Below are 57,671 nucleotides of genomic sequence, written 5' to 3'. Positions count from 1 at the left end.
ACGGAGGAAGCCGCCAGAGTCTTGGAAAAATGTGGGGCTACAGTTTCGTTTCAGGTTGAAAGTAGCACTACCTTGGAGGCGCAACAACTCATCCTCAAAGCCACAGGTTCAGCCGCAGCTTTGCATATTGGCTGGAGAATAGCACTTAATTTATTGGAATATGCTTCCGGGATTGCTACTCGTACTGATAGTTTGGTCAAAGCTGCCCAACAAGTCAATCCATCTGTAGGAATAGTTGGGACGCGCAAAGTGTTTCCGGGTACACGTCCGTTATCTGTCAAGGCACTTTTAGCCGGTGGTGCAATTCCCCATCGTTTGGGGTTGTCGGAAAGCATTTTGATTTTTAAGGAACATCTGACTTATCTGGGGGGAATGTCAGGTTTATTGGCAGCCTTACCAGCACTTAAACAACGGTTTCAAGAACATAAGATAGCGATGGAAGTAGAAACCGTAGCAGATGCAGAGGCGATCGCTCAAGCTGGAATCGATATGATTCAATTTGATAAGGTTGCCTGTAGTGACCTTAAGGCTGTAGTACCGTCATTAAAAAATCACTATCCCCAGATTAAACTTGCTGTGGCTGGGGGAGTTACCTTAGACAACGTTCAGGATTATGCTAGCACCGGCGTTGATTTACTGGTGACAAGCTTTCCCTATTTTGGCAAACCTGCCGATATTGGCGTGAAAATGCGGAATGTTTCTTAAATCAACCCCATTTCTCGTAACCCCTGGCGGAGTCGATTTGCTTCTTGGGGGTTGTTTTGTTCATGGAGGAGAATGGCATTTTTAAAAGCGGTGACACTGGCTGGAACATTACCGACTTTTAACTGTACTACTCCTAAATTTTGATAAGCTTCTGCATATTTAGGTTGAAAACGAATTGCTTTTTGGTAAGCTGCGATCGCATCTGTAAACATCCCCAAAGCCTTGTATATCATTCCCAAATTGTAATATCCAATAGCAAAGTTAGGGTCAATTTTCAAAGCTGTTTCATAAGCTTTTTTCGCCCCATTGATATCTCCCGTTGCTTTGAGTAAATTACCTAAATTGTTATACGCGCCTAATTTCAGCATCGGGTAAATAGGTAACTTAATCGCATTTTGGTAATGAGAAATCGCCTGTTGGGGATTATTTAAACGATTGTGGGCAATACCTAAATGATAGTGTAATTCATATAAAACTTCGTAGTTTTCCTGACAAGCTTTGACACCCCGTTGTAATAACTCTATCCCTTGGTTAAATTTCCCAGTTTCCACATACAAAGCCCCCAACTTACTGCAAACATAAGGATCATGGGGGTGAGTTGCCAGAAAGCTTTCCATTGTCGCTTGGGCTTTGGCGTGTTTATCATTTTGAGCGATCGCGCTTTTTTGATAACCTGAGTGTAGAATTGCTACCTGTGGTAAATATCCGATTTCCCAATGGGGTTCTTTTTCGAGGATAGCGGTGACACTATCATCAATTAAAGCATGATAGGGACGGTCAAACCGGATATCGGGATGATGGCGAAATAGGCGAGATACCAGAGAATAAGGAGACTGTTCTGCATCAATTTCGTGACGCAACAGGTTAATTAGGAGATATTCATCGCTAGCGATCGCCTCTTTTAACTGTGGTACAATTGCCGATGTCAGAGTCTCATCCGCATCCAAAACTAAAACCCAATCCCCAGTCACATATTGTAAAGCCGCATTGCGAGCCGCACTAAAATCATTACACCAAGCAAAATAATGCACCTTCGCCCCAAATTCTTGAGCAATTTCCGGCGTGCGATCAATAGAACCAGTATCCAGCACAACCATTTCATCTACAACATTCTGCACACTGCTCAAACATTTAGGTAATGCTGCTGCTTCGTTTTTCACAATCATACACAGACTAATTTTCATATTGCCAATAAATTTTACTTTTTCAAGGTTTATATTTTCTTATATGAGTGGCTTTTGTAATTATATAAGTTTATATTTAAATCAAAGTTTAATAGTCATTCAATCTATCTTGATTTCCTCTCGACAATTATCAACGGTGATATTAACAAGTTTTCTTGATTTAGTCAGTGGAATTTTGACTTACTTCACACTAATGACATAGCATCTACACACCTTATTCATAATTTTACAAAAGATTAACTTGATATTTGTAGTGTAGTAGTTGAATGGCTTGTAGTTGGGGCTACAAGCCTATATTTTTGGGTGGTTTTGTTGGTGGTGGGGGGAAAATGAACAGGTTTTCAGGAAGATTTTTTATTTGTTTTGATTTTTGGGATTGTTTTCCTGTTCTGGGCGTTGGATAGCAGGGGGATAATTGACATATTCACTGCTTCTGAGGGTTTCTGTGTTGGTTAAATCTTCCGGTAGGAGTTCTTCAGGTGTGACTGATTTATCAACAGCGTCGTCTAGCACTCCTTCTGCATTGACGTTGGGTTTATCAGAAGTTCCTTTATGGCTTGCATGACCACCTGGCATAAATTTTTCCTCTGGTTTTATTTATCAAATGTTTCTAATTTAAATAGTTGTTTTTTATAGGCACACTATCAAAGGTGTTAAAATAAAATCTGGGGTGAAGTCTTAAGTAATAAATTTGCAGATTTGTTGATTAATTCAATAGTCAGAATCAATCAGGGAAAGTTGGCGATGCAATCATGATTATTCAATAAATACACCAATTGCCAGAGGTAAAAGTTACCTATCATATTTTAATTTATGTAAATAGTTAATTGATGTCTTGGCAATTGCGAGGTAATGATGACTAAGAAGCAAGATAAACTAATTGATTTAGCAGTGCATGAATCTTCAGATCCAGATGAGATTATCTCGCGTCATCAGGAAGATATATCTAGAGATATTCCGCAATCTGATGATTCACTACCGGATGAAAAGAATCCTGATATTAATCAAGATGAGCCGAATGTTGTGGATGAGCAAATGACTATTGCTAACTTAAGTGCGGGATAAATAGGACATATCAGGCCCAGATGGTATAATGCCACCAGGGTTAAGCGGAAACAGATTACCATAATAGTCTCGCTTGATGCTGTCTAAATCACAAGTCTCCGCAACGCCTGGAATTTGATACAATTTTCGCAAATATGCGCCTAAATTATCGTAATCTTGGATGCGGCGACGGTTACACTTAAATAAACCATAGTAGACAATATCAAAGCGGAATAGTGTGGTGAACAGACGCACATCTGCTAAAGTGAGACTATCACCACACAGGTAACGACTGTGAGCGAGTAAAGCATCAATTTCATCTAAAGTGGTAAACAGTTCCTCAACAGCTTGATTATAAGCCTGTTGTGTCTGAGCGAAACCGCAGCGATAGACACCATTATTCACATTGGTGTAAATCTTTTCGTTCCATTCATCTATCTTTGGCTGTAATTCCTCTGGGTAAAGATTGAGTGTAGGATTAGAGGCGAACTCATTAAACTCAGAGTTCAACATGACGATAATCTCTGCACTTTCATTATTAACAATCGTCTTGGTTTGTTTATCCCACAAAACTGGCACTGTTGCCCGTCCAGTATAACCGGGTTGAGACAGTTCATACAACTGCGCCAGAGTATAACAACCTTCCTCTGGCGAGTCAAACACCCAACCACCCGACTCCGCAGCAGGAGAAACCACAGATACAGATATAACTTCTTCCAACCCCTTAAGAGTTCTCACAATTAGTGTACGGTGCGCCCAAGGACAACCCATACCAACATAGAGTTTATAACGTCCGGTGGCTGGTGAGTAAAGACTATCTTCCCCGACTTTAACAAAACTTCTAAACTGACTGTTAGGGCGAATATATTCACCAGACTGACTACGGGGGGCTAACTTTGACATCATAACTTGCCAAAGACTTGTCCAAACAAACTTACCCATCCCAATAATCAGCTTAGGAGGAAGAGACTTACCCTTTTTCGGAGTTGTTCTAATACCATTCATGATTGACAGCAATTGATGTCACTGCACTCTTCCAGGATAGACTAGCCAGATAAAAAACAACTTCCCTCTCTCCAACTCTTCCTCTCTGCGCCTCTGCGCCTCTGCGTGAGAAAAATCTATAATTTTACTCAGCACCAGAATTAACATCTGTAACCAATACCAACTTACCCTCCTTGTATGCTTGCCGGAGAGCGATCGCCTCTGCTACGATTTGTTGTGCAGTCAAACCTTCCTCATCCATCATCTTTTGGAGAGTAGTACCAGTTTTCTCCCCATCTTCATGAATAGGCGGAACTTGACAATATCTACCACCATTCTTTAACCGTCGCCAAATACTAGGCTTCTCAGCCGTTTCCCGTCTAGGAGTACGCTGTTTCTTAATCAGAGAACGTACAGTTTCCTGATTGATAATACTGACATCAAGCAACCTATCAATCACCTTTTGATACTTATTACTTCTTTCCGCCAGTTGATAAATAGTGCGTGGCTCAACTTGGGCAAAATCTTGAGGACTAAACTTACCAAAAGTTGCAGCAATTTTGAGATACCTCTTTTCCTCACCCTGCCAACCCTGACTTACAAGTAACTTCTTATACTCCTTACTCGACAAACATTGTTTTTGTTCAGCCAACCAAAAAGCATGATGTAAAATAGCCTTAGTCACATCAGCAAGGGTTTGAAACGAAAAATTTTCCGTCGCATCAGACTGTTCAAACTTGTGTGAAACTGGATGAGGAGCTACACCTTGCATTGATGACATCATAATAATCGTCTCGTACTCAGGTATTTTTGAGAAAACACAACATCTTATTTAGTACAATTGTACTAAATATTTTCTCAAAACAAACCCCCAAACATACCCGAATCTCCAACAAACCCCATATAAAATTATACACCCCTCCTCAAAATCCCCCCTCCGCGCACCTCCGCGTTGCCTCCGCGCGACGGCAGTCGCTACAACGGGGGAAACCCCCGCAACGCGCTGCCTCACCTTTGCGTTTAAAAAAACCCACCCTACTATTTCACCACAGAAAACCCCCGACGACCAGAACGAACCTCAGCCAACTCCACCTGAAAACTCACATTATCCCGCAGTTCCCCACTTCTAACCTCCAAACTCCAACGACCAGGAAGAACATCCCAAAACAGAGAACTAGAGTCACCCTCTAACCTGTCCCCATTCAACCACCATTCTATAGATGTAGAAGAACTTCCCGCCAACTTAAACTCTAATTTTTGCTGTCCTGCCGCACCAGGATATAGTAAAAATAAATCACCATTGCGGGGAGAGACAATTCTCACCTGATGAGCGACTAAACTAGACGAAGGTTGTTTTGCCAACCACTCATCATACTCTGAAGGTAAAGTAAAATCTTGCTGAGTTTCGTAAGCAATAGTATCTTCAGGATAAAAATACTCCTGCACCACAGAGTTACAATCTGGTGTAGGCTTCAAACCAGAGACAGCACAGATAGGCAGTTTAGTCAATCCCACCGGAGAAGGAAAAGCGGCTGGTGGTTGGTGTGCGTGCAGGTGTAACATAATGCGATGCCACAGAGGTGCTGCACCTGTGACACCGGAAACTTGACGCATGGGTTCACCGTTGAAATTGCCTACCCAAGTCGCCACAGTGTAGTTAGTAGAAAAGCCGACTGTCCAAGTATCGCGGAAATTGGAGGAAGTCCCAGTCTTAACAGCCACGGGGAAGGGCAAGTTTAAAACTGATTCTACACCAAAAGCGATCGCTCGCGCATGATTGTCACTGAGCATATCAGTAATCAGTTGCCATGTTGTGGGGACTCTTGACTGGGGACTGGGGACTCTTGACTGGGAAAATACAGAAACTAACGGGGTGAATTTGCCTTGCTGGGCGAGGGTGACATAGGCTTGAGCGAGTTCCCAGAGAGAGACTTCACCACTACCGAGACTTAAACCTAAACCGTAATATTCCGGGGTTTGCTGGAGGTGAGTAAAACCGAGTTGATGCAGACGTTGTAAAAAAGCGGGTACGCCGATTTTTTCCAACACCCGCACGGCTGGGATATTCAGAGAATTAGCTAAAGCTATCCGCACCCGCACAGGGCCGAGAAACTTCTCAGTATAATCTGTAGGACTATAAAGTTGCGCGCCGGGGATAGCGTAGTGAGTCGGGACATCTGCTAAAATCGTGTTTGGACGAATAGCACCTTTTTCTAAAGCTAATTCATAGACAAACGGCTTGAGAGTAGAACCCGGTTGACGTAGTGCTTGTACACCGTCATTGCGTCCGAGTTTGCTGTCATCAAAATAATCAGGTGAACCGACATAAGCTAAAACCTCCCCAGTGTGGTTGTCAATTACCAAAGCAGCTGCATCATGGACATTGTTAGCAGCGAGGGTAGAAATAACTTGCTGTACTTGTGCGGCGACAAATTGCTGTAAAGGTTTATCTATGGTGGTGCGAATAGGAGAAGTAATTTCTGTGTGAGATAACTGACTAGCTAACCAAAATAAAAAATGTGGTGCGGCGATAATTCCTCTGTGACGCGACTGAAAGACAACTTTTTCGGTGAGGGTTTTCTCAGCCATATCCTGAGTGATATACCCCTCCTTTACCATGCGGTTAAGGACATATTTTTGTCGCTGCTTGAGTCTATCCCCATGCTGCAAAGGGTCAAAATAAGTGGGATTATTAGGAATAGCAGCAAGCAGACTAGCTTGAGCGATATTCAAATCACTAGCGGGGATAGAAAAATAAGTTCTAGCGGCTGCTTCCACACCATATATATTACCGCCCATTGGGAGACGATTAATATATGCAGAGAGAATTTCATCCTTATTCATTCCTGCTGCTAACCGCCAAGCCAACCACACCTCATGAAGTTTACCAGAGAAATTGCGGGGGGATGGTGCTAACATTCGCGCCAACTGCATAGTAATTGTAGAAGCACCAGAAACAATTTTTTGACTGTGAATAGCTTGCGTGACAGCGCGGAGAATAGCTTTCATATCTAACGCACCATGACGATAGAAACTACCATCTTCCGCCGCTAAAATTGCGTTAATAAACTGAGGTGAAACTTGATTGAGAGGTACAACAGCCGTATGTTCTTGATCACGAGTGAGGATAGTACCTAATTTTAAACCATTGCGATCGCTAAACTCTAACGCCAACTGATTCTGCACAATATCTACCGCACGAATAGACGCAAAATAAGGTAATAACCTCACCCCCAAACATATCAACACCACAGCCAAAATCAACTTAATACTCTTGCTGACTCTTAATATATATTGAACTTCCAGCCGCCAACGCTTCACCCTGTTCATCACACAACTAACATCAGATTCATCACTAAATAATCAAATACACATCACATTGTGATGTTTACGTTTTTTCACCCTATCAATTTACAAAAATTCATCAAAACCCAATAGTTAAAAATTGTAATGTTTTCACGAAACAAACAAACCAAATTAGTTATCCATATAAATGTAACCATCCTCCCTTAACCTCCAAAACTCCACCTCTAACTCTCTGCGTCTCTGCGTCTCTGCGTGAGATATTATCAACCCCCAAAACCCCACCATGATCCTAAAAACCCTCATCCAATTCCTCCTAACCACCACCCTCATAATAGGAATAACCAGTTGCAACATTATCGGAATATCAACAAAACAACAACTACCAAAAGTAGCACCACTAACACCCCCCAGATTACCAGAATGGATAGAACAAATCAGCCCCATTGGTAACGCCAAACCCCTAAACCAAATTCGCATTCGCTTTAAAGAAGCATTAATTCCCGTCGAACAACTAGACACCCCAGAACAACAAAACCTGTTACAAAAATTTGCACTTTGGCCGCCCTTACCCGGACAATTTCGCTTTTTAACACCACGTATGATAGGCTTTCAACCAGAAAAAGCCTTACCCCAAGCCACAAGATTACAAGTTACCCTGAAAGCAGGTTTAAAAGACTTAAAAAATCATCAACTAGACAAAGATTTAGCGTGGACTTTTAACACCGAACCCATTGAAATCACTAACTTACCCGGAGTAAACCCAGTAGAACCAGCAGAAACACAACCAGTAGATTTACAACCAAAACTACAATTTACCTCCAACACAGAACTTAACTTAAATTCTGTACAAGAACATCTGAAATTAATCCCTGAAGGTAAAAATAAAAGCCTTAATTTTAAAATAGCATTAGCCAAAGCAGAAAAACCTAAAGAAACACAAGACCCTTTAGAAAAATTTGACCCTTCTACACGTAACTGGGTTTATAATTTATATCCTCAACAAACCTTAGAAAAAGCCACCAATTACCGCCTTGAATTTTCACCCGGTATCTTACCCGCAGATGGTAACTTACCCACAGAAAAAGAATATGTTAGTAAATTGGCAACTTATTCACCTTTAGCATTTAAACAAATTAATTATTACGGACAACCAGACGCAGGTGGAACTTATGGCAGATTTGTTAAAGGTACACCGCAATTAGAATTTAACAATATATTAGTAGCCGACTCAGCTAGAGAAAATATTAAAATCGAACCTGCACCAAGAGATATTTCCAGACTGCTGCAAATTGGGGAGGAAGATAGATATGTCACCATTAACCCCTATGCTTTAAACCCAGCCACTAACTATACAATTACTATAGGCGCAAATCTCAAAGATAAATTTGGACAAAGCTTGGGTAAACCCGTCAATCTCAAATATAATACAGGTGATTTAGCTGGTGATATTTGGGTTCCCTCAGATTTACATATTTTCCCATCTGGACAGAATTTACAATTAAATATTAGTACCGTTAATTTACCAGAGTCACAATATAAAGCTGCCTATCGTGTGGTGCAACCTACAGATTTAGTTTACGCCAGAGGTGCTTATCCCCAAGGTAATGAAAATGATTTATTACCCAAACCAAAGACATGGCAAAGCTTTAAAATTGCAGCTAAGAAAAATCAGCAAGTTGATGTTACAGTACCACTACGAGAAAAACTTGATGGTGCTACAGGAATGTTAGCTTATGGAGTGCAAGCCCGCACGAATAAATATCAGGAAAATGGTAAAGAATTGTGGCGCGAACCGACAACTTACGGGTTAGTACAGTTAACAAATTTAGGTGTATTTAGTCAATGGTTTCCTGACTCTGGTTTAATTCGTGTGAATCATCTCAGTGATGGTTCACCTGTGCCGAATTCGCCTATAGAAATTTATCAATTAAGTTTAAATTCTAAATATCGTGACCCTGTACAACCTTGCGCTACTGGTAAAACAGATAATGATGGAAACTTAAGGCTTCAGCGTCAAGATTTACAGCAATGTTATCAGAACAATAATAAATTTGTCAAATCACCAGAGTTATTAGTTATCGCCCGTGAAAATCAAGATTGGGCATTTGCGAGAACCGAAGAATATAGTGGTGTTTATGGTTATGGTATTGATGCGGGTTGGGCAGATGATAAACCTGTATCTCGTGGTGTGATATTCTCAGATAGGCAGTTATATCAACCAGGAGAAAAAGCTTGGTTAACTGGGTTTGCTGACTATTTAGAAAATGGCAGTCTTCAACAAGATAAAAATGCAGTCTACCAAGTCAGTTTAATCAATCCTGATGGACAAAAGACAGGTTTAGGTACTAAAACCACCAACGAATTTGGGACATTTTCCCTAGAGTTACCCATCAATAAAAATCAACCCTTGGGTTATTATACAATCCAAGCCAAGGGTAAAGATGGTAGAGAAATTTCGGGAGAGTTGCGAGTCGCTGAATTTAAACCACCGAATTTTAAAGTTGAACTCGATTTAGATAAACAATTCGCCTTAGTCGGTGAAAAAGTCGCAGCGCAAGCAACGAGTAATTATGTATTTGGTGCGCCTGTCGAGGGAGGAGAAGCTAAGTATTTTGTGACTCGTCGCCAAGAGAATTTTATCCCGAAAGGTTGGCAAGAATTTAGTTTTGGTAGACAATGGTTATGGCCGGAAGAAAGTCCTGCTGTTCCTAGTGATGTTTTACAGACTAACACTCAGTTAGATGCTAATGGTACAACCAGTCAAACGGTAACGGTGGCGAAAGATTTACCTTATCCTATGACTTACACTGTGGATGTACAAGTCGCAGATGTTTCTAATTTATCTGTGGCTAATTCTCAAACTTTTACAGCTTTACCAAGTAATCGGTTGATTGGTTTAAAAACTAATTTCATCGCCGAAGCTGGGAAAGCTTTTCCTGTAGAAGTCATTGTGACTGAACCTACAGGAAAACCAATAAATAATCAACGGGTGCGGCTAGAATTACAACAGATGAAATATAGTAATGTGACGCAGTTAGTCGAAGGTAGTCGCACTGCTAAAAATCAAGTTGAATATACAACAGTCGCCAAAGCCGAAGTTACATCTGCTGATAGTCCCCAAATTGTTAATTTAACACCACCAGAGTCAGGTTCGTATCGCATTCGCGCTAATTTTAGTAATAGTAATGAGGAATTAACAGCGACAGATGCCCAAATTTGGGTGACAGGAAATAATCCAGTTTATTGGGGTTCGGAAGAACAGAACCGTTTAGAAGTTAAACTAGATAAGAAAGAGTATCAACCCGGTGAAATTGCTACGGCTTTAATTCAATCTCCTTACCCAGATGCAGAGTTATTCTTTGCTGTCATCAAAGATAAACCCATCTATCAACAATTAACTAAAGTTTCCGGTGGTGCGCCACAAATTCAGTTTCAAGTCACTCCAGAAATGTTACCGAATGCAGCAGTTGAAGCTGTGTTAGTTAGACAAGGCGCACCTCTTAATCAAGTAGAACCGGGAAGTTTAGATAAATTAGTTAAAATTGGATTTACGCCGTTTAAAGTTAACTTGCAAGCTAAATATTTAAATGTGCAAGTTACGCCATTGCAGACATCAGTCGCACCAGGAACAGAAGCAACGGTACAATTAGAATTGAAAGATAAGCAAAATAACCCCACCCAAGGACAATTAACTGTGATGGTGGTGAATGAAGCAGTATTACAATTGTCTGGTTATCGTCCGCCAAATTTGGTAGATACTGTTTATGCAGAACAGCCAATATCTACCCGCTTTAGTGATAATCGTCCTGATGTGATTATACAACCCCAAGATGTCGCTAAACCTAAAGGCTGGGGTTATGGTGGCGGTTTTTCCGCAGGTGCAGCTAATACCCGCGTCCGTACAGATTTTCAAGCTTTGGCTTATTATAATGGTGCTGTTGTCACCGATGCTGCTGGTAAGGCACAGATAAGTTTTAAATTACCGGATGACTTAACTACATGGCGGGTGATGGTTGTCGCTACTGATGGTAATTTGCGGTTTGGGAATGGTGAGGCGACGTTTATCACTACTAAACCACTGTTGACTAATGCTATTTTGCCACAGTTTGCCCGTCCAGGCGATCGCATCCTCGCTGGTTTATCTGTCACCAATAACACTGGCACTTCAGGAAACTTAACAATTAACGGCGAACTCAACGGTACTCTCAAGTTTGCTGAGAAAAACCCGACAACTACCAAATTACAAACCAAAACACAAGCAACTACTCAAGCTTATCGCTTTCCAATGGTGGCTGAGACTGTTGGTATAACACAAGTCCGCTTTACCACCCAGTTAAATAATACCGCCGCCGATGCTTTTGCCGTACCGTTAGAAGTCAAACCTTTGGAGGTGACAGAACAAGTTGTAGAAACAGGGGTGACTGATAAACAAGTCAAAATTCCTCTGAATGTTGATAAAAATGTTTACCCGGAAGCTGGCGGTTTAGATATTCAAATAGCGAGTACCTTAATACCAGAAATTAAAGCACCAGCTAAACAAGTATTAGGTGATGATGATTTACCCTTCGCTGAACCTGCGGCGAGTCAGTTAATGATTGCCGCTAACCTGCAAATTTTAGCCCAAAAATATAGCCAAAGTTTTGCAGAATTTAACCCTAAACAACAGGCAAATCAAGCAATAACTCAATTACAAAAATTGCAACTCGCCGACGGTGGTTTTGCAGCCTTCCCAGGACAAGAAAAATCAGACCCTTGGGTTGCTGCTTACGCTGCTGAATCTTTAACAAAAACCAAGGAAACCTTCCCCAATGGGGTAGATGCTGTCATGCTATCTCGGTTAAAGAAATATTTGCAGCAAGTCTTGGCGAACCCTGGACAATATGACTTTTGTAAACAGAAATTATGTAGAACTCAATTACAACTCAATGCTTTAATTGCTTTAGCCGAACTCGGAGATAAACGCAATAGTTTCTTAGGTGATATTTATCAACAGCGTAATAACTTTGATATCGTCACCCAAATCAAACTAGCGCGGTATTTATCACAATTTCCCGAATGGCAAGATGAAGCACAACAAATGTTAAACCAGTTGCAAGAAAATATCTACGAAACTGGGAGAACAGCCGTGATTAGTTTACCATCTAGTTGGGGATGGATGAGTTCAGATACCACCGCACAAGCACAGGCTTTAAGGTTATTTATCGCCGCACAAAGTAAACCGGAAGTCATCGATAAATTAGTGCAGAGTTTATTAGCACAACGACGGGATGGTACATGGCAAACTAACTATAATAATGCCCAAGCATTAACAGCTTTGGTGGAATATAGTCAACTACAACCGACACCACCCAACTTTTTAGCCACAGTACAATTAGCTGGTAAGAAAATCGGAGAAAATCGCTTTAATGGTTATGATAATCCTAGCTTACAGTTAAATGTGCCGATGACTAAATTACCCCGTGGTCGTCATGATTTAACACTGCAAAAATCTGGTAATGGTAAGTTACATTATTTAGTAGCTTATAATTATCGTTTACCAGGAAACCAACCAGGGAGATTTAACGGTTTACGGGTGACAAAAGCTATTAGCAAAGTTGGTGAAACTCAGCCTTTACAAAAAACTGGGATTTATGCTTTTGATAAACCTTTAAATGTCAACAGTGGACAGGTGTTTGATATTGGGTTAGAAATAATTGCAGACCATCCAGTTAATCATATAGTCATTAAAGACCCATTACCAGCAGGATTTGAAGCTGTAGACCAGAGTTTTCAAACTGCAACAGCCGCATTACAAGCACAAGCCGATAGTTGGCAGCTTGGTTATCGCAATATCTACCGCGATCGCATTATCGCCTATGCTGACCACCTAGAACCAGGAGTTTATAGTTTACATTACTTAGTCCGTTCTGTGACTCCCGGTACATTCCTCTGGCCTGGTGCTGAGGTACATTTGCAGTATACACCAGAGGAATTTGGACGTTCAGCCAGTTCTACCCTGCAAATTGAATGATATCAGTCAGCTAACCGACTCCATACAATTAAACCTCCCCTCTCCGCGTCGGAGAGGGGTTAGGGGTGAGGTTTAAAAAAACTGGTTAAATCACGTAGACGTTAATTAATTTGTCATTAAAACAACACAGTAAACCGCCCTTTGATGCAAATGTTTCATTACAATTATGTTAAATTTGCATTTAAGCTATTTCAAAAATATGCAACACCTGCAATGATGATTGAGTTCATAGTGTTGTTGTTTGTTACAGTAGGCGGATGCTATGATAGTAAATCCGCCTTTTATCCTTGCCACTGTTTACGAATACAGTTAACTGTGGTAACTGTGAATAGAGTTAGCACCAGTTCGTGGAAGATGAAATAATATACTTGTTGAACTGGCAATGCAGACATGGGAAAAGAAATTGAACGCAAATTTTTACTTAAAAATGATAGTTGGCGACAACTAGGTGAAGGTGTTTTATATCGTCAAGGATACATCCCTACACAGGGGGTAACTGTACGTGTGCGGGTTGCCGGAAATCAAGGTTATTTAACAATTAAAGGCAAAACTGTTAACTATTCCCGTGCTGAGTTTGAGTATCCCATTCCTTTAGCAGATGCTCAAGAAATGTTAGATACATTATGTGTGCGTCCTTTAATTGAAAAAACCAGATATAAGATAAATTATAACGGTTTAGTGTGGGAAGTAGACGAATTTGCCGGAGAAAATCAAGGATTAATATTAGCAGAAGTTGAACTAACTGATGCAGCACAAGAAATTGAAATACCTGATTGGATTGGAGAGGAAGTTTCAGGCGATCGCCGGTATTATAATAGTTATTTAGTGCAACAGCCTTATTCTAAATGGTAAAACCATTCGTTAGATTAAGATGCGCTTTATTCGTGGATGTAGAGACGTTGCATGCAACGTCTCTACATCATTTATTTGGGGTATTCAGTTAAATACGCGAGTAACGCAGATGTAATCTTAACAGCCGTAACCAGCGTAACCAAATCTGTGCAGGTTGTTCAAAAAACGTGAAAATATCGCCAAAACCTAGATTAGTTTTTTGGTGATGTAACCAGTGTCTTTCAGGAGTAGTGATAAATAGAATTTGGCAGAGGAAATTGACGACTTTGGGAGTTTCCCAACCTAACACAGTGATATGTCTCCACCACACATGAAACTGTCCCAATAATAAACCCAAGATAACACCTATGGGAGAGAAAGACCACAGAAATACAGCTACTATTAGATAAGGTACAGCACCTAAAACACCATCTAAAAGCACCTGAAAATTCCATGTTAAAATTGCATAATGACGAAAATCTTTCTTCCATGAATGGTGTGTTTTCAGGTGGAGACTACCAAAAACGTGTTCAGGAACATGATAAACAAATGTCGATAAAAAATCACCAAAAAACAATAGTAACCAGGCAATAGCGACAGCCTCAAGCATTTAGACTCCTCAAGTAAGAAAACACCACAAACAACCAACCAGAACGACTAGACAAACAAAGTCAGTCTCTGCGGAATAACTTAAAATCAAGGTGGTAGATGTAAATCTCTAGCTTCACTAATTTAGCTATGTTGAATGATTTAAAGTGTTTTGAAATTGTTACCCCACAATCTTCTGACGAAGGAACACACCATAGGCAAAGAAGAAGTTAAAAATAGGACAAATTTAGGTTAAGCTTTTCTGTGATATTATTGCTATACAGGTAATCTATTTCTGTTAATAACTAATTAATAAAATTAAACTTATGATTGACTTTAATCATTATCAAGCTTTAACTTTTGACTGCTACGGTACACTTATTGACTGGGAAACAGGAATACTAACAGCGATTAAACCGCTTTTAAATAATCACAAGATTAATTTAACTGAAAATGCTATTTTAGAAACTTTCGCGGAATTAGAATCAGAACAGGAAAAGGGGGAATATATTACATATCGAGAAGTTTTACAAGGAGTCGTCCAAAACTTTGGCGAAAGATTTGGCTTTCAACCAACAACCGATGAACTAAATTCCCTCGCTGACTCGTTGCAACATTGGCAACCTTTTGCGGATACTGTCGCCGCATTGCAATTACTCCAGCAAAAGTTTCAGTTAGTAATTATCTCAAATGTAGATGATGATTTGTTCGCTTTCTCGGCTGAGAAATTACAGGTTAAATTTGCTCAAGTCATTACAGCACAGCAGGTAAAAAGTTATAAACCCTCATTAAACAACTTCAGACAAGCACTGGAGAGAATAGGCTTACCAAAAGAACAAATACTGCACGTTGCTGCTAGTGTGTATCATGATATTATTCCCGCCAAGTCATTAGGAATATCAACAGTTTGGGTAAATCGTCGAGTAGGTAAAATAGGTTATGGTGCTACCATTCCATCTGAAGGTGAACCTGATTTACAAGTTCCAGATTTACAGACTTTAGCTAGTTTAACAGCCTGAAGACTCTGAAAAAAAACACAGATGCACACAGATAATTTATTCATGTGCATCTGTTCAGTTGATGAGTTGATGACAGTTGACTCGTTGCAAGATTATTCACCAAATCTCGGCTATACCTTTCTTGTAAGGCTCACCCGTAAAAGGTTGTACACCAATTGTAGGATAAGCGTCATCAGAAGGGCCAAAGATCCGCATTACGGCTTCAGAAATATACTGAGTGATGCTAGCCAGCATTTTGGTAATAGCCATAATATTCGACTCCTTTTTGAGTCAATTTCTCTTTGTTGTTCTACTCTAATGCTTATCAGCTTCTTTGCCTCATTTTCTCAATATATTGACAACATAAGCAATAGTTTTTCAGACAGCTTTGCAATACTTAATCTTATTTGCAATTTATTACTTTATGTATCTATTCTCATATCAAGTATAGCTAATTAGTTAGAATTTATGAACATTCCGAACTTTGGCAGCATTGAGATAAGCTTGGGGATTTTCCGGGTCAAACTCTAAGCCGTTAAAGAATTTTTCTATCCCGCGAGATGTGCTAGCGGGAATAGCTGTTTCTTGCCCGATGATTTGAGCAGCTTCTCGCCATAAGTCTTCCCGATTAACTGCATCAATGATGGGTTGGGGATTAAATTCTTTTGAACGATTACCCCAGCGCATATCTTCAATAAAGAACCATAAATCATGACTTTTATAGGGATAAGAAGCATTTTCCCGCCAGAATTTAATCGCATGGGGGCTATTTTCGACTACGCGCCCATTACCATAATCGAACTTACCCAAGAGGCGATCGCGCACAAATTCACTGGGGACTCCAATCCACTGCCGTTGTGATAAAATCTGAAATAATTCGGCTTTATTCTCCGGGCGATCGCACCAGATTTGAGCTTCTAAAACTGCCGCTAATAAAGCCTTCGCCGCTTTCGGATGTTTATCAACCCATTCAGCACGCATTCCTAAAGCCTTTTCTGGATGATTATGCCATAACTCTCCACTGGTAACGGTAGAGTAACCAATTCCTTGTTTGAGCAAGCGATGATGCCAAGGATCTACCACACAAAAAGCCTCCATCGAACCACCACGCATATTAGCTACCATTTGCGGTGGTGGCACTACAATCAATGATACATCCCTATCAGGATCAATCCCACCATAAGCTAACCACCAACGCATAAAAAAGTCACCAGTTACCCGACGATACGGTATAGCACAGCGTATATTTTCGCCAGCTAAACTTTTTTTGGCAAACACTGACTTGAGTGAAGAACTATCTAGCCCAAGTTTTAAATCTTGATAAACATTGCTAACAGAAATACCCTGCCCGTTTACATTCAACCGAGCCAAAATATACATCGGAATTTTACGCCCATAGCTAATTTCACCAGTGGCCATTAAATACACCATAGGAAATAGCAAATGTGCGCCATCCAAACCTTCATTATCTGAACCTAACATCAGTTTGTCACGCATCACTGCCCAAGAAGGTTGTTTTAACACTTCTACATTTGGCATTCCATGTTTAGCAAAAAATCCTTTGGATTTCGCTACAATCAACGGACAAGAACTGGTAACAGGAATAAAACCGAGTTTTGCCCCTGTAATTTCTGGCGCATCACTATAAGCAGCATACAAACTTGTTGGAGATGGGATAGCTGGAGAACGATGACTAAGAGTTGTTGATAATAACGCCGCACCACCAACCGTTAAAAAATTTCTTCTCGTAAATTGTGCCATATTTTAACTGAATATTAAGAGACAAGCCCTGTTTTTTATAGCCAAAACTTTTGATTTTTTATGTAGATGTTTTCCCAACAGGTATCCTTGCTACTGCTTTATATTGAGCTTGTTGTTGATGATGTAAAAAATTTAGTAATTCATGACGTAGGTCATGATAAAGGGGATGGTCTACAATATCTGATAAAATTCGAGAACGACCAAAGGGTACATCTAAAATTTGACCAATGGTAGCAGCCGGGCCATTGTTCAACATTACCACGCGATCAGAAAGTAACAAGGCTTCATCTACATCATGAGTCACCATAATAGTTGTAATATGAGCCAGATTACAAATATCCATTAATTCCGTTTGTAAAGATTTGCGGGTGAGGGCATCTAAAGCCCCAAAAGGTTCATCTAACAGCAACAGTTTCGGTTTAATTGCTAAAGCACGGGCGAGGGCTACTCTTTGCTTCATGCCTCCAGAAAGTTGTCCTGGTTTTTTGTGGGCTGCATCTTTTAAACCAACCATTTCTAAGTGAGTAGCGATGATGCGATCGCGTTCAGCTTTAGGCTTATGAGATAATACCTTATCCACAGCTAAAGCCACATTATCCCAAGCACTTAACCAAGGTAAAAGCGAATAGTTTTGAAATACCATCATCCGTTCTACCCCTGGACGTTTGACTCTTGTAGCATCTACTTCTACATAACCCCCAGAAGGCTTTTCCATCCCGGCGATAATATTCAGTAAAGTAGATTTACCACAACCGGAATGACCAATTAAAGAAATAAAATCCCCTTGCCGAATTTCTAAATTGATATCTTGAAGAATGATGTTTTTCTCACCATTTGGCGCAGGATATTCTTTATTGATACTATGAATTTGGACAAAGTTATCCATTGGAAAAATTCTCCTATATTTTAGCCAACTGATGTTGGTGTTATTTTAACTGTAAATTATTGCTGTACCACAACTATTCTTGTGGTGTAAATTTAAAAGCTAGATAAGACATAATTTTGTCTAGACTCAGACCCACAAAGCCTAGATATATAATCGCCAATATAATCTCACTAATATTAGAATTATTGTAAGCATCCACAATGAAAAAGCCTAGTCCATCATCAGATAGTAACATCTCTGCCGCTACAACCGCTAACCAAGAAAGACCAAGCGCAATTCTTAAACCTGTAAAAATATATGGCAATGTTGCAGGTATGAGGATTTTGTAAAAGTTTTCTAAAAATGATAGTTCTAAGATTTTGGCAACATTGATATAATCTTTGGGTATCATTTTCACACCCAAAGCCGTATTAATAATAATCGGCCAAATCGCAGTAATAGTAATCACGAAGATAGCTGAGGGATTAGGTTTGAGAAATATAGCCTGTGCTAAAGGTAGCCACGCCAAAGGTGCAACAGGACGTAAAAACTGGATGATGGGGTCTATAGCGTCTTTTAAAAATTTATTTAGGCTAATCAAAAAACCTATGGGAATGCCAATCACCACAGCTATCAAATAACCAAATATCACTCGTTTGAGGCTAGCAAGAATCAACCAAAAAAAACCTTTATTCAAGCCACCATAATTAAAAAATGGATTAATAATTAATTCCCAAGTGTTGCTCACTACTGCCAACGGAGAAGGTAAAGATGTATTAGGAGTAAGGCTGATTAGATACCAAAATATTAAAATGCTAGCAATACCACATAAAGGTGCAAAAGTTCGCTGGAAAATTCCCCAAAATAATTGCTTGATTTTTCGATGTTGCACCAGTAGTCTGTTAGAGTTAACTACCATATAGTTGAATAACCTCGAATTGCACTATCAATTAAAATTAACAACTATCTTGGCAAGTTTTACGGACAACAGCAACACTATGTAAATATGCAGTGTCTACTGTAAAAATAATTCTCGAATCCCTGTACTACCAATCTCTACAGCCAAAGCTGCCAACAGAAAACCTAAAAGCTGAGTGACAATCACCCCACCTTCCACGCCAATCAAACTATCAATTTTATTTGCCAAGCGCAAAATCAACCAAGTCACAAACATCGCCCCCACAACCCCCAACACTACAGCCAGATGGGGACTGTGGGATTTGGACATTAACAACATCACTGTCGTGATTGTACCCGGCCCTGCCAGCAATGGCAAAGCCAAAGGTGTAATCGAGACATCCCGCCCTTGTGCGGTAATTGGTGTATTCAGTTCTCCCCGCAGCATTTGCAAGGCGATTAACAGCAATAACAGCCCGCCAGCTACGCGCAACGAACCCATGCTAATTTCTAAATAAGTCAAAATATATTGTCCAGCAAAGGCAAATGTTAGCAGAACTGCGATCGCTACAATCACCGCCTTATCAATTACCTTATTTCTGTCTTCTGCTTCCATACCCTTAGTTAAAGCTAAAACCACTGGTACATTGCCTATGGCATCTGCTAAGACAAACACTGCAATAAAAGTTTGGATAAAAATACGAGTATCTATCATCGCGCCAGTTAATCAAGGTTTGATCACAAGCTAACTTGAGTATAGGAGATTGGGGATTGGGGATTGGGGATTGGGAATATAAAAGTTCTCCCTTGTCTCCCTCATCCCCCTCATCCCCCTCATCCCCCTCATCCCCCTGCCCCCCTTGCCCCCTTGCCCCCTTTGTCGGATATTGAAGTAACGGTATATTTGAGTATCTATCTCACACAACTACACTGTTTTTTAAGTCTATGAAGTCTTATTTAGCCGCCGCTATTCAAATGACAAGTTTGCCAAATTTACAAAAGAATTTGGTACAAGCCGAAGAATTAATTGATTTAGCTGTGCGCCAGGGTGCGGAATTGGTGGGTTTGCCAGAAAATTTCTCGTTTATGGGGGAAGAAAAGGATAAACTGGCACAAGCAGAAGCGATCGCCCATGAAAGTGAAATCTTTATTAAGAAAATGGCGCAACGCTACCAAATTACCCTTCTAGGCGGTAGCTTTCCTGTACCCGTAGGCGATACAGGCAAGGTCTATAATAGGACAATTCTAGTTGATCCCAATGGCGAAGAACTAGCCCGCTACAACAAAGTACACTTGTTTGATGTCAACGTTCCTGACGGTAACACTTACCGTGAATCTAGTACCGTTGTCGCCGGTGAGCAATTACCCCCCGTGCATTTCTCGGAAAATTTTGGCAATATCGGGGTGTCTATTTGCTATGATGTCCGCTTCCCTGAACTCTATCGCCATCTATCAACTAAGGGTGTAGATATCATTTTTGTACCTGCTGCCTTTACTGCGTTTACAGGTAAAGACCATTGGCAAGTATTATTACAAGCTAGAGCCATTGAAAATACTGCCTATGTAATTGCCCCCGCACAAACAGGTAATAATTATGGTCGTCGTCTCACCCACGGACACGCAGTCATCATTGACCCTTGGGGGACAATTTTAGCTGATGCAGGTGATAAACCGGGAGTGGCGATCGCAGAAATTAATCCCTCACGTCTAGAACAAGTCCGTCGTCAGATGCCTTCTCTACAGCATCGCGTCTTTTAGTTAAGGTAGGGGAGTAGGGGAGTAGGGGAGATGAGGAAGCAGGGGAGGCAGGGGGAGCGGAGGAAGCGGAGGAAGAAAAACTTTTACCCAGTCCCCAATACCTTCCAGTCCCCAATTACGACTCTCCCGACTCAGCACTAGGCTTTTGTGGTGTAATTCCATGCAGTTTAATAAAACTATCAAAGGAATACCAAGCCAACACATACCAGGGAATAATTTCCAACTGCAAACCTTTAATTATTAACTGTCTCACCGCTAAAATACTCAGTCCCAAGGGAAAGAGAAAGCGAATATCAACCACGCCATCAGTTGCTTGTTTGACTTGTTTATTCCAATCTACAACTGCACTGGCTACAGTCGTTGCAGCTTCAGTATTACCTGCTGTAGTTTCTGCAAAAATTATCCCTAAATCTTCTAGTGTTGCCAGCACATCTTTTAAGCTTTCATCTGTCCCATCATGTTTAATCACAATACTGCCATGATGAATATTAGTCCTGACTGCTTGAATAGTAGGTTGGGCTGCTAGTGCATTAGCAATGTGTTGCATGATTTCAGGCTGACGGTGAGCATGGGCAATTCTCAACCTTAGTCTACCTGGGGTATCACTGATAATTTTTGTAGATATAGATATTGGTTGGGATGGTGTTTTAAAGTTAATTTTTTGGGTTAATTTAGGCATTGTGGTCAGATTGCCGTGGTTATTTGTTAACATCAAACCATCCTCCGAATTTAAGCTTTTTGATTGTTTATTTAATTAATTTATGAACGCAGATGCACGCGGATATAGCTTGCTTCTCTTTCCCTACGGGACGCTCTGCGAACAGAGACGCTACGCGAACCCGTAGGGTACGCGGATGAATCTGTATGATATCTGGTGGCAATTTGCTCTAAATTTGCAGATTTTAAAAGCAAATGGACGAATGTATAGAGACGTTGCCTGCAACGTCTCTAGATTTGTCAGATAATTTCAACAGTATAAGTAATTGATAATAGGAAAAACCAATTACCAATTACCCATGACTAATTTACACAGCATTATCAGCAGTATCGATGGTGGTGCTGCTAGCTTCAAAGGCTGGTGTTTCTTTAGCTTCTGCTATTTCCGCCTTGGCTTCTGCAACGATATCTTCCCAAGTTTCTCCGAGTTCGGCAAAAGCACCTTTGCTTTTTTCGTAGGCAACAATTCCACCTTTGATGATTGACTTGGCTATGGGTTTCCCAATTCCCGCTACTACAGGTAGGAGAACGGGAGCTAGCAGCACAGCACCAATCCCAGCGATTACACCAGGCGCGCCAGCTTCTTCTACAAAGTCAGTAATTCTAGGTGCCATAATTAATTCCTCCGGTAATTTGAATCTGAAAAATTGTACTTATTAAAGCTTTCTAGCCTAATCTTGCTAGATTCGCTATCTCATCTCCCTGATGGTAGAGCTTTTTTCGCTGAATGTTTGAGAATTGGACGTAAGCCGTTGACTCCAGCCACGATGGTAGAGCCGTTGTTGACTACGGTTGCTGCTAAGGGGTTCAAACCAAACAACGTTGCTACCATTAATGCCGCTAAGTTAGGAAGAGCCACAATACTGGTGTTTTGTCGAATTAAATGCTTGGCTTGACGCGCGATCGCGATCGCCTCTAATATCCCATGCAAGTCATTCTCCATTAACACCACATCTGCTGTTTCGCGGGCGATTTCTGAACCGTGGGCGAAGGATATGGAAACATCGGCGTAGGCTAAAGCTGGGGAATCGTTGATTCCATCCCCGACAAATGCAACTGTCTTACCTTGTTCGTGCAGTTGACGGACTACGGTTGCTTTCTGTTCTGGAAAAGCTTCTGCGTGGGTATGGCTGGGCGCAATTCCCAATTCAGTCGCTACAGCTTGCGCGGTTCGCTTGTTATCCCCAGTCAGCATATGCACCTCCACGCCGTCTACTGTCATGAGTTGGGAGATGACTTCCCGGCTCTCTGGGCGGAGAATATCACTATACTTTATTCTACCTTGAAGTTGTCCGTTAATGGCAACATAAATTACCGAGGTGGCTTTACTACCGTTGCCGTTAAGCGGCTCCATGTTAATCTCTTGCTGACGTAAAAATCTTTCGCTCCCTACATAAACCGTTTCGCCATCAATTTCGGCTTTGACACCTAAACCGAGTTGATAATCCCACTTGCTACGGCTGGGAATGGCGACTTTTTGCGCTTCTGCGTAACGAATCACCGCCTCGGCTACTGGATGTGTTAAACGCTGTTCGGCGGCGGCGGCTATGGCTAAAATGCGATCGCTCCCTATCTCTGGGTGATAACTCTCTACCGCAATTACCGATACTTCCCCTTGGGTGAGTGTGCCGGTTTTATCAAATACTACTGTATCAACTTCTGCTAGTTGTTCTAAGGCGCGACCGCTACGGATGAGAATTCCTTGACGGGCTGCATAGCTGAGTGCGGCTAACACAGTTGTAGGGATTGAGACTCTAATCCCGGTGGCAAAATCCAGACTCAACACGCTGGCTGCTCGTGCTGGGTTCCGTGTCAGTGCAAATACGGCTGTCCCTAGTAACAAAGTTGGTAAAACAGCTTTTTCTGCAAATTTGATGGCGTAGTTTTCCATGCGGGTATCATGGACAGGCGCATCTGCCATTAATTTAATACTCTGTCCGGCGCGGGTGTCGTTGCCTACCCGTTCCGCCAGGATGTAAATTCGTCCTTCCCGTACTAAGGTAGAAGCAAACACCGCTTGTCCTTTGGTTTTCAAAATCGGCACAGATTCACCTGTCAGTTTTTGTTCATCTAGGAGTGCCTTACCTTTGATGATGCTGCCATCTATGGGTACTTGTTCCCCTGGATAAACTATCACTGTGTCCCCTGGTTTGACTTGTTGGATGGGGATTTGCACTTTTTCCCCATCCCGTTCTACCCACACAAATTGTCCTAGGGAATTTAATAAATCTAGGGTTTGCATTTTGGAAGCGCGCGCCGTGCGATCGCGGATATTTTCCCCAATCTCAATTAAACTTAACATCAAGGCGGGGGTGAGAAACTGCCCTTGAACGGTGGTAATGGCGATCGCAATAAAATCTAAAAAGTCGATAGTCAGTTTACGTTGAGTCACAATTCCTGCCAATGCTCTCTGCACTACAGGTAATGTGGCTAAGGCAATAGTACCCGTCGTCAACATCGGGGGAATCGATACTCCCAACCCACCCAGCACTGCTAAACCAGTGGCTAACATGGAAAGTTGCAATCCCGTCCTGGATTTTTCTGCCTCATCGGCTGTGGCTAATGAATGCTTAGTGTTGAGTGGTAAGATGTCGAGATCACTAGCAGCCACAATCAGACAAGCGAGGCGCGATCGCATTTTTGCATCCGTAATTGTACTTACTTTATAAGTAACAACTAAAGAAGCCGCCGCCGGTTTAATTCTGACATTTGTCATCAGGGTATCAGCTTCTAGTAAAGCTAAAAGACGCTGTGCATAGTCAGCGTCGTAGCGCAACCGAGGCACACGCCACCGCAACCTCCCCGGAACTGCATGGACAATACTATAGGTAACAGGAGGAATCTGCTTGGTAGTAGTTGCAGTCACTTTGCCAAGTTGTTTTTCGTCTGTCTGATAAGCAGCTATGGAAGTTACAGACGCTTCCTCATTTTGTACTTCTACCACTTCTAAAGATTGAGGAGCAACGGGTGACGCTAGTTGAACGGTGGTTTTTGCCATTGATTAATCCCTGAAACGATGAATAAACTTGTGTAAAGCCGTAGTTTTTTCCGTAAAAAAACAAAATAAGTACCCCTAGGCCCAAAAAATTTTGCCCTTTCACTATCAGCACTCTCCCCTATCTGAAGAGATCAGATAACTGAATGCAGATTTGTTTTTTTTATTAATTGATGTCAGCCTCAGCAGTGATCCCCGCCAGTTGAATCAGATGCGTAAGATACGGGACTGCTGCTGTATACACCCTTGGCATTTGTTGGTGAGAATTGCGGAACATTTGAGGTTGATAGGTAATGATAACTGATGCGGCATCTCGATTAACTCGTTCACTTTTAACTACTGGATCTGCTTGTAATACAGCCTCTAAACGTTCAACATAAGCTGGATCTGATGCGATTTGCGGTACATGAAACCGCACTCGTCCGGGAATAGCATGAACGATGTTACAGGCTACTGTCGTAGGTGGTTCAATTGTTAAGGGGTGAAGACTAGGCTGAGGCGGAAAATCTGCAATCTCTGGTTTGACTTCTGCATAATCAGCTGCTTGCAGTAAATTAGCCAGATGCGATCGCATTGCCAAATCAGACTTTAACCCTAGCTTGTAGCTAATCACAACTGATCCCGTCTCTGCATTAACTTCTTGAGTGATGATCCCAGTTTCCTGTTTTAGCAACTTGAGGAGTCGTTGCAGGTAGTTTGAATCTTCACTAATCCTGGGTACGCAGAAAGTCACCTGTCCCGGTAGGGCAACAGTAATACTATAAGTTACTGCTGTGGGATGTGTACAATTTTCGGGTTTAGGTCGGGGAACAGAGTCTGATGATGATGCAGAATCTTCCATCTTGATTCCTCCAGTATTCCTGAGTCGGGAAATAATTACAACGGTAAGTTCGCCATAATGGCTAGAGAATAAGACAGTGCTGGAGCCTTCATATCAGCCCACCAACTAGAGATATATATAGTTTTGCCATCCGATGCAGATATTGTTGCATCTGTTGACTGAGTTAGTTGATTCTCTGTTTCCGGTTCAGATATAGATACTGTTGTTGACGGTGTTGGTTTTGCTGTGGTACTGACGGCAACTGTAGGTTTAGTTGTTTCCCAAGCCGATTCCATCAGACTTACCCAATGGGATACAGCTATTTCTGTGCTTGGCTTGTAGGTAATCGCCACAGATGCAGCATCAACATTAATTCGCACGCTTTTGACTAAACTATCGGTTTGCAATACCCTTTCTAGCCGCATTGCATAGGCGCGATCGCTCGCTATCATTGGAACGTGAAACCGAATCCTTCCCGGTATCTGATGTATCACACTATAGGTCACTTTGGCTGACCACTTGATTGTCTCGCTATGTTTTTTAACAATAGAAGTTTGATTTTCTGGATTTGCAGATTGATGCTCGGCATCTGCACTCTTACCGCTTGCTAATCCATCAAGGCGCGGTTTGAGATAATCTATCACCCTGCGAGTAGCATCGGCGGTCATCATATAGACAGGAATCGAGGCTAATCCACTAATTCCCAATCTACTGGTAACAGCTAACCCTGTCATCAAGGGAATAAAAGATATTGTCTGCTCTTTCCAAAAATCTACCGATTTCCAAGCAGCAAACGGATCAGACAACGGCCTATTTTGGGATGTTGGAATATTTAATCTTTGCAACACTCCCAACATCTGTGACAGTGAGATTTGCTGCTGATCAAAGCTAACTACTATAGTGCCTGTTTGCTCATTTGTAGTCACTTCTTTCACGCCTGGATATTGGCCTAAGTATTGGGTGATACTCTGGACGTTGGAGCTAAAACTACCATCAGTCGCTTTAATACGTATGCGCCCATTGGTTGCGTGTACAACTTGCATACTCGTAGCAGAGAGTTCTAATTGTGGCTGTATTACCACTCTACTGCTATTTGTATTCACTTTTATTGCATCGTAGTGACGCTGGGTCAAGGTTAAGTCAGAAAACCTTGGTAGGTCAGGACTTAACCTTGCGCGACTAATCATAGTTTGTGCCATTTATTTCGATAGCTACACCCGAATGGAGGTTAACAATAGGTTAAGTATACATCGAAAAATCTTGTTGGGTATCATTCTTAAGAAGAATTTTTGATTATGTAGTGTGGAATACAATTTTTTGATATTCTGGCTCAGTGATCATGTCAGCAGGTTTTTCTACACGGTCAATAAAGAGTACACCATTTAAATGATCAAATTCGTGTTGAAATATACGAGCCACAAAATCAGTTAGTTCTTGCTGTTGTAATTGGCCATAACGGTCGGTATATTCAACTGCGATCGCTTGATATCTGGGAACTAATCCTCTGATACCAGGAACACTCAGACAACCTTCCCAGTCTTTCACAACCTCAGACGAATGAGCCACTATCCTAGGATTGATCATTGCCGTTGGTTCCATTGTTGGGGCGTGGGGATATCTGAGATTAGGACGGGAAGCCACAATAAATAAACAATCAGACTGTGCCACTTGCGGCGCAGCAATTCCCACACCATGAGCCTGAATAGCCGTAGCAATTAAATCATCAATCAGTTTTTGCATAGCGGGATCATGAACATTCTCCACCGGCGCAGCTTGGCGGCGTAATGTAGGATTCCCGACTTGAATAATAGACGGTAAGTTGGTCATTTGTAACTCTCCTGAATGGGTTGTAGGGGAAGCGGCGGAAGCGGAGAAGAAGAACTTTTACCAATGACTAATGACTAATGACTAATAACTAATAACTAATGATTAACCTTCTCGATCTACTGGTAAAGGTGCTGGACGGACAGCAACTTGCCTTGTCTGTCCATTGCGTTCAACTTCAACGGGTAGAAGTCTACCGATTTGGCTATCTTCTACTAGCTTTTGGACTTGTTCAACTGTGGTAACAGGTTGATTATTAATACTTTTAATTACGTCCCCAGGTCTGAGTCCGGCAATAGCGGCGGGAGAGCGCGGTACAATCCTGACTAATAAGACACCTTGCTCGGCTGTAATATTGATGCGATCGCCAAATCTATCATTAATTCTGTCTTTAACTTCTGGTGTCAGTGTCACCATCTGAATTCCCAAATAAGGATGATCAACCCTACCCTGAGTAATTAATTCCTGAGCAATTTTCTGTACAGTATTAATCGGGATGGCAAATCCTAAACCTTGCGCCCCTTGGATAATCGCTGTATTCATCCCAATCACCTGAGCATTAGCATTTAATAAAGGGCCGCCAGAATTACCAGGGTTAATCGCCGCATCTGTTTGGATATAATCAACACGCTTATCACTAGCACCAATATCACTACTAGAGCGACCTGTCGCGCTGAGAATTCCAGAAGTGACCGTATTATTTAAACCGAGTGGATTACCAATAGCAATTACCGCTTCCCCTGGTTGTAAAGTCTCAGAGTTGCCTAAAGATATAGTCGGTAAATTATTAGCATCAATTTCAATCACAGCTACATCTGTCACCGGATCTTCACCCAAGACTTTACCATCAAAAGTTCTGCCATCTTTGAGGGTGACTGTCACCTTATCCGCACCGTCTACTACGTGAGCATTCGTTAAAATCTGACCAGAGGAACTAATAATAAAGCCTGAACCGCTACCTCTTTCTACCCGTTGTCTAGGCTGGCTGGGAACAGCCTCACCAAAAAACCGCCGGAAAAAGGGATCACTAAATTCATTCGGTACACGAGCAGTCACAGTTCTCGCCGAATCAATTCGCACCACAGCCCCGCCCACCCTCTGCACTACTCGCACCACAAAATTGGGATCTCCAGAGGCGGAAATAATTGCTGGCGGTGCAACTACCGTACTGGTATCATTTGTGTTTTGGGCTGTCGTCTGAGACTCGACTGGATTTGTTGGCGTTTGTAAAGACTTAGTGGGTAAAACACCGCAACCGCCCAAGGAAACCACAGCTACCCCACTCAGTAACATCAACCTCATCCTCTTAACTCCCCCTTGGTGAAACCAACTCTCAAGAGGAAGATTTTTTAATTTACTGTTATCCTGTGTGTTCTTCATGTGTCTTTACTTCTCCGTGTTACTCAGGTAATGCTAGGATCTTGCCTACCGGGTATGTCCCAAACTGATTACAACTTAAAACTGGTTCCTGGTCTAGAGCATCTCAAGCAAATTTGATGCTTGCCCATATCTTTATTGTGACGATTAGCAGCGCAGGTGGTAAATGATGGAAATGCCCATTGACAGTTTATGGAGTCAGGTATTAGAGCGTTTACAGATAGAATTATCCCGTCCCACCTTTGAAACGTGGATTAAAACAGCTAGCGCGGAACAGTTAGATAATAACTGTTTGGTGATTATCACACCTAACCCTTTTGCTCGCAATTGGTTACAAAAGTATTACATTAAAACTATTGCTAATGTTGTGCAAGATATTTTAGGATATCCTGTAGAAATTGCTATTAAAGTTGCTCAGGGTGATACAGTTGGTGAGTTTGAAGAATCAGCCATTGCTTGGGAAAAACCACATCCAAATATTCCCTTGGAAACTATTAATAAAAAGAAGCAAATAACTACAGAATTAAACTCTAAGTATACATTTTCTCGATTTGTGGTCGGTGCAAATAATCGTATGGCTCACGCCGCATCCTTAGCTGTGGCGGAGTATCCAGGGCGAGAGTTTAATCCTTTATTTTTATGTGGTGGTGTCGGTTTAGGTAAAACTCACCTGATGCAAGCTATTGGACATTATCGCTTAGAAATTTGTCCTGATTCTAAGATATTTTATGTTTCTACAGAACAGTTTACCAACGATTTAATTACAGCTATTCGTAATGATAGTATGCAGAGTTTCCGAGAACATTATCGGGCTGCTGATGTTTTATTAGTAGATGACATTCAGTTTATTGAAGGCAAGGAATATACTCAAGAAGAATTTTTCCATACTTTTAATACGTTACATGAAGCTGGTAAGCAAGTGGTGATTGCTTCTGACCGTCCCCCAAACCAGATACCGCGATTACAAGAACGTCTTTGTTCGCGGTTTTCTATGGGGTTAATTGCTGATATTCAGTCGCCCGATTTAGAGACAAGAATGGCTATTTTACAAAAAAAATCTGAGTATGAAAATATCAGGTTGCCCCGTGATGTGATTGAGTATATTGCCGCTAAATACACTTCTAATATTCGGGAATTAGAAGGAGCTTTAACCAGAGCCTTAGCTTACATTGCGATTTGGGGTTTACAAATGACTGTAGAAAATATTACCCCAGTCTTAGAAACCCCAACGGAGAAAATAGCCGCCACACCGGAGGCGATTTTCAAGGTGATAGCTGAACATTTTCATGTTGCCATAGAAGACCTCAAAGGTAACTCCCGACGCAGGGAAATTAGCTGGACGCGTCAAATTGGGATGTATTTGATGCGGCAACACACAGATTTGAGTTTACCGCGAATTGGTGAAGAATTTGGTGGGAAAGACCATACAACTGTATTATATAGTTGTGAAAAAATTACTCAACTACAAAAGAAAGACCACACCCTAGCTACAACTTTACGACAACTGAGCGATCGCATCAACATGATGAGCCGTTCTCATTAATCATCTTGATGATAACTTAGAGTTTTCCACAATCATTCATCGTCTGACTTTCCCAACATCATTTAAAATATTAAGTAATATATAAAAAATGTTTAAATTTTCCTCTCCTCTGTGGAAAAATCAGCCTTTTGTTGTGGAAAACTAAATATTTCCGTGGAAAACTAGATTAAGTATAATTACCCTGTGGAAAACCCCCTAGTATTTTCCACAAGTTTTCCACAGATAGTCATTAGTCATTAGTCATTAGTTTTTCTCCCCCTGCTCCCCTGCTCCCCTTGCTCCTTCATCTCCCCAATCCCCAGTTCCCACGTCAGATGCTAGTATAATTAATTCACCAGCTGAATCGGACAATGAAATTAGTTTGCGCCCAAAGCGACCTCAGTACCAATCTTTCCCTTGTTAGTCGTGCAGTACCTTCACGGCCAACTCACCCCGTACTTGCCAATGTGCTACTACAAGCAGATGCTCAAACTAACCAAGTAAGCTTAACAGCCTTTGATCTCAGCTTGGGTATTCGCACCAGCTTTAATGCGGAAGTTGGACAAGGGGGAGCGATCGCACTTCCTGCTAAATTACTTGTAGATATTACCTCCCGTCTCCCAGAAGGAGAAATCACCCTCGATGACGAAGTAACGGATAACACCGCCACAGGTGAGGGTTTAGTCGTTACCCTCACACCCAAAACTGGACAATATCAGTTACGTGCTATGGGTGCGGAAGACTTTCCCGAATTACCTTTAATTGAAAACACCAAAGCCATTCATATCACCACCACAGCATTAATTGAAGGCTTGCGGGGTTCTTTATTTGCTACCAGTGGGGATGAAACAAAGCAAGTCCTCACCGGAGTTCATCTTACCGTTAAACAAGACACCTTAGAATTTGCTGCTACTGATGGACACCGCCTAGCAGTCGTAGAAACCACTAATGAACGTCCGTTAGAAGAAGATGAACAACAACTAGAGGTGACAGTACCAGCTAGAGCATTACGCGAACTAGAACGGATGTTAGCTCATAACGCTGCCGCCGATGAACCTATAGCCCTATATTTAGATCAAGGTCAAGTAGTGTTTGCATGGGGTAATCAACGTCTGACTAGCCGCACCTTAGAAGGTCAATACCCAGCTTATAGACAACTGATTCCCCGGCAATTTGAACGACAAGTAACAATAGAACGGCGACAATTTTTAAGTACATTAGAGCGAATAGCCGTCTTAGCTGATCAGAAAAATAATATTGTGAAACTCTCTATTGATAGTGACGCGCAACAACTTACCTTATCTTGTGAAGCGCAAGAAATGGGTAGCGGTAGAGAGTCGATGTCTGCTCAAATTTCTGGGACAAATATCAACATAGCCTTTAACGTCAAGTATTTAATGGAAGGCTTGAAAGCTTTGCCATCCACAGAAATTCAAATGCACCTAAATCAAGAACTAACTCCCGTGATTTTTACACCCCTGGGTGGTTTAAAAATGACTTATTTAGCTATGCCAGTGCAATTGAGAAGTTAAAAAAACTACGAGTTACGCAAGTGTCAGATTACAGATGTCTTGTAGGCTGCGTCAGAGTGTTTAAATACTGTCAATAAACGTATTTTTCATATCTGACGCACCCTACTAATATGCCAGCTACGTAAACCAATTCTCTATGAAGTTGCACGAAATCAATGATGTAGAGCCATGATGGCATAGATACCCGACTTCTCAAAGAAGTCGGGTATCTGAGTATTACTTTAAACCGACATCATATCACAAGACTATTGAGCATCTTTGTGATAGTTCAGGTGTTGGATCGGAATTTCAATGCAAAATTCTGTACCTACTCCTAACTCAGACTCACATTTAAACACACCGCCATGTTTATCTACTACAATCCCATAACTAATTGATAAGCCTAAGCCTGTACCCTTACCTACTGGCTTAGTAGTAAAAAATGGATCGCATATTCTCATTCTCACATTTTCTGGTATGCCTGGGCCATTATCCGCAATGCGAATGACTACGCTTTTAATTTTGCCCTCTAACTCACCAATACTACTACGAATAGTAATCTGACTGTTATGAGGTTGTGATGGGGATTTTCTATAATCTTCTAAAGCGTCAATGGCATTACTTAACACATTCATAAACACCTGATTCATCTGCCCGGCATAGCACTCTACCAAGGGAATGTCACCATATTCTTTGATGACTTGAATAGCAGGACTTTCTGGTTTTGCTTTGACGCGATGCTGCAAAATCAACAAGGTACTGTCTATACCTTCGTGAATATTCACAGCTTTCATTTCGGCTTCATCTAGGCGTGAAAAGTTCCGTAAAGACATGACAATTTGACGGATGCGCTCTACCCCAATTTGCATAGAAGATAAAGTCTTGGGGAAATCTTCAGATAAAAACTCTAAATCAATCCTGTCTGCTAAATCGAGAATTTCCGCCGTTCCGTCAGGGAATTGCTGTTGATAAAGCTCCACCAAACTCAGCAAATCTGTAGCATACTCGTTCACATGACAGAGATTGCCATAAATAAAGTTGACTGGGTTATTAATTTCGTGGGCTACACCTGCTACTAATTGCCCCAAGGAAGACATTTTTTCTGTTTGAATCAGTTGGGTTTGGGTTTGTTGTAAATGTTGCAGTGCTTGAGTTAATTTTTCGGCTTGCTGCTGTGTTTGGCTGAGGAGTTCCGCTTGTTGTAGTGCTACTCCTAGTTGGGCTGCTATTTGAGTTAAGAAGTTAACTTCTGAGGGTTTCCAATGTCGCGGGCCAGAATGTTGATAAACTGCTAATAAACCCCAAAGTTTCTGTCCAAACAAGATGGGAGCTAAAATAAACGCATGAATTTGATATTCTTCTAAATTATCGAGATGACACTGAGTAAAGCCCATTTTATAGATGTCATCTACTGCAAATGTTTCATTGTAACGGTAGCGTCCACCTTCTGTCTCTTGTAAGTAAGTGTCATTCCAAACTAGATTAACACCTAATTTGGATTCATTAGACCAATGGGGACTAGCAGCTTCAAAATCACCCACAAATTCGCCACCCCATTCTGCATTGAAGCGATATACAGAAACTCGATCTGCTTTAATCAGTTGGCAAACTTCTTTAGTCGTTGTTTTAAATATAGTTTCAGTATCCAGAGACTCACGAATTTTGGTAATAACACCAAAAACTGCCTGTTGTTGTTCTGTTGTATGTTTTAATTCTAGAGTGCGTTTTTGCACTTGTTTTTCTAAATTTTCATTGAAGGCTTGTACTTGTTGGTACAGTTCATACTGCTGAATAGCTGAGGCAAAATGTTTACCCAGTTCTGTAGCTAGTTCAATTTCTGCAATTGTCCATTCTTGGGCTTGCGCTTTCTTAGACTCACGCCACAATTCAAATGATAGCCGGGGGTATAATTGTCTTTGGTCTGGATCATGCTGACCTGCCCAGAGAGTTTCTGTGTCTATTTCATTGCGGAAAATACTTAAATACCCCAGCAACTGTTGACGATATGCCAACGGAATCATCAAAATACTACGAATTTTCGTTGGTTGGAAAACAGGTTGTAAGGTTCGTAAAGCGGGAATTTGATAAAGGTCGGAAATTGCCCAAACATCATACTCATGGGATTGGTAGTGTACCTGCCAGACACTATACTGCTCGATGAGGGGATAGATAGTTGGTTCTGGAATGACTGGTTGCTGTCCATAGGTATAAAGTCGGATGTCATCGCTACCCGGTATTAAACATTCTGCTAAACTCTTGTGATGACTGTTGTGTAGATCAAGTTTTTGGTTTCTCAGACACAACCGACCACCAACACCATCAAAAGCCTTAACTGCTGCTTCTAAAGCTGGTTGTAAGACGATTGTGGGTAATGAGTGCAGTAGGGTAGCGATACGGTTAATCACAGCTTCCCTTTGGGCTGTTGCACGGGTTTGGGTAAGGAGGTTACTTTGGGCGATCGCCACCGATAATTGATCTACAATCATCTGCATGGCTTCTAACTCTTGTTCTGAAATATCACGGGCTTGAGAGTGATGAGATACCAACAAACCCCAGAGTGTATCTTGATAAATAATCGGTGCAACTACTGAAGATTTTACCCCCATTGCTTTCAAATATTCCAGGTGACACCCATCTACAGGACGATAACAAAGTTCTTCTGATATCTGTTCTCCTGTTTCTAAGTTGTGTAGGGGACTCTGGCCAATTTGTCCCGATTCCACATTGACTACAGAACGTATTTTGGATTTAATAAATAGTTCTCTGGCGTGGGGGGGAATGTCATCAGCCGGAAAATTTAAACCCAGCAGTGAAGGAAGACGATTTTCATAAATCGATTCCGCAATTACCTTACCGCTTCCATCAGCATGGAATTTATAAATCATCACTCGCTCAGTTCCCAATAAAGCACGTACCTCCGCCGTTGTCGCTGTGATGATATCTTCCAACTCTAAAGATTGACGTATACGAGTGGTGATCCGGCGTAGTACGCTTTCTTGATCAAGACTAACCTGCAAATTGGGTTGAGCGATGGGGGACATTGCTTTGAGTTAAATGAATTTCAGAACTATTACTAAAATTTCTGATATTTAAACATATTCTTATTTTTATTAAATCACATTGTCCTCAGTAAAACTACGGCGATTATTTTCCCCGGCTTTTATATTTCTTTACATTTCTTTATTAAAATAAATGTAGAGTTTTTGTGATGACGATTGGTCAATTTTCATCAAAATTTAATCATCAAAAAAAGACGCAATATTATTGATTGCGTCTAACATCATATCAAAAAAGTTTTGAGCGTAGCCTTGAGATTTAATTTACCCGCTTATCCACTTCAAACCAAATTAAACTCTCACATTATCAGCAAAGCGGATTTTTAGATAGTCTTCTTCCATCTTTGCACCTGCGGGTTGGAGTGCAGCCAGGGCTTGCGGTAATACGAGATTCCGGCGATGGTTGCCGATAGTAATATTTAATTCGTCCGCACTTTTGCTGAGTTGAATTTGATTTTTAGGAATACCCGGCAAGTACAATTCTAAGCTGTATTGATTGTCTTCTTGCACTACTCTGACAGTAGTTTCTTTGTAATATACTTGAGTCGGGTCTTCATCTTTGTAGAGTGTTTCTTTTAAACGCTCTAACGCTGCTAAACCACACATTTCTTCAGAAAATAGTGGTACTTCCTTCACAGGTAGAGGATGAAAGTTTTCGTGGATTTCTTGACGATATTCTTCTTGATTTTGTTTCCAACGCTGGAAAAATGGATCTTCCACTTCTCGCGGAATAATTCGATTTGCCACTACTAAATCTGTGGCAACATTATATAAACTTAAATAAGCATGAGCGCGTAAGGATTCTTTAATCACCATTTTCTCTGGATTGGTGACTAAACGAACTGAAGTCTGAGTGTTATCTGTTAACACTTTTTCCAAAGCTTCAATTTGTTCATAAAATTCATAAGGCGCATCCATCACTTCTTTATCTGGCAAGGAAAACCCCGCAATGGGTTTAAAAATCGGTTCAACCAGAGGACGCAGTGCGACGGAGATGTTTTGAAATGGTTTGTAAAAACGCCGCATATACCAGCCACCAACTTCTGGTAAACTTAAAAGCCTTAATGCTGTACCAGTGGGTGCAGAGTCAATAATCAAAACATCATATTCGCCTTCATCATAATGGCGTTTCATTCTTACTAAGCCAAAAATTTCATCCATCCCTGGTAAGATGGCTAATTCTTCTGCTTGTACTCCCTCTAAACCCCTAGCTTGTAAAACTTGGGTGATGTAACGCTTCACAGCACCCCAGTTTCCTTCTAGTTCTTGCAGTGCATCGAGTTCTGCACCCCATAAATTAGGGCGAACTTGTCGCGGTGCGTGTCCTAATTCTAAATCAAAACTGTCTGCTAATGAGTGGGCAGGGTCTGTACTCAAAACCAGTGTACGATATCCTAATTCCGCACAACGGAGTCCAGTTGCAGCAGCAACTGAGGTTTTACCCACGCCGCCTTTTCCTGTCATTAAAATTACTCGCATGGATGATTATGCCCTGCCTGAGATTTGTTTACATTTATTTACGCTATTTCTATTATCGATGGTTTATGGGGAATGGGGAATGGGGCATCAATCAATTCAAAATTCTCTCATTCAAAATTGAATAACTTTTTCTTCCCCTGTTTCCTCCGCTTCCTCTCCATTCTCTACTCCCTGGTTCCTTGTAATAGTTGATCTAGTTTGGTTTCGATTTCTGAGAGTTTGTTAAGAATTGTTGGGCGATCGCCATCTCCAGATAGCAACAGGTTATATATCCCTTCTTGTACTTTTGTGAGTTTTTCGATGGCTTTTTGCAGTTGGAGCATTCCTTCTCGCAGTTCTTGGCGTTCCTCTCTTGCGTCGGCTATTTCGTCTAGCATGGCTTGGACTGTTTTGGCGTTAGCTTCTATTAGTTGTTTGAGTTCTTTATCTGCCATTGCGATCGCTCTTTTGGTTTGAGTATGTTATTTGTGGGTGAGGTAGGGGAGGTTTTTAAACGCAGAGGTACGCGGAGGTAAACGCGGAGGTACGCGGAGGGTTTACTGTGGTTTTATGGGCATTATATGTTGTTTTAAGACATCTATTTTTGAACAATGCCAGTAATCAATGTGTGAAATAATTAGGTTATCTGGGTTCAGTTTTAGTTCACTCCAGCCTGAAATGGCTATGCGCGGTTTCCACGGTAGGGGTGTGTTCCAACTGAGTGTCCATTCTGTTTTGATTGTGTTTCCGATGTTTTGAATGTTATGTAAGTCCATCCGGCAGTTGATAAACCATGTTTGGATGAATTTGATCATTTGTTTATAGCGTTCAACTCCGCGAAAATTATTAAGCGGATCTTGAAAGTAAACGTCATCAGCGTAAATGCTATAGGTTTGATTATCTGGAAATCTTTGATAATCTGCTTTTAGTATGGCGATGATATCCATTTAGTTATACTTCGTTCCATAGGCGTTCTAGTTGTTTTTGCCATGCGGCTAAAACTTCTTCTCTGGCTTCTGCTGTTTGGTTAATTTCTCCTAACAATCCTTCGGCGTAGAATCTTTCTAGGCTTTGCATTGTGGTTTGTAGAGATTGTCCTTGTTGTTTGGCTGCTTGAACAATTTGTCTGATGCGGTTCTCTACTAGGCGATTGAAGACTTCGTTTAAACCAGCTTCTTGTAAAGATATCAGACGGGCGATCGCACTACTTAAGTCGGCACTCACTAAACTACCGCTATTATGTTGATACACTCCCCAAATCACGCCGTCATACAAAGCGTAACGTACTTCTTGGGTGTCATCAAAGTTGGCTTCTAAAAACTGTGTTAAAAATGGTTGGGCTTCTGTCGCTGGCATAATTGGCAGTAATACTCGCAGCCAAGTTTGATCTTCTGACAGCAGTACCAATAGTCTGAATGTCGCTGTGTCTATTTGCCACGAGCCGGGTGCAATGGCTTGTAAATTGTCTGCACCAAATAAGTCTGTTAAAGTCCCCGCAATTTCTTCCGGTGTCATAGTCTTAATTGCACTTTACACTCTAGCCTAGCGTTTTTAGGGTGGCGTTGCTGAGTGATGCCTGATTTTTGCCTCCTGTTCATCTAGGCAGATAGTTTGATTTGTATTGCTTGATGACGTTGTTGTAAATTATACATTTTATTAAATAGATGCCAGCAATATTCTTCTGGTAGTCCGCAGGTAATAGCACCTCTGAGAACTACGTTAAAATACCAGTCATTAGGTGCTGCTTCTTCTTTTAATTTATTGACGGCTACATAAGTACGCACATTTTTATATACTTGCTCTTGGCAGTGAATATCTACTAATTCATGGCGGTATAATCCTTGGGCGACACCTTCACGTTGATCTAAATATTCGCTCAGTCGCCAGGGTAGCTCATATAGTACACCGTTAACGCTAGTTTGCGGATCTGGTACTACATCTAAAACGCCGCATTTACGCGCGGGAGAAATTAGATAAAATCCTAGCCGATAACCTTTTAAAACTCCAGGGCTAATTACGTAAGGGTGCGTGTTTTCTCCGAGCGATCGCTTCAAATCTACAGGACACATACAAGAGCCAAAGGCAAAATAGTAGAATGTCGGCTCTTTTTGTAGCTTTTGTTGCAATTCTAACTCTGACTTTGCAGGATTATGGGATTGCACCCAGATGTGGTGTTGATGTCCGCTTTGATGACTCATCTATCCCTAGACGTATGCACTACTAGCGAAATTTTACTATACAATTTTCCTAAATACAACTATATCCCGATAGGTAAACTGTAGTTTATAGTTGGAAAAAAATTTCTGCATTTAAAATGAGATTGGTTTGTAGTAAGGACTTTAGTCCTGAGAAAATAAGGACTAAAGTCCTTACTACGAACTGAACGTCTTTATCGAGCAGTGCTAATGAGTTGATTCCAAGCTTCAACTATTGTCTGTAAATTCTGCGGTAAACTGTTTTGTGAAATATCGTTGTACTCCACTGTACCCTGACGGCTAGTTAGAGTATGACTAATATAATCAGCAGCACCCCTAGATGCTGGGTAACGGAGATTATTGAAATTAGCAAATCTATAGCGTTGTAATAATTGCTGAAATCGTGCGACATTTGGGCGAGAAATTCGGCGCACACTACGCTCAGAATCATTAGCATCACCAACACGCACCCGAATTAACAGCCCATCATTACGTAATATTGTTTCGTAAGTTCTACCCGCAAAGCCACCACTAGAAATATCCCGAAATACTACACCTTGATCTAAAGGTGGTGGTAATTCATTGGCAGGAATACGTACTGGTTTAATATCCCTATTTCCGATAGTACCACCATCTTGACTCAGCTTAATTCGAGAACCGTTTTCATCTGTCAAAAATACCCAAGTTTGATTACCAGCAGCTACATTGACTTGCCAACCAGAAACTACAATTTGATCGCAAGCGTTAGGAAAGGTAACATTATCGCAACCATCAGCCCAATCTGTACGTTTAAAGTCTACAATTCTCAGACTTCTCATTGGTAATCTCGATACTTTTCTAGCTTCTTTTAAAACGGCATTTCTTACCCTTCGAGGCAATTGGCTAATATTAATCGTGCTAGCTTTTTCATTTAACCTAATTACTGAACCTGTTTCATTGGTGTGATAAACCCATCTTTGCTGACGATATTTCACTGTAACTCGCCAACCGGGAACTAATGCTTGAGTACAGAGTTCTTCAGGTTTTTGCAGGTTTAAACAACCATTGCGCCAAGTCTGTTGACTATAGTCAGAAATTTCCAGGTTTCTGCGAGGAATTCCGGCGCGACGAGAGACATCTTGCAGTACAGCGTTAGCTACACTCTGAGGTAAGCGATTTGATTTTTTATTACCTTTGACAAGTTGATTTGGTGTCTGTGCCGAATAGTCAGGAGATAAGGCAGTAGCATTTTCGCTGAATATAAAACCACTACTAACAGACAAAATACCAGTCAAAATTGCAGCAGTAATAATTCTAGCTTGTTGAGGGTGGCGATAAATTGACAGCATAATTTTTCAGATAACAATCTGATGTAAATTGATAAAATCTATAGCTATTTAATGGTAACAAAATATGGTTTTGTCCCCAATGTAAGCTAGGTGTGTTGATTTTTTATCTGTCTTTTGAAGCAGATGTGAAAATAGACGTTGATTTACCGTTTGTTTGTTCCGAAAGTATTGGTATATAAATTGTGTAGGTTGGTAGGAGCAGGTTTAAGGAGTAAATCTGTAGGTAGATTAACTGATTAATAAAACCGCCCGTACAGCAGTAGGGATTTAGCCATGCTAAACCCTGACTTATAATCAAGCATAAATAAAGTTTCTTTAAATTTTTAACATTAATAATCAATAATTGTTACTCTGCCGATAAATGAGCTATCAAGCAACTTATAGCTGCTTGTAGCGTCATGTTTCATGGTTGATGTATTTGCTGGCTAGAGCAATTTATGAATAGATTTCTCAAGTGGTGTGTGGAGTGTTGTTTACAAAATAGTTACCGAAAAAGTAAGCAGACATGGTTGGCTGTGATGCTGGTTTTGAGTGTGGTAGCTACGGTGATGTTATCATTTCCTGTTAACGCTCAAATTACTGCAAACCCATCTTTGGCATCGGAATTAAGGGGAGTGTGGTTAACTAATATTGATAGCGATGTGTTGTTTGAGCGCGATCGCCTGAAAAAAGCTTTACAAAAACTCGATGCTCTCAACTTCAATACAGTATATCCTGCCGTGTGGAATTGGGGATATACACTATACCCCAGCAAAGTCGCAGCTAGAGTCATTGGTAAATCCCTTGACCCCACTCCAGGGTTACAGGGGCGTGATATGCTCAAAGAAATTGTCACCGAGGGACATAAACAAGGCTTAACTGTAATTCCTTGGTTTGAATTTGGCTTTATGGCTCCGGCTGATTCTTTACTGGCGAAACGTCGTCCCCAATGGTTGACAAATCGCTATGATGGCACTCGCATCGTTAAAGAAGGAACCCATGACAGGGTGTGGTTAAGTCCCTTTCGTCCCGATGTGCAACGATTCATCCAAGATTTAATTGTAGAAATCGTTAAAAACTACGACGTTGACGGTATCCAATTTGATGACCATTTTGGCTTACCCTCAGAATTAGGCTATGATGCCTACACTGTAGCATTATACAAAAAAGAACATCGGGGACAAGCACCTTCTAAAAATCCTAAAGATCCCGAATGGGTGCGGTGGAGAGCTAACAAAATTACTGAGTTCATGAAGCGGGTATTTACAGCGATTAAAGCTGCAAACAAAGATTGTATAGTTTCCGTTGCACCGAATCCGCAGCGTTTTTCTTATGAATACTTTTTAGCAGATTGGCAACGCTGGGAACGCATGGGATTGATTGAGGATTTAGTTTTGCAAGTGTATCGGGATGATCTCAATGTGTTTGTGAATGAATTAGAGTATCCAGAAGTCAAAGCAGCGAAGTCACATATTCCTGTGAGTGTTGGGATTTTGGCTGGTTTGAAAAATCGAGCCGTACCCATGCAACAGATTCAAACCCAAGTCGAAAAAGTACGCGATCGCAATTTTGCGGGAGTTTCTTTCTTCTTCTATGAAACCCTGTGGAACTTAACTAAAGAACAACCCCAAGAACGTCAGACAGGTTTTCAAAACATTTTTTCTACACCAGCCAATTATCCCAATTTATTGACAGGCTGGAAACCATAAAATTGTAGAGACGTTGCATGCAACGTCTCTACAAAATTTTGAATTTTGAATTTTGTAGGCGCAGCCTTCCCGCAGGGTATTTTGAATTTTGAATTGATATTACCCGCCTATTCCTAATCTTCCCGCCAAACCGGGGGTTAATGGTAACAGGGTAGTAATCATCAAGAACAACACCAATAAACCTAAAGCGGCTCTTGCATCATCGGGTTCGGTGATTTCGTTTAAACTAGGGCGTTCTGAATCCCTTTGTAAAAATACAATCACAATTGCCCAATACATCGCCAGAGCATTGCCAAGGGCTACCAAAACTAGAAGAATTAAAGTGGCGATAGTGGCTCTACTGGCGGTTTTTCTGCCATAAATTGCTTGTACAATTCTGCCACCGTCTAATTGTCCGGCTGGCATTAAGTTTAACGCAGTAATTACCAAACCTAACCAACCAATCACCACCAGAGGATGCACATTCACTAAAGGTGATTGTAACGCTGAACCGAGAACAACCCGCGCCAAGCTACCGACTAAAATTGAACCTTGGAAAAATTGATTGGGTAGCTGAAATAAACTACCTTGGTGGGAAAGTAGTAAACCAGCAATCAGCATTAGCAAAGACACCGCACCGCCAGCCACAGGCCCCGCTACAGCAATGTCAAATAATGCGGTACGATTAGGTAACAGCGACTCAAAACGGGTGATTGCACCAAAAGAGCCTATCTGTACAGCCGGTAAAAAGAAAGGCCAGCTAAGACGCACTTGATAGCGTCGCGCTAGTAACCAATGTCCGATTTCGTGGGCTATCAAAATTGCAAAGATACCCAAACCGATGGGTAAAGTCTCTTGTAACCGTGATGGAGTGCCAATTAAATCAAAATTGAGTAATAATCCCGCCGTTTCTAGGCTCGTGGCAATAGTTGCTATGCCCAAGATACCTGCAAAAGCTTTTTGTGCTAGCGTCGTTGGGCGTGGTTCGCTGCTGCTAGGTAAAACAATGACAACGGGCTTACCGTCTGTATTTTCTACTAAAAACAAGCGATATTTATCACTTAGTTTCTCTTTTAAACTAGCAGTCAGACGACTGTGGACTTCTTGGGGTTCGCCGCGTAGATTACCTTTAAAAATCGCACCTTCTTGGTAGGCAATGGTTTCTGTGGCGAAAAATGTGTCAATCCCAAAGATGCTTTTAATCAAGCTCAAATCTTCTTCAGGAATTGGCATGATTTCCACAACAACTGCTGGTTGTGGGGCATTTTCTGATGGTTGAGCCGATTCTTCAGCCAGCCTTTGGGTTGCTCGTTGCTTGAGGATGGCATCTTGCCCAGCCCCTCGCAACTGTCTGCCTAAATAGATATACAATCCAGCCGAACCGACCACTAAGAACAAGATACCAACTATATTGATGTAAATTCCGGCGGCAAACAACCCGAAGAATAATAGCCAAGGAGCCATTAAAACCACCGACTGCAACCAGGCCAAGATTCCCAGTTTACCAAAAGGTCTGGCGCGATAAAAGCCCCAACCCAAAATGGCGCAAGCTACGAGTAAAATTATCCCAAGTATGGGAGTCTCTGAGGAAGTAAACATTTCCAAACCCTTCACTGTGAAAGACTAAGCCCGAATTAGTCCGGTGTTATAGATACATTACTAATCTATAACGTGGGCTGTAGTCTGCCCAAGGAGATTGGGGACTGGGGACTGGGTAAAAGTTTTTCTTCCTCCACTCCTCCGCTCCCTCTGCTCCTCCGCTCCTTCATCCCCTACACTCTAAGATGGAGATTTCAACTTTAAGCATTAACAGATGCTTTCAGTGCTGCATTCTCAATCAGAATAGGTGGGCATTGTCAACAATCTAAAAATCATTGTTTGAATAAATCTCCAACAATGCCCACCCTACAAAATTTGTCATGCTGCTCGATTATTTTTTATAGCTAGCGATCGCCGCTTTGAGATTACCTTGGTGTTCTGCTAATAGCTGATTACCTGCATCTTTATCTAAACCAGTCCAGTGCATTAATAAAGCGAGTTTGACCCATTTACCACTACGTTCTAATAAATAATTAGATGCTTCTCGACTTAAACCGGTGAGGTCTTGTAAAATGCGTAAAGCGCGATCGCGTAACTTTTGATTTGTTACCGCCACATCCACCATGCGATTACCGTAAACTTTACCCAGTTGCACCATTACCCCAGTAGACAGGATATTTAAAGTCAACTTGGTAGCTGTTCCGGCTTTCAGACGGGTAGAACCTGCTAACACCTCCGGCCCAGTTAACAGCCTAATATCAATATCAGCAGAAAAACTGACTTGTTCAGCAGGAACACAAGCAATGAAAATTGTCAATGCCCCTCGTTGACGAGCAGCATTGAGCGCACCGTGAACAAAAGGAGTTGTGCCACCGGCAGTAATGCCCACGACTACATCTAACTGGGTGATCTGATGATGAGCGATCGCACTTTCGCCATCAGTCGCCCGGTCTTCTAAATCCTCAGAACTGCGTACCAAAGCCCCCGCACCCCCGGCGATAATTCCCTGTACCAACTCAGGGGGTGTGCAGAAAGTCGGGGGACACTCAGCCGCATCTAATACCCCCAACCTACCGCTAGTGCCAGCACCAACATAAAACAAGCGTCCGCCTTGGCGTAAACGTTCTGCTGTGCGTTCAATTGCTGCTGCTATTTCCACCTTAGCCCCAGCCACCGCCGCCACTGCCTGATGGTCTTCACTATTAAACAGTTCTACCAACTGCAAACAACTGAGTTGGTCTAAGTTGAGACTTAAAGGATTCACCTGTTCAGTCAACAAATGCCCGCGTTCCTGCAAATTTGTCATTGATACTAGCCTGTGCGTCTGTGGTTTATTTGTCCTTAACTATGGACTATTGACTAAAGGACTAAGTTACAACAATCCTTCTAATTTGCGCCGAATATTTTCGAGTTCAGCCGCAGAAAATTCTGGTTCTTCTGCCGGTGGCACATCATAACCATCGTAACTACCATCGCCAGTATCATCATATTCGCCATCAACTTGCCAGTCAGTTTCATCCACATTCAATTCTGGAGGAACCACCAAATCACTGTTTTCTGGGACAATTTCCCAATCATAACCAGCACTTTCGCAAAACTCCTTAATTTCCTCAGCGTCGATAGCTTCGACGGTAGGCGTGGGGAAATCTTGAGCTTCCAGCATTAAAGCAAAACGCAGGGCATCATCCTCAGATTCAAACATGAGTATTTTATTGCGATCGCCGACGCGTATCGTATGAATACCCTCATTTTCTGTATTAGCGTTAAAAATTAAAACAAAAACCCGCATTGGCGTAATCATCTGTCCTTTTTGTTCTGAGGTCTATCTATTAATTATTAAAGTTCTAGACCGTGTACCTGGGAAAGTTACAGCAATAATTCTCACTTTAATTCACATTCTTGGGAATTGGGCATGGGGACAAATCAATTCAAAATTCACGCATACCCTACGGGTAGGCTCACGCCATCGTCAGAGAAGCAAGCTACAAAATTCTTGCATTACAGAATTCCTTCCCCTGCCTCCCCTGCTCCTCTGCTCCCCTGCTCCTCTGCTCCCTGATCACATTAACTCGAATGCCAAAAGCTGAGATTGGTTTGTATCCTGGTATTGGCATAGTAATATTGCCCATAATGCTATGTGACCACCACATTCAGCAAAAACAAGTGAGACCTCATGATTAAGTCTTCTGATCAAGATAATCAGTCCCCTAACAATGACCGCAAGCGTTTCTGGTTGCTGATGCTCAAACGTGGTGGTATCACCCTAGGAGGAATTTTGCTTCTGGGTTTAATCGCTGGTGCTTGGCGGTTGCGGATTTTTGTCCAAAAAGAATTAACACCCTTAGCCGAAACAAGTCTCACCAATACACTCAACCGTCCTGTCAAACTGGGAAAAGTCACAAAATTCTCCCTCACAGGAGTCACGTTTGCGGCTTCGGCTATCCCCGCCACACCCACAGATCCCGATAGGGTAGAAGTTGAGGCGGTAGAAGTAGGTTTTAATCCATTACAGTTAATTTTTAATCGCCAGCTAAAGCTAGACGTTACCTTAGTCAACCCCGATGCTTACATTGAACAGGATGAGCAAGGACGTTGGATTACTACAACTTTAGCACCACCGGGAAAAACCGGAGCGATTAAGACCGATTTAAATACCTTGCGTGTTCGTAACGGTAATCTGGTACTCTTACCCCAGAACAGGGTAAACACAGTAGACAATATTTCCCCAGTCTCCAATCCCCAATCCCCAATCCCCATATCCTTCTCCCAACTCGCGGGTTCTGCTCAATTACTCGAAAACAACCAACTGATTAAATTCTCACTCCAGGGTGAAGCAGATAGTGGTGGCAGAATTTCCCTTGGGGGTGATGTCCGTCCTCAGACTTTGGCGGCTAATCTGCAAGTGCAAGCACAAGCAATTTTGGCTAGTAATATTACCCGTCTGGTGAAGTTGCCATTGGATTTACAAGCTGGTCGAGTTAGTGGCAATTTGCAAATACAGCTAGCACCAGAACAGCAACCTTTGATATACGGTAGTGCTAACTTAGATCAGGTGAGTCTGCAAATTCCCCGCACACCCCAACTATTCACCAATACCCAAGGTAATATTTACTTCCGGGGAACCGCGATTAACCTGGAAAATGTCAATACTAACTATGGCAAAATTCCTGTAGTAGCGGCGGGGGTGATTGACAGTAAAACTGGCTATAAGCTAGCTGGACGGGTGAATACGGTAAGTGTCGCTGATGCCCAAGAAACTCTGAAATTACAATTGCCGGTACCTGTATCTGGACAGTTACAAGCCCAATTGCAAATGGTAGGGGCAACAACTGAGCCTATCCTCTCCGGTACTGTTACCACTGTCCAACCTGCCCAAATTGATAAAGTTAATTTTAAAAGTGTTAGTAGTAAGTTTGAGTTTTCACCTACTGAGGCGTTAGTTACTTTAACAGACGTTCAGGGGACAACGACCTTCGGCAGCAAGATTGCGGGGGGTGGTACGATCCAGTTGGGAGATAATGCCCAATTGAATTTGAATTTCTCTGCTAATAATGTTGCTGGGGATGCGATCGCTCAACTCTATAATCCCAATATTCCTGTGAAAATTGGCACTGTCTCCGCTACCGCCCAAGTAACTGGCGCACCCACAAATGTCCAGACTTTAGTTAAGTTTCAAGCTCCTGGGGCTACCTATTCTACTACGGGTGAAGTTATAGTTAGTGCTAATCGTAACGTCAATTTCCGCAATGTAGTAGCGCGGGTAGCTGGTGGCACGGTGCGGGGTTATGGTAGCTTTGTCAATCAACGTTGGCAAGCGGTGGCGCAAGCTTCAGACGTAAATTTAGCGGTGTTTGTTAACCCGAATCAACTGCAAAATATTTCTTTGACAGGGGCAAAATTAAACGGTCGTTTCACTGTGACGGGGACGGCTGAACCGTTTGCCATTGCCAAGATTCGCTCCGAGGGGGCAGGGGTACAGATTGGCGGTGGTAGAATTGCGATCGCCGACATCGAACTACAAGACCAAAATTTCGCCGCCCGTCTAGTTGCTAACAATGTCCGTTTAGCAAACATCGTCAAAAATGCCCCCCCAGCTTTGGCTAATCCTGTAGATGGTACTTTCCAAGTCGCAGGCAACAGAGAAAATTTCAGTTTACAAACTCTACAAGCTATCGGCCAAGCAACTCTCAAGGTGGCAAGAGGTACTGTCACCGCCGCTAATATCCAAATCGCTAACGGTCGTTATCAAGCCCAAGTCCAAGCTAACAATGTGCCTGTACAACGTTTAGCAAATGTGCCATATCAAGGTAACTTAACCGGACAATTAGATGTAGTCGGTGCGGTGGATGCGTTGACTCCTCAAGCTATCCAAGCTACTGGTCAAGCTAGACTCAATGTTGGTAATGGTACTATCACCGCCGCTAATATCCAAATCGTTAACGGTCGTTATCAAGCCCAAGTCCAAGCTAACAATGTGCCTGTACAACGTTTAGCAAATGTGCCATATCAAGGTAACTTAACCGGACAATTGGATGTAGTCGGTGCGGTGGATGAGTTGACTCCTCAAACTATCCAAGCTACTGGTCAAGCTAGACTCAATGTGGGTAATGGTACTATCACCGCCGCTAATATCCAACTAGCTAACGGTCGCTATCAAGCCCAAGTCCAAGCTAACAATGTGCCTGTACAACGTTTAGCAAATGTCCCGCCGCAGTTTCAAGGTAACTTAACCGGTCAATTAAATGTCGCCGGTGCGGTGGATGCTTTGAGTCTGCAAACTATCCAAGCTACTGGTCAAGCTAGGCTGAATGCGGCTAATGGTACCGTCACCGCCGCTAATATCCAAATCGCTAACGGTCGCTATCAAGCCCAAGTCCAAGCTAACAATTTTCCTGTACAACGTTTAGCTGCTGTCCCGCCGCAGTTTCAAGGTAACTTAACCGGTCAATTAAATGTCGCCGGTGGGGTTAATTCTCTTAGTCCCCAAAGCATCCAAGCCAGTGGTCAAGCAAGTCTGAATTTAGCTGGCGGTAACGTCACACTTTCTAACATTCAACTGGCTAATGGTCGCTATCAAGCCCTAATTGCTGCCTCTGGTGTGCAACTAAATCGTTTTAATCAACAGTTGCGGGGACAGTTGGGCGGAGAGTTGCAAGTTGCAGGGAATTTGGCATCGACGAGATTAGCTGATATCAAAGCGGCTGGTCAGGTGCAGTTATCCCAAGGACTACCGGGAATTGAACGACCTCTGACTGCTGCCCTGGCTTGGAATGGGGAGAGGTTGACAATTGCACAAGCTTCTGGTAAAGGTATAAATATAAGTGGGAATATCTTGGCTAATGCTACACAGCCGGGAATTCCACAGATTACCGCCTTAAATCTGAACGTCCAAGCCCAAGATTTCAACCTGCAACAGTTACCTGTGACTTTACCTAATCAGGTAGATGTGAAAGGAAAAGTAGATTTTGATGGGCGGATAACTGGCAAGTTACCGTTACCAAATATAGCCGGGCAGATGGCGTTAAAAGATTTAGTGGTGCAGGGTATTGCTTTTGAACCGTTGTTAACTGGTAGTGTGCAGTCAGGACAAGGGTTAAATTTAGATTTGCGAGGGGATAGCGATCGCATTGCCTTAAATTTGAATGCCAATAATCGCCCGGAATCCTTCCTAGTGCAACGTCAGCAAGCCCTTGCACAAGGTCAAGTCCGGGGGAATGACTGGACGGTGAAGGTAGCGAACTTCCCCTTACAAATTTTGAACTTGTCACCACCGCCAAATCTGCGTTTAGGTGCGGGGAAAGTTGCCGGATTGTTAACGGGGGATTTGCAATTTAATCAACGCACTTATGCCAGCACCGGAAATATTGCGATCGCCAATCCCACCATTGGACGCATTCAAGGCGACCAATTAACAGCACAGTTCCGCTACAATAACGGTACTGCCACCCTAGGCAGTGGTGGATTTATCAAAGGTAACAGTCGTTATACCCTAGCGGGAACCTTTGCTCAGACTCCTCAAGGCCCCCAAGTCAAAGGTAAACTCAACGTTAATCAAGGCAACATTCAAGATGTGCTAACCGTAGCGCAGATATTTGAACTCCAAGATTTGCAAGGCAATGCTGCCAAACCAAATTATGGAAACGCCGAGGATTTGATCACCTATCCCCAAGGTTTACCGAATCTTCCCTTACTTGACCAAATGAAGCGACTCGCGGAAATTGAGGCTTTACTAGCAGCAGAAGAACAACAGCGTAATGCTTCACCCATACCAGATTTAGCCAATTTACAGGGAACCTTTAGCGGAGAAGTAGCTGTAGATACCACCACCCCCCAAGGGCTAGCAGTACAATTCAACTTGGATGGTCAAAACTTTACTTGGGGTAAAGACACCCAACCAAATCGTTTTTATCAAGCCGACAGAATCATTGCAGAAGGTAGTTTTACTAATGGCGTTTTGCAGTTACGACCTTTACGGATTTCATTGCAAGATAGCCTTGTAGCTTTCGCCGGCAACATAGGCGGTGAAGACCAATCTGGACAGTTGCGTGTGAGTAATGTTCCTCTCCAGCTATTGAATAATTTTGTTAACCTTCCCATTGGTGTTACAGGTAATCTTAGCGGGACAGCAGCTTTAGCGGGTAGTATTGCCAACCCCCAAAGCAGAGGCGAATTGCAAATTACCAACGGTAGTCTCAACCAGAAGCCGATACAGTCAGCCAACGCCAGTTTTAGTTATGCTAATGGTCGCTTAAACTTTAATAGTACCGTAGCCGTAGCGGCACCGGAACCTGTCAACATTAACGGTAGTATACCTTATCAGTTGCCGTTTGCTAGCGTCGCTCCCGATAGCAACCAAATCAGTTTGGATGTGCAAGTTGAGAATGAAGGATTAGCACTGTTAAACCTATTAACTCAGCAAGTAACCTTTGAAGCAGGTAAAGGTAAAGTCAACTTAACTGTGGAAGGAACCACACAAAAACCCATCGTCAACGGTATCGCCACTGTCCAGGATGCTACTTTTTCGGCGCAAGCTTTACCAGAAGGAAAATTAAGAGATGTTACGGGTAGAGTACAGTTTGATTTTGACCGGATATTAGTAGAAAATGTGCAAGGTAAATTTAGCCGAGGACAAGTAACAGCCAGTGGAGAAATTCCCATCTTTAACAACGACCTGACAATTAACAATCCTCTGACAGTTAACCTTGATCAATTAGCGTTGAAACTCAAGGGATTGTATCAAGGCGGCGCGAGTGGGAATTTATTAATTACAGGTTCAGCTTTAAATCCAGCCGTGGGTGGTAAGGTGAGTTTGTATGATGGTCAAGTATTGCTGGCAGAATCTACCAATAACGATTCCACATTAACGAGTGATGTCAATATATCATTGCCAACACAGAACAAACAAAATAAACAGGTTGTCAGTGATGAGAGTGCGATCGCTCGGTTTAATGACTTAGAATTAGAATTAGGTAAAAACGTCGAAATTACCCGACCACCTATTTTAAGCTTCCGCGCTACAGGTGATCTCACCGTTAACGGTACATTTGCCGATCCCATCCCCGTGGGAATTATCCGCTTAAGAGATGGCGGCGTGAATTTGTTCACCACCCAGTTTAAACTAGCTCGTGGTGCGGAACAAACCGCCACCTTTAGAGCCAGTCAACCCCGTGACCCTGATTTAGATGTCCAGCTATTTGCTAAAGTTTTAGATGTAGTCCAAAACAGCAACTTTAGCGATAGCCGACTCACTCCTACAGGTTTAGCAGCATTAGAGAATGTGCGAGTGGAAGCAATTGTTAATGGCCCTGCTAGCAGACTCAACGAAAGTTTAGAATTAAGAAGTTCTCCATCCCGCAGTGAAACCGAAATTGTCGCCTTATTAGGTGGTGGATTTGTTGACACCCAAGGACGTGCTGATAGTACCCTAGGTTTAATTAATATCGCAGGTTCAGCCGTCTTGAATAACTTTCAGTCTGCATTTAGTCAGATTGGCGGTGCTTTCGGTTTGAGTGAATTAAGGATATTTCCCACTGTCATTTCTGATAATCCCGAAGCCGGTAAAAGCACTTCTAGCATTGAATTAGCAGCAGAAGCAGGAGTTGATATTTCCAACAAGTTTTCTCTTTCCGCTATCAAGATTTTAACAGCGAGTGACCCCTTCCAGTGGGGGATTAATTATCGTATTAACGATAAATTCCGCGTCCGTGCTTCGACTAATTTAGAAGACGATAGTCGCGCTGTGTTTGAGTTTCAAACACGGTTTTGATTTGGGGAATGGAGAAAGCGGAGGAAGCAGGGGAGCAGCACTTATTAGGGTGCGTCAGATGTTGAAAATCTGTGATTTTTGACCCAATTATCGCTGCTGACGCACCCTACACGAGACTTTGATTATGACACTTGCGTAAGTCCTATTTATCAATAATTGCTATGAGAGTGTAAGGACTGAAGTCCTTACTACAAACTGATTTTTGCGGCACTAATTGCGATTAATCTGAATTAACTCAGTTAAAATGCTATCTAAACTCCCATTAACTTGGATTTTTTCAATTTTCTCCGCAATTCTTTCTAATACCTCCAATTCTTTCAACCGCAACGCTACAGGGTTATCTTCCATCACCTTGGCAGTATTCAACATACTGCGAGTAGCTGCTGTTTCTTCCCGGCGACGCACTACGTTTGCTTGGGCGGCTTTTTCCGCTTCTACAACTTTGCTTAAGATGGTTCTAATTTCACCAGGGAGAATGATATCTTTCACCCCAACGGAATCTACTTCTATGCCATAGTCGGCAGTTTTCTGTCTGATGTATTCAAAAATACTCTGGTCTATCGCGCCTTTATCCTCCAACAAAGCATCTAAGGTTCTTTCACCGACAGCACCACGCAAAGCAAACTGTAATTCTTTGTATAGGTAGCCAGTGATATCCGCTAACCCATTCTTAGCTTTGAGAGGATCAAGAATACGGAAACCAGCCGTTAAGTTTAACCGCAATGGGACTTTATCTTGAGACAGGATATCTTGTCCTGAGACTTCTAGAGTTTGCTGACGCAAGTCAAAAACTGGTGTTTGGATAGCACATCCAAACAACCACCAAGCGTGTTTTCCTGGTTGCAGTTGGGTTTGAAATTCTTGATTAATGTATAGTAAGCCAATGTACTGGGTGGGTACTTCGCAAATATGCAAAAAACGGCAACTCAAAGCTGAAGTCTCTGGTAAACCTGAGACTAACTCTGCAACTAAGCGAGATGGTAATTTAGCATCAGTGCTGATGTCAATGACTTCCACAGCCACACCCCGCCAAAATAGCTGACGACTGCATGGCGGTAAAATCGAGATGACTTTACCTTGATAGCGCGCGATCGCTACCTGTTGATTTTGTAATTGTACAATCTCACAGTACGCCGCCACAAACTCAGGATGTCGCTCAATCAGTACATCTTCCAAGGGAAAATCAGGATTAGGGATAATTCGGCTGAGAGTTCTCACAGAAACATCTCTATTAACCGCCCAGAAAGCATATTCCCCCGGTTCTAAGGGACGCACAAAATTATTCTGTACATACAGCAACCCAATTTCATACTCAGAAATTTGGAAAGTCTTGATACCATTCAAAATCATTCCCCGAATTTGCTGCACAAATTCAGTCGGTATTTCCCAACTTTCATCTAAGTTGAAAACATGAGCTTCCACCTCAATAAAACCACGCCAAAAAGCCACTAATTTATTTGGTGCAACACGTACCCAATTTTGACCACAGCGCACTAAAGCCGCTTGATTAAAAGCAGTACGTACTACTAACAGATATTTCTGTAAATCTGCACTGTGATTTTTCAGCAACAATTCTAAGTTTTCAATCTTAGCTTCTGGTTGATTCAAGTCATAAGATTTTACTTGCCAATGTCTACCAAAATAACTGTAAGTCCCTGGCGGCAAAATTTGTTTAAAATCACTGCGATGGTATAGAATACAGATTTCATTAGGCTTAATGTAAAACGTTTTCCACATAAAATTTATCATTTGTTTGTAGTGAGGACTTCAGTCCTCCCCAAGAGAAGTGAATAGCCTTTTCATCATTATATGCTACATATACTACATGATATTTTAAAACTCTGCAAATGTAGGTGTTTACAGTTCAGTTGCGGGCGAATTGCGTCTCCAAAACTGGATTAAGAGGAGTGCGATCGCCTCTAGAATACCCAAAGGACATCCAGAAACAAACAACACACCTCAGATAAGCCGTTCGATTTGCCATTTACATCTGGAAACCGAAGGGACATACTCAAGTGAGGGAGAAGACAACCGCGCTGGCTTCGTCACTGCTACCACTGGTAAGCCAGTAGTAAGCCTACATAGCAGAGTTATTACTAAAGTTACATTGGCTACCATGAAAGGGTAGTGTCCTTAAACCCGGACAGGGTTGGTGGAAAGTACAGGAATCGAACCTGTTACAAATCGATCCTCAGTCGATCGCTCTACCAATTGAGCTAACTCCCCGGTGTTATCCAACACCGATTCAGTAGTCACAGATAGCTTTGCGGAATACGCTCAATCCAGAGGTTGGCGCACCAGTTGGGTGTATAGAACCCACACTATAGCGATGCTGTATTACTACTTGTTACTTAATGTAGCACAAAAATCTTTGAAGCGGTAGTCCTCAGATGATGTCTTCTCAAAGCCTGATTAAACCACAATGTAGAGACGTTGCATGCAACGTCTCTACATTTATGTTTCTACATTTGTACAAGAGAAGTTGGTGAATGTGTAGCATATTAGTAGGGTGCGTCAGATATCAAAAATACGTTTATTGACAGCATTTTTACAGTCTGACGCACCCTACAAGACATTTGTATGTGATACTTGTGTAGATAAACAAAATTCTGGATAAACCCGCCTCAATTTTGCGCCTTGACAAACATCTCGGAACAATTAAACGAGACTATCTCCCCCTGGTTGACTAATAACTAAACGTAAAACTGATAGGGCTAAAATTATCAAAAACAGCACTAAACCAATAGTACAAGCATAGGTAATTTCCAAATTACTAAATGCTTGCTCATAGAGATAATAAACAATAGTTTTGGAACTATTAAGCGGCCCTCCTTGAGTCATGATATAAACTTCTTCAAATACCTTAGTGGCAGAAATCGCCGAAATTACAGCGACTAATGCTAAATAAGGCTTCATTAAAGGTACAGTTATATCCCAATGTTTGCGAATACCATCAGAGCCATCAATAGCGGCAGCTTCATACACATCAGCCGGAATTGATTGCAACCCAGCCAAATAAATCACCATATAATAACCGAGTCCTTTCCAGATAGTAACAGCCATGACACTGGCTAAAGAAATCGGCACAATTCCCAAAAGTTTCGCGGAACTGGTAAGCCAGGGAATACCATCTGGAAACAAACCCAGCATTTTTAAAAGCTGATTTAATAAACCATTTTCTGCATACAACCACCGCCAAGCTATCCCCGCCACTACCATAGAAATCACCACTGGCGTATAGTATGCGGCTCTAAACCAAGTAATTCCTCGTAATTTTTGATTGACTAAAATTGCTAATCCTAAAGGCACAATGACTAAAATTGGTACGACACCGACAAGATAAAGAAAGGTGTTTTCTAAAGTTTTCCAAAAAACCGCATCTTGCCACAACCGTAGAAAGTTTTTCATCCCTATCCATTGCGGTGGTAAGCTAAGGTCTTCGTAGCTGGTAAAACTGAGATAAAATGCTTGAATTGCCGGCCAAAATACGGTTAAGCCGAGAAGTGTTAAGGCTGGGAGTAAAAATAGATAAGGTGTGAGTTTTTGTTTAATTATTATCCAATCTTTAACTGTTAATTGTTTCATAAACATATTTTTATTCCCTAACCAGCTAATTAATATTACTTGACAAATGATTGATCAAGTACACATCAAATTGTAGGGTACGTTAGCAAAGAGGATGACACGAGATAATTTATACAACGGAAACCTGGAAATTCTGATGTAATACAAGCAAATCAAATTTAAAACGATGTAATTATTTTTACTACAAAAATTCTTTCAGTTCGGAAGACTCCAGAGGCAGGGAAAGGTGAGAGAATGGGAAAGTCAGGAAATTAATATACATTTTGGTTAAGAGAAGATTATAAAAACTACCACTTTTGATTAAAATAAGATGAGAAAACATACTGACTTAAGCTTGTATAACTCCACTCTTTCAAAATCAGAATTGATAGGAGAGCCGTTGCATATTCCCAAAAGTCTTAAAATCGGTGACAGAGTTGTGATTCTCAGTCCAGCATACGTAGCGGGAAAGTTTGGCGTGATTTGTGGACGGGAAACACTCGCAGATGGTCGATCAAGCAACCGTTGGCTCATCCAAGTAGAGACGGACAATATAGTGGTGTCGTTAAACTTGCAGGAATTTCAAGTTATTAGTCAGTAGTCATTAGTCATTGGTAAAAGTTTTTCTCCCCTGCTCCCTCTGCTCCTCCGCTCCTCCGCTCCCTCCGCTCCCTCTGCTCCCCCTGCTTTCCCTAAACCTCTGTCAGTTTTGTGTAGAAATTTAAACAGCATTATGCTAGTCAAGATGTCAATGCGCGAGTATAAAAGAAAGACACAAGTAAAACTTTGTACTGTAGATTGACAGAAAACTAACATGGCAAATCGCTCGTCGCGCAAGCTAACGCCAAACTCTTCTGGCGATAATCAGCCTACTGTTGGTGTTGTTCAGGGTGTTTCTTCTCGGCCTGCATCCCGACAAAAAAAAGGGAGTAAGCTGTCTTCAATTATAGCGATCGCCATTTTACTCACTGGTGCTGGGTTAGTTCTCTCTTTTAGTTGGGTGGGTGTGATGTTAATTTTCAACCCCCAAGAGGTGGTTTGGCTCAATAGTTTTTTACCAGAGTGGGCGAAAATTGACCTAAATCACAGCGAACACCCGCAAACTCTCCAGCAAATTCGGGATAGTTTGACTAATCAACAGCAAATCATCGGCGAAATTATAGCTTTAGATGATGAAAAAAATTCTTTTTTACTCCCGGTGTTGCGTCAACGTCCTAACTGTCAATCTGATTGTCAAGAAGTTGTAGAACTCAGGGTCTATCATTTAGAAGATTTATCCTACAAAGCCCAGCCTGAAAAATTCTATCGTTTAACTGAGCAACTACCGATAACTGGACTAGAAGAATCTTTTGTGCTTGCTCCCCTAGCTGATAGTACATCAGAAAATCAAGAATTTACTGACCTGTTACCTTTGACTGAAATACAACGCTATGAAGGTAAAACCCCTGGTAAGGGTGTTTGGTTTTATTTACAGGGTAAGCGTCAACAAGGAACTCATGCGATCGCCTACGGTTATGTTGTCTACTACAATCCAGACCGGGCTAACCTACAACAAATGCTATCTTGGACGAGTCCTAACGGTCAATTACCCAAATGGCAGCAGGTAACTGGTGGTGGTGAGCAAGAGTTAATCGTTGATCAAACTGTAGGTTTAGAACCACAGTTACAGGTGTATCAAGTCAAAACTGTGAAGTTATACCTCAAACCCCTGCAACTAGAACAAATTACCCTCAAAACATCAGCCATCAAAGATTATGCTTATCAAAATGCTCTGATAATTGCCCGCAGTGGTTTGTGGACACCTGCTTATGAATGGTTACAATTTATCAAAAAACAGCGCAAAGGTGTTTTACCAGCCGCAGCACAAGCACAACTTGATTTGATTCGGTTACACGCTCAACTCAGTAAAACCCAAGCTGATAAAACTTGGGCAAGTCCAGGTCAACAAGTGCTAGCAGATTTAATTGATGGACGTTGGCAAAAAGCTTTACAGGTGTTTGAAGCTTCACCCCAAAACGCTCAAGAAATTGCTAACCTGTTAAAAGCTGACAAAGGTCGGCTTTGGAATCGTGTAGTAGCTGCACTCAAAGTTAACCCCTATAGACCAGAAGTTCAAGCTTGGGGTGCGCTGATTTTAGCAGTTCAACAGGGAGAAGACCGCGCTAATTCTTGGTTACAAGAGCAACGTAGCATCCAAAGAGCAACGATTACTAATATTCAAGATTTATTTAAACAACTCAACCCCAGAGTCACCGCGAGTCAAACGGAATAGGGACTGGGTGTATATGTAGAGACGTTGTATGCAACGTCTCTACATATCGATGTCAATAGTTGTGATTTTGAAAAATCAAAATACTTTTACCACTGATGTACATTTTGCGGAATAAGTGGTAAAATGATATACAATTTTCAGAAAATATTGATAATTTGATGTAGCGATCGCCTGAATGTTTAACCAGCATTGCCTAATGTTGCTGAGTTGAAATCAGTGCTTGACTTAATGTACAGTCGCAATCAGATAGGCGATCGCTCTAAATTTGGGTTACTGTTCTTCAGTAGTTGCTAAACGTTGTTCTTTCAGGTTTTGCAATTGTGCTAACAGAGAGTCTACCTCAGCTTGTAAGGTCATCAATTTGACTTGTTGAGCGTCTTGATAACAAGTCTTAGCTAGTTCGCGTACTCGGATAGTTTGGGAGTCGCGTTCAGAAACAGTAGATAATACAGTGGTCATCGCTAATTTAATTCTACAACTCAACTCACACCTTTGGTAAATTTTATAATAAAGCAACTTTAAGCTTTGTTAAATGATTGTATCGTTTCAATCATTTAGTTTAATAGGTTACGGTGTGTATCATAAGTGAAGACGATTTAATTATCTTTGTTCCAGAAAGATAAAACATT

At 41.8% G+C, this 57,671-nt stretch carries 44 protein-coding genes and 1 tRNA gene (1 of these 45 only partly in view); 13 read left to right on the top strand and 32 right to left on the bottom strand.

The window, feature by feature from the left end; translation table 11 throughout:
• Positions 1-705, top strand: the 3' portion of a protein-coding gene (gene modD / locus AACS98_RS18130) for a ModD protein (RefSeq protein WP_066382406.1). 147 nt of this gene lie to the left of the window's left edge; only the last 705 of its 852 coding nucleotides appear in the window; its start codon lies off the left edge, out of view; its stop codon occupies positions 703-705.
• On the opposite strand, the gene AACS98_RS18125 is transcribed toward modD, so the two are convergent.
• Both AACS98_RS18125 and AACS98_RS18120 read right to left on the bottom strand, forming a co-directional pair.
• Positions 702-1,889, bottom strand: a complete 1,188-nt coding sequence (locus AACS98_RS18125) for a tetratricopeptide repeat protein (RefSeq protein WP_197480114.1) — start codon at positions 1,887-1,889, stop codon at positions 702-704. The two genes, modD and AACS98_RS18125, sit on opposite strands and share 4 nt — an antisense overlap.
• Positions 1,890-2,243: 354 nt before the next feature.
• On the bottom strand, positions 2,244-2,465 hold the full coding sequence (locus tag AACS98_RS18120) for a hypothetical protein (protein ID WP_066382341.1): 222 nt from the start codon (positions 2,463-2,465) through the stop codon (positions 2,244-2,246).
• A 276-nt stretch (positions 2,466-2,741) separates the two neighbouring features.
• Here AACS98_RS18120 and AACS98_RS18115 point away from each other — a divergent pair, with 276 nt between their 5' ends.
• On the top strand, positions 2,742-2,954 hold the full coding sequence (locus AACS98_RS18115; RefSeq protein ID WP_066382339.1) for a hypothetical protein: 213 nt from the start codon (positions 2,742-2,744) through the stop codon (positions 2,952-2,954).
• Here AACS98_RS18115 and AACS98_RS18110 read toward each other — a convergent pair.
• The 3 genes from AACS98_RS18110 to pbpC all read right to left on the bottom strand — a co-directional run bounded on the left by AACS98_RS18110 (position 2,940) and on the right by pbpC (position 7,247).
• Positions 2,940-3,938, bottom strand: a complete 999-nt coding sequence (locus AACS98_RS18110; protein ID WP_066382337.1) for a glutathione S-transferase family protein — start codon at positions 3,936-3,938, stop codon at positions 2,940-2,942. The genes AACS98_RS18115 and AACS98_RS18110 overlap by 15 nt on opposite strands.
• Before the next feature lie 124 nt (positions 3,939-4,062).
• Positions 4,063-4,701 carry a hypothetical protein gene (locus AACS98_RS18105; RefSeq protein ID WP_066382335.1) on the bottom strand — a complete coding sequence of 213 codons (639 nt, stop codon included), beginning with the start codon at positions 4,699-4,701 and terminating at the stop codon, positions 4,063-4,065.
• 254 nt (positions 4,702-4,955) lie between these two features.
• Entirely contained in the window at positions 4,956-7,247 is a 2,292-nt protein-coding gene (pbpC, locus tag AACS98_RS18100) for a penicillin-binding protein 1C (RefSeq protein ID WP_066382334.1), read from the bottom strand.
• A 259-nt stretch (positions 7,248-7,506) separates the two neighbouring features.
• On the opposite strand from pbpC, the gene AACS98_RS18095 reads away from it, so the two are divergent.
• Together AACS98_RS18095 and AACS98_RS18090 are read left to right on the top strand one after the other, a co-directional pair.
• On the top strand, positions 7,507-13,233 hold the full coding sequence (locus AACS98_RS18095; protein WP_198161150.1) for an alpha-2-macroglobulin family protein: 5,727 nt from the start codon (positions 7,507-7,509) through the stop codon (positions 13,231-13,233).
• 390 nt (positions 13,234-13,623) lie between these two features.
• Positions 13,624-14,085, top strand: a complete 462-nt coding sequence (locus tag AACS98_RS18090; protein WP_066382333.1) for a CYTH domain-containing protein — start codon at positions 13,624-13,626, stop codon at positions 14,083-14,085.
• Positions 14,086-14,173: 88 nt separating this feature from the next.
• On the opposite strand, the gene AACS98_RS18085 is transcribed toward AACS98_RS18090, so the two are convergent.
• Entirely contained in the window at positions 14,174-14,674 is a 501-nt protein-coding gene (locus AACS98_RS18085; protein ID WP_066382332.1) for a fatty acid hydroxylase, read from the bottom strand.
• A gap of 304 nt (positions 14,675-14,978) precedes the next feature.
• Between AACS98_RS18085 and AACS98_RS18080 the strand changes: the two genes are divergently transcribed.
• The gene (locus tag AACS98_RS18080) at positions 14,979-15,671 is read left to right on the top strand and encodes a haloacid dehalogenase type II (protein WP_066382331.1); all 693 of its coding nucleotides are present in this window, start codon (positions 14,979-14,981) and stop codon (positions 15,669-15,671) included.
• Between the two features lie 96 nt (positions 15,672-15,767).
• Here the strand turns inward: AACS98_RS18080 and AACS98_RS18075 are convergent, their stop codons facing one another.
• The 5 genes from AACS98_RS18075 to AACS98_RS18055 form a co-directional block, all read right to left on the bottom strand.
• The gene (locus AACS98_RS18075; protein ID WP_066382329.1) at positions 15,768-15,920 is read right to left on the bottom strand and encodes a nicotinate phosphoribosyltransferase; all 153 of its coding nucleotides are present in this window, start codon (positions 15,918-15,920) and stop codon (positions 15,768-15,770) included.
• Between the two features lie 189 nt (positions 15,921-16,109).
• Complete coding sequence (locus tag AACS98_RS18070; RefSeq protein WP_066382327.1) at positions 16,110-17,411, bottom strand: CmpA/NrtA family ABC transporter substrate-binding protein; 1,302 nt, start codon at positions 17,409-17,411, stop codon at positions 16,110-16,112.
• A gap of 58 nt (positions 17,412-17,469) precedes the next feature.
• Complete coding sequence (locus AACS98_RS18065) at positions 17,470-18,297, bottom strand: ABC transporter ATP-binding protein (protein ID WP_066382325.1); 828 nt, start codon at positions 18,295-18,297, stop codon at positions 17,470-17,472.
• 73 nt (positions 18,298-18,370) lie between these two features.
• Positions 18,371-19,195: a nitrate ABC transporter permease gene (gene ntrB, locus AACS98_RS18060; RefSeq protein WP_066382324.1), complete on the bottom strand. Its 825-nt coding sequence runs from the start codon at positions 19,193-19,195 to the stop codon at positions 18,371-18,373.
• A 96-nt stretch (positions 19,196-19,291) separates the two neighbouring features.
• Positions 19,292-19,885, bottom strand: a complete 594-nt coding sequence (locus tag AACS98_RS18055) for a MarC family protein (RefSeq protein WP_066382403.1) — start codon at positions 19,883-19,885, stop codon at positions 19,292-19,294.
• Positions 19,886-20,118: 233 nt separating this feature from the next.
• Here AACS98_RS18055 and AACS98_RS18050 point away from each other — a divergent pair, with 233 nt between their 5' ends.
• Positions 20,119-20,931, top strand: a complete 813-nt coding sequence (locus tag AACS98_RS18050; RefSeq protein WP_066382323.1) for a carbon-nitrogen hydrolase family protein — start codon at positions 20,119-20,121, stop codon at positions 20,929-20,931.
• 115 nt (positions 20,932-21,046) lie between these two features.
• Here the strand turns inward: AACS98_RS18050 and AACS98_RS18045 are convergent, their stop codons facing one another.
• The 7 genes from AACS98_RS18045 to AACS98_RS18015 all read right to left on the bottom strand — a co-directional run bounded on the left by AACS98_RS18045 (position 21,047) and on the right by AACS98_RS18015 (position 28,667).
• A complete protein-coding gene (locus tag AACS98_RS18045) occupies positions 21,047-21,643 on the bottom strand; it encodes an HMA2 domain-containing protein (RefSeq protein ID WP_066382322.1) in 597 nt (198 codons plus the stop codon).
• Between the two features lie 313 nt (positions 21,644-21,956).
• Positions 21,957-22,262, bottom strand: a complete 306-nt coding sequence (locus tag AACS98_RS18040) for a DUF5132 domain-containing protein (protein ID WP_066382320.1) — start codon at positions 22,260-22,262, stop codon at positions 21,957-21,959.
• An 80-nt stretch (positions 22,263-22,342) separates the two neighbouring features.
• The gene (locus AACS98_RS18035; protein WP_157087536.1) at positions 22,343-24,646 is read right to left on the bottom strand and encodes a heavy metal translocating P-type ATPase; all 2,304 of its coding nucleotides are present in this window, start codon (positions 24,644-24,646) and stop codon (positions 22,343-22,345) included.
• Positions 24,647-24,809: 163 nt separating this feature from the next.
• Positions 24,810-25,484 (bottom strand): hypothetical protein, encoded by a 675-nt coding sequence (locus AACS98_RS18030; RefSeq protein ID WP_066382318.1) that lies wholly within the window; start codon positions 25,482-25,484, stop codon positions 24,810-24,812.
• A gap of 35 nt (positions 25,485-25,519) precedes the next feature.
• Complete coding sequence (locus AACS98_RS18025) at positions 25,520-26,662, bottom strand: HMA2 domain-containing protein (protein ID WP_066382316.1); 1,143 nt, start codon at positions 26,660-26,662, stop codon at positions 25,520-25,522.
• Positions 26,663-26,756: 94 nt separating this feature from the next.
• Positions 26,757-27,290 (bottom strand): peptide deformylase, encoded by a 534-nt coding sequence (gene def, locus AACS98_RS18020; protein WP_066382314.1) that lies wholly within the window; start codon positions 27,288-27,290, stop codon positions 26,757-26,759.
• Positions 27,291-27,392: 102 nt separating this feature from the next.
• Entirely contained in the window at positions 27,393-28,667 is a 1,275-nt protein-coding gene (locus tag AACS98_RS18015) for an HhoA/HhoB/HtrA family serine endopeptidase (RefSeq protein ID WP_066382313.1), read from the bottom strand.
• Between the two features lie 166 nt (positions 28,668-28,833).
• On the opposite strand from AACS98_RS18015, the gene dnaA reads away from it, so the two are divergent.
• On the top strand, positions 28,834-30,207 hold the full coding sequence (gene dnaA / locus AACS98_RS18010) for a chromosomal replication initiator protein DnaA (RefSeq protein ID WP_066382312.1): 1,374 nt from the start codon (positions 28,834-28,836) through the stop codon (positions 30,205-30,207).
• Positions 30,208-30,557: 350 nt separating this feature from the next.
• Positions 30,558-31,718 (top strand): DNA polymerase III subunit beta, encoded by a 1,161-nt coding sequence (gene dnaN, locus AACS98_RS18005; protein ID WP_066382311.1) that lies wholly within the window; start codon positions 30,558-30,560, stop codon positions 31,716-31,718.
• Positions 31,719-31,963: 245 nt separating this feature from the next.
• Here the strand turns inward: dnaN and AACS98_RS18000 are convergent, their stop codons facing one another.
• The 7 genes from AACS98_RS18000 to AACS98_RS17970 all read right to left on the bottom strand — a co-directional run bounded on the left by AACS98_RS18000 (position 31,964) and on the right by AACS98_RS17970 (position 39,734).
• Complete coding sequence (locus AACS98_RS18000) at positions 31,964-34,738, bottom strand: GAF domain-containing protein (RefSeq protein ID WP_066382310.1); 2,775 nt, start codon at positions 34,736-34,738, stop codon at positions 31,964-31,966.
• Positions 34,739-35,044: 306 nt separating this feature from the next.
• Positions 35,045-36,232: a TRC40/GET3/ArsA family transport-energizing ATPase gene (locus AACS98_RS17995; protein WP_066382308.1), complete on the bottom strand. Its 1,188-nt coding sequence runs from the start codon at positions 36,230-36,232 to the stop codon at positions 35,045-35,047.
• A 164-nt stretch (positions 36,233-36,396) separates the two neighbouring features.
• Entirely contained in the window at positions 36,397-36,666 is a 270-nt protein-coding gene (locus AACS98_RS17990) for a hypothetical protein (protein ID WP_066382306.1), read from the bottom strand.
• A gap of 102 nt (positions 36,667-36,768) precedes the next feature.
• The gene (locus tag AACS98_RS17985) at positions 36,769-37,158 is read right to left on the bottom strand and encodes a DUF2358 domain-containing protein (RefSeq protein ID WP_066382303.1); all 390 of its coding nucleotides are present in this window, start codon (positions 37,156-37,158) and stop codon (positions 36,769-36,771) included.
• A 4-nt stretch (positions 37,159-37,162) separates the two neighbouring features.
• Positions 37,163-37,726, bottom strand: coding sequence for a leucine zipper domain-containing protein (locus tag AACS98_RS17980; RefSeq protein ID WP_066382301.1), 564 nt, complete (start codon positions 37,724-37,726; stop codon positions 37,163-37,165).
• An 83-nt stretch (positions 37,727-37,809) separates the two neighbouring features.
• On the bottom strand, positions 37,810-38,409 hold the full coding sequence (locus tag AACS98_RS17975; RefSeq protein WP_066382299.1) for a gamma-glutamylcyclotransferase: 600 nt from the start codon (positions 38,407-38,409) through the stop codon (positions 37,810-37,812).
• 191 nt (positions 38,410-38,600) lie between these two features.
• A complete protein-coding gene (locus tag AACS98_RS17970) occupies positions 38,601-39,734 on the bottom strand; it encodes a hypothetical protein (RefSeq protein ID WP_066382297.1) in 1,134 nt (377 codons plus the stop codon).
• A gap of 437 nt (positions 39,735-40,171) precedes the next feature.
• Here AACS98_RS17970 and AACS98_RS17965 point away from each other — a divergent pair, with 437 nt between their 5' ends.
• On the top strand, positions 40,172-41,422 hold the full coding sequence (locus tag AACS98_RS17965; protein WP_066382295.1) for a glycoside hydrolase family 10 protein: 1,251 nt from the start codon (positions 40,172-40,174) through the stop codon (positions 41,420-41,422).
• 99 nt (positions 41,423-41,521) lie between these two features.
• On the opposite strand, the gene AACS98_RS17960 is transcribed toward AACS98_RS17965, so the two are convergent.
• From AACS98_RS17960 to AACS98_RS17950, 3 genes are all read right to left on the bottom strand, one after another.
• Positions 41,522-43,000 (bottom strand): site-2 protease family protein, encoded by a 1,479-nt coding sequence (locus AACS98_RS17960; protein ID WP_066382398.1) that lies wholly within the window; start codon positions 42,998-43,000, stop codon positions 41,522-41,524.
• Between the two features lie 331 nt (positions 43,001-43,331).
• Positions 43,332-44,246, bottom strand: coding sequence for an N-acetylmuramic acid 6-phosphate etherase (murQ, locus tag AACS98_RS17955; RefSeq protein WP_066382294.1), 915 nt, complete (start codon positions 44,244-44,246; stop codon positions 43,332-43,334).
• A 66-nt stretch (positions 44,247-44,312) separates the two neighbouring features.
• A complete protein-coding gene (locus AACS98_RS17950; RefSeq protein ID WP_066382293.1) occupies positions 44,313-44,741 on the bottom strand; it encodes a DUF3110 domain-containing protein in 429 nt (142 codons plus the stop codon).
• A gap of 372 nt (positions 44,742-45,113) precedes the next feature.
• Here AACS98_RS17950 and AACS98_RS17945 point away from each other — a divergent pair, with 372 nt between their 5' ends.
• On the top strand, positions 45,114-51,206 hold the full coding sequence (locus AACS98_RS17945) for a translocation/assembly module TamB domain-containing protein (RefSeq protein ID WP_066382292.1): 6,093 nt from the start codon (positions 45,114-45,116) through the stop codon (positions 51,204-51,206).
• A 210-nt stretch (positions 51,207-51,416) separates the two neighbouring features.
• Here AACS98_RS17945 and AACS98_RS17940 read toward each other — a convergent pair whose 3' ends face one another.
• Positions 51,417-52,943, bottom strand: coding sequence for a slipin family protein (locus AACS98_RS17940; RefSeq protein WP_066382288.1), 1,527 nt, complete (start codon positions 52,941-52,943; stop codon positions 51,417-51,419).
• Positions 52,944-53,085: 142 nt separating this feature from the next.
• Between AACS98_RS17940 and AACS98_RS17935 the strand changes: the two genes are divergently transcribed.
• Complete coding sequence (locus AACS98_RS17935; RefSeq protein ID WP_156481583.1) at positions 53,086-53,334, top strand: hypothetical protein; 249 nt, start codon at positions 53,086-53,088, stop codon at positions 53,332-53,334.
• A 22-nt stretch (positions 53,335-53,356) separates the two neighbouring features.
• Here the strand turns inward: AACS98_RS17935 and AACS98_RS17930 are convergent.
• Positions 53,357-53,432, bottom strand: a tRNA-Leu gene (locus AACS98_RS17930).
• Positions 53,433-53,864: 432 nt separating this feature from the next.
• Positions 53,865-54,791 (bottom strand): carbohydrate ABC transporter permease, encoded by a 927-nt coding sequence (locus AACS98_RS17920; protein ID WP_066382396.1) that lies wholly within the window; start codon positions 54,789-54,791, stop codon positions 53,865-53,867.
• A gap of 310 nt (positions 54,792-55,101) precedes the next feature.
• Between AACS98_RS17920 and AACS98_RS17915 the strand changes: the two genes are divergently transcribed.
• Both AACS98_RS17915 and AACS98_RS17910 read left to right on the top strand, forming a co-directional pair.
• On the top strand, positions 55,102-55,371 hold the full coding sequence (locus AACS98_RS17915; protein WP_339373719.1) for a hypothetical protein: 270 nt from the start codon (positions 55,102-55,104) through the stop codon (positions 55,369-55,371).
• 213 nt (positions 55,372-55,584) lie between these two features.
• Complete coding sequence (locus AACS98_RS17910; protein ID WP_066382286.1) at positions 55,585-57,042, top strand: hypothetical protein; 1,458 nt, start codon at positions 55,585-55,587, stop codon at positions 57,040-57,042.
• Positions 57,043-57,312: 270 nt separating this feature from the next.
• On the opposite strand, the gene AACS98_RS17905 is transcribed toward AACS98_RS17910, so the two are convergent.
• Positions 57,313-57,501 carry a hypothetical protein gene (locus AACS98_RS17905; protein ID WP_066382280.1) on the bottom strand — a complete coding sequence of 63 codons (189 nt, stop codon included), beginning with the start codon at positions 57,499-57,501 and terminating at the stop codon, positions 57,313-57,315.
• Between the last annotated feature and the right edge of the window lie 170 nt (positions 57,502-57,671).

Source organism: Anabaena sp. CA = ATCC 33047 (genome assembly GCF_963870205.1).
Classification (GTDB): domain Bacteria; phylum Cyanobacteriota; class Cyanobacteriia; order Cyanobacteriales; family Nostocaceae; genus Trichormus.
The sequence above is the reverse complement of the archived record's forward strand: the minus strand, read 5'-3'. Positions and strand labels throughout refer to the sequence as shown.

Coding starts and splice junctions, on each gene's coding strand:
- dnaN (WP_066382311.1), top strand. CDS start 30,558: ATGAAATTAGTTTGCGCCCAAAGCGACCTCAGTACCAATCTTTCCCTT.
- AACS98_RS17910 (WP_066382286.1), top strand. CDS start 55,585: ATGGCAAATCGCTCGTCGCGCAAGCTAACGCCAAACTCTTCTGGCGAT.
- AACS98_RS18125 (WP_197480114.1), bottom strand. CDS start 1,889: ATGAAAATTAGTCTGTGTATGATTGTGAAAAACGAAGCAGCAGCATTA.
- def (WP_066382314.1), bottom strand. CDS start 27,290: ATGACCAACTTACCGTCTATTATTCAAGTCGGGAATCCTACATTACGC.
- dnaA (WP_066382312.1), top strand. CDS start 28,834: ATGGAAATGCCCATTGACAGTTTATGGAGTCAGGTATTAGAGCGTTTA.
- AACS98_RS18090 (WP_066382333.1), top strand. CDS start 13,624: ATGGGAAAAGAAATTGAACGCAAATTTTTACTTAAAAATGATAGTTGG.
- pbpC (WP_066382334.1), bottom strand. CDS start 7,247: ATGAACAGGGTGAAGCGTTGGCGGCTGGAAGTTCAATATATATTAAGA.
- AACS98_RS18035 (WP_157087536.1), bottom strand. CDS start 24,646: ATGGCAAAAACCACCGTTCAACTAGCGTCACCCGTTGCTCCTCAATCT.
- ntrB (WP_066382324.1), bottom strand. CDS start 19,195: ATGGTAGTTAACTCTAACAGACTACTGGTGCAACATCGAAAAATCAAG.
- AACS98_RS18075 (WP_066382329.1), bottom strand. CDS start 15,920: ATGGCTATTACCAAAATGCTGGCTAGCATCACTCAGTATATTTCTGAA.
- AACS98_RS17915 (WP_339373719.1), top strand. CDS start 55,102: ATGAGAAAACATACTGACTTAAGCTTGTATAACTCCACTCTTTCAAAA.
- AACS98_RS18030 (WP_066382318.1), bottom strand. CDS start 25,484: ATGGAAGATTCTGCATCATCATCAGACTCTGTTCCCCGACCTAAACCC.
- AACS98_RS17995 (WP_066382308.1), bottom strand. CDS start 36,232: ATGCGAGTAATTTTAATGACAGGAAAAGGCGGCGTGGGTAAAACCTCA.
- AACS98_RS17980 (WP_066382301.1), bottom strand. CDS start 37,726: ATGACACCGGAAGAAATTGCGGGGACTTTAACAGACTTATTTGGTGCA.
- AACS98_RS18070 (WP_066382327.1), bottom strand. CDS start 17,411: ATGGCACAATTTACGAGAAGAAATTTTTTAACGGTTGGTGGTGCGGCG.
- AACS98_RS18105 (WP_066382335.1), bottom strand. CDS start 4,701: ATGATGTCATCAATGCAAGGTGTAGCTCCTCATCCAGTTTCACACAAG.
- AACS98_RS18085 (WP_066382332.1), bottom strand. CDS start 14,674: ATGCTTGAGGCTGTCGCTATTGCCTGGTTACTATTGTTTTTTGGTGAT.
- AACS98_RS17940 (WP_066382288.1), bottom strand. CDS start 52,943: ATGTGGAAAACGTTTTACATTAAGCCTAATGAAATCTGTATTCTATAC.
- AACS98_RS17920 (WP_066382396.1), bottom strand. CDS start 54,791: ATGAAACAATTAACAGTTAAAGATTGGATAATAATTAAACAAAAACTC.
- AACS98_RS18120 (WP_066382341.1), bottom strand. CDS start 2,465: ATGCCAGGTGGTCATGCAAGCCATAAAGGAACTTCTGATAAACCCAAC.
- AACS98_RS17965 (WP_066382295.1), top strand. CDS start 40,172: ATGAATAGATTTCTCAAGTGGTGTGTGGAGTGTTGTTTACAAAATAGT.
- AACS98_RS18110 (WP_066382337.1), bottom strand. CDS start 3,938: ATGAATGGTATTAGAACAACTCCGAAAAAGGGTAAGTCTCTTCCTCCT.
- AACS98_RS17960 (WP_066382398.1), bottom strand. CDS start 43,000: ATGTTTACTTCCTCAGAGACTCCCATACTTGGGATAATTTTACTCGTA.
- AACS98_RS17985 (WP_066382303.1), bottom strand. CDS start 37,158: ATGGATATCATCGCCATACTAAAAGCAGATTATCAAAGATTTCCAGAT.
- AACS98_RS18025 (WP_066382316.1), bottom strand. CDS start 26,662: ATGGCACAAACTATGATTAGTCGCGCAAGGTTAAGTCCTGACCTACCA.
- AACS98_RS17905 (WP_066382280.1), bottom strand. CDS start 57,501: ATGACCACTGTATTATCTACTGTTTCTGAACGCGACTCCCAAACTATC.
- AACS98_RS18045 (WP_066382322.1), bottom strand. CDS start 21,643: ATGTTAACAAATAACCACGGCAATCTGACCACAATGCCTAAATTAACC.
- AACS98_RS17990 (WP_066382306.1), bottom strand. CDS start 36,666: ATGGCAGATAAAGAACTCAAACAACTAATAGAAGCTAACGCCAAAACA.
- murQ (WP_066382294.1), bottom strand. CDS start 44,246: ATGACAAATTTGCAGGAACGCGGGCATTTGTTGACTGAACAGGTGAAT.
- AACS98_RS18040 (WP_066382320.1), bottom strand. CDS start 22,262: ATGGCACCTAGAATTACTGACTTTGTAGAAGAAGCTGGCGCGCCTGGT.
- AACS98_RS18115 (WP_066382339.1), top strand. CDS start 2,742: ATGATGACTAAGAAGCAAGATAAACTAATTGATTTAGCAGTGCATGAA.
- AACS98_RS18050 (WP_066382323.1), top strand. CDS start 20,119: ATGAAGTCTTATTTAGCCGCCGCTATTCAAATGACAAGTTTGCCAAAT.
- AACS98_RS17970 (WP_066382297.1), bottom strand. CDS start 39,734: ATGCTGTCAATTTATCGCCACCCTCAACAAGCTAGAATTATTACTGCT.
- AACS98_RS18015 (WP_066382313.1), bottom strand. CDS start 28,667: ATGAAGAACACACAGGATAACAGTAAATTAAAAAATCTTCCTCTTGAG.
- AACS98_RS17950 (WP_066382293.1), bottom strand. CDS start 44,741: ATGATTACGCCAATGCGGGTTTTTGTTTTAATTTTTAACGCTAATACA.
- AACS98_RS18095 (WP_198161150.1), top strand. CDS start 7,507: ATGATCCTAAAAACCCTCATCCAATTCCTCCTAACCACCACCCTCATA.
- AACS98_RS18065 (WP_066382325.1), bottom strand. CDS start 18,297: ATGGATAACTTTGTCCAAATTCATAGTATCAATAAAGAATATCCTGCG.
- AACS98_RS17975 (WP_066382299.1), bottom strand. CDS start 38,409: ATGAGTCATCAAAGCGGACATCAACACCACATCTGGGTGCAATCCCAT.
- AACS98_RS17945 (WP_066382292.1), top strand. CDS start 45,114: ATGATTAAGTCTTCTGATCAAGATAATCAGTCCCCTAACAATGACCGC.
- AACS98_RS18000 (WP_066382310.1), bottom strand. CDS start 34,738: ATGTCCCCCATCGCTCAACCCAATTTGCAGGTTAGTCTTGATCAAGAA.
- AACS98_RS18080 (WP_066382331.1), top strand. CDS start 14,979: ATGATTGACTTTAATCATTATCAAGCTTTAACTTTTGACTGCTACGGT.